Raw genomic sequence first — 55,767 nt, 5'->3', positions numbered from 1 at the left:
AGGACCGGACCTGCCAGGAAGCGTTGACGGCTTTTGAGCAGGTCCTCCGGCGGGAAGAAACACTCCTCCGGTAGCGTTGGGCCCCACAGGTCGGCTTGATCTCTGCCGATTGTCGGTGGTAACAGGAGGAGGCGCGCATGGTGCTGTTTCGTCGGCTGCTCGGCGACGTCCTCCGCGACGCCCGGATGCAGCGCGGTATGACTCTGCGCGAGGTGTCCGCCGACGCCCGAGTCAGCCTCGGCTACATCTCCGAGATCGAGCGCGGGCAGAAGGAAGCGTCTTCCGAGCTGCTCGCCTCGCTGTGCGCCGCTCTCGACATGCCGCTCTCCGACGTGCTGCGTGAGGTCTCCGATCTCGTCGCCATCGAGGAGGCCGCCGCGGAGCTCACCCGGATCCCCGTGGCCACTCCCGCCGGTCGGCAGGTCGTCAACTCCGCCGCCTGAGCCGCTGCCTGGCCGAACCTCTGTGAGGTCAGCGAGGCGGCTGACAGCTCGGGCACCAGTACGCCGCGCGCTCGCGGCCGGGCTCGCCGAGCTGAGCGTGCTCGATCCGGGTGCCGCATCGCAGGCAGCGTTCGTGCAGCCGTCCGTAGATCCACAGGCTGCGGCCGCGGCGTTTGTCGCCCGTGGTGCAGATCTGCGGCTGGTTGCGGTTCTGGTCGAGCATCGAACGCGCCAGCCGGACCATGCGGATCGGGTCGGTGACGTTGCCGACCGGCGTACGTGGGTCGTAGCCGGTGAGGAAGCACAGCTCGGTGCGGTAGATCGTGCCGATCCCCGCGAGGTTGCGCTGGTCCAGCAGGGCCTCACCGAGCGGCCTGGTCGGGTCGGCCACCAAGCGGCGTACGGCCTCGGCCTCGTCCCAGTCCGGTCCGAGCAGGTCCGGCCCCAGGTGGCCCACCACCTCGTGCTCGTGGTCGCGCGTGACCAGCTCGACCACTCCGAGCTGGAATCCGACCGCGGTGCGCTCCGCTGTGCCGAGCACCACGCGGACCAGGTGGTCGGGCTTGCCCCAGCGCTCGTCCGGCCGGAAGACGCGCCAGGACCCCTCCATCTTGAGGTGGGTGTGCAGCGTCCAGGATCCGGCGCCGTCGGCTGCGTCGATGCGGGTGAGCAGGTGCTTGCCTCGCGAGACCGTCTCGACGACCGTGCCGCCGACGAGGTCGACCGTCGCGATGGCGGGCATCCGGAAGTCCGTGCGGGTCAGCTGCCGGCCCGAGATCGCACGCTGGAGACGCTGCGCCGTACGCCAGACGGCATCGCCCTCAGGCACCGGTCGACCTCAACCGAAGCCCCTTCGGAGTGGCCACGAAGCCCGCGGCCTGGAGCGCGTCGCGCAGCGGAGTCGAACCTGAGCCGAGCAGCTGCTCGCCGTCCGCCTTCTCGACGGTGAGCTTGCCGAGCGAGCCGCGGCGTACGGCGTCGGCCAGCGAGGCCGCGGCGGGAGTCAGCAGGTCGACGTCGTCGGTCCAGGTGAGCAGGGTCCGGCCACCCCGCTCGACGTACAGCGTGAGCACGCCGTCGACGAGCACGACGATCGCGCCGGCCTTGCGGCCGGGGCGGTGGCCACCCTCGGCGTTCTGCGGCCAGGGGAGCGCTGCGCCGTACGGGTTGGCGGGATCGGTGGCGGCCAGCGCCACGGCGGACGGCTTCGCTTCGGGCGGGACCTCGCTGAAGGTGCGCAACCGGTCGACCGAGCCTGCGGTGCCGAACTGGGCGGCGCCGAGACCTGCGACGAAGTAGCCGCGCCGGCAGCGCCCGGAGTCCTCGAACGCCGACAGCACCTTGTAGACCGCGGCGAACCCACCCGCGACCCGCTCGCTGACGACCGCGCCCCGGGTCACGACGCCGTGGCGCTCGAGCAGCCGCTCGGCGGTCGCGTGCGCCCGTCGGGTCGGGTCGGTGTCGAGGTCGGGGAGCAGGGCCCAGCGACCAGCAGTCTCCGGCGGGCCGGTGCGGGCAGGCATCCGGGCGCGACCGCCCGTGGTGCTCGACATCCGCACCCGGGGCGGTGGTCGCTTGCTGCGATGCGTGGGGGTGCCGCCACGGGTCAGCGCACGCAGCGGGGTCAGGGTGTCGTTGCTGATCCGCCCGGCCCACACCAGCTCCCACAGCGCGGCGGAGAGCGCCGCGTCGTCTGTCGACCCGACGGCCTGCGCGAGCTGGCGGAAGAACCACGCCCCGCCGGGCGCGAGCGCGTCGAGCACCGACTGGTGGAGCTCACTGTGTTCGAAGGGCTGGTGGTCCGGCAGCGTGAGCGGTGCCTGGTCGGCGAGGTGCAGCGAGACCCAGCCGTCGGCGCCGGGGAGCGCCGCGTGCCCGGCCCAGATCACCTCGCCGGAGGCCGTCAGCTCGTCGAGGTACGACGGCTCGTAGTCACGCACCCGGGCGCCGAGCACGAGCGGCTCGAGCGCCGAGGCGGGCACGGCGCAGCCGGCGAGCTGGTCGATGACGCTCAGCACGCCGTCGACACCGCGCAGCCCACCGCGGGTGGTGGTGACGTGCTGCCACGCGGCCAGGAAGCGCCCGAGCGACTCCGGCTCGACCGGCTCGATCTCCTGGCGGAGCCGGGCCAGCGAGCGGCGGCGCAGCTTGCGCAGCACCTCGGCGTCGCACCACTCCGTGCCCGACCCGGCAGGCCGGAACTCGCCGTCCAGCACCCTGCCCTGGGTCGCCAGCCGCTGCAGGGTGTGGCGTACGACGGCGGCACCGAGCCCGAGCCGGGTGGCGACGTCGTCGACGGTGAACGGGCCGTGGGTGCGGGCGTACCTGGCGACCAGGTCGGCCAGCGGGTCCTCGACCGGCTCGGCGAAGACGTCGGGGGTGCCGGGCGGCACGGGCACGCCGAGGCCGTCGCGGAGCCGGCCGACGTCCTCGATCGCGGTCCATCGGGCCTCGCCGGCCATCCGGACCTCGACGACGCGCCGGCCGCTCTGGGACAGGGCGGTCAGCCAGCCGTCGGTGTCGGCTCCGTCGACCGAGCGTGCGGCGATCTCGGCGGTGGACTGCGGCCCGAGCAGGCGCAACAGGTCGGCCACGCCCTCGGCGTCGCGGGCGCGCCGGTCGGGCGCGAGCCGCTGGAGCTCGGCCTCCACCTCGGCGAGCACCTCGGGGTCGAGCAGCTCGCGGAGCTCGGCGCGGCCCAGGAGCTCGGCGAGCAGGCCCTGGTCGAGGGCGAGCGCGGCGGCCCGGCGCTCGGCGATGGGGGAGTCGCCCTCGTACATGAACTGCGCGACGTACCCGAAGAGCAGCGTGCCCGCGAACGGCGACGGCGTGTGGGTCACGACGTCGACGACCTGGACCTCACGCCGGTCGATGCCGCGCATCAGCGCGGTGAGCGACGGCAGGTCGTAGACGTCCTGGAGGCACTCGCGCACCGCTTCGAGGACGATCGGGAACGACGGGTACTGGACGGCCACCTCGAGCAGGGCGGCCGAACGCTGCCGCTGCTGCCACAGCGGGGAGCGGCGGCCGGGGTCGCGACGGGGGAGCAGCAGGGCGCGGGCGGCGCACTCGCGGAAGCGGGAGGCGAAGAGCGCCGAGCCGCCGACCTCCTGGGTCACCAGCGCGTCGATCTCGTCGGGCTCGAAGACGATGATGTCGCCCGCCGGCGGCTCGGCATCGGTGTCGGGGATCCGGATCACGATCCCGTCGTCGGAGGCGACGGCCTGGCCGTCCACGCCGTACCTTTCGCGGAGCCGGGCGTTGATCGCGAGCGCCCAGGGTGCGTGCACCGGGACGCCGTACGGCGAGTGGACGACGAGCCGCCAGTCGCCGAGCTCGTCGCGGAAGCGTTCGACGACGAGCGTCTGGTCGCTGGGCAGCAGGTTGGTGGCCTCGAGCTGCTCGTGCAGGTAGCCGACCAGGTTGGCGGCGGCGAACTCGTCCAGTCCGTCGGCTCGCGCGCGCTCCTCGGCGCGCTCGCGGGGGAGGGCGCCGAGCTCACGGGTGAACGCGCCGATGGCGGCGCCGAGCTCGGCAGGTCGGCCGAGGGTGTCGCCCTTCCAGAACGGCAGACGCCCGGGGATGCCGGGCGCAGGCGTGACGAGCACGCGGTCGTGGGTGATGTCCTCGATCCGCCAGCTGGTCGCGCCGAGGGCGAAGATGTCGCCGACGCGGGACTCGTAGACCATCTCCTCGTCGAGCTCGCCGACCCGCCTTCCCGGCCCCTCTCCTCCCACCAGGAAGACGCCGAAGAGCCCGCGGTCGGGGATGGTGCCACCGCTGGTCACGGCCAGGCGCTGCGAACCGGGTCGCCCGGTGATCGTGCCGGTGACCCGGTCCCAGACCACGCGGGGGCGCAGCTCGGCGAACTCGTCGGACGGGTAGCGGCCACTGAGCAGGTCGAGCGTGGCGTCGTACGCGCTGCGGGGCAGTTGCGCGAACGGCGCGCTGCGCTTGACCAGCTCGAAGAGGTCGTCGACCTGCCAGGCCTCGAGGGCCGTGGTCGCGACGACCTGCTGGGCGAGGACGTCGAGGGGGTTGGTCGGCACCCGGAGCGACTCGATGGCGCCGGTGCGCATGCGCTCGACGGCGACGGCAGTCTGGGCGAGGTCGCCGCGGTGCTTGGGGAAGAGGACGCCGCGAGACACCTCGCCGACCTGGTGACCCGCGCGACCGACGCGCTGGAGGGCGCTGGCCACCGACGGCGGCGACTCGATCTGGATCACCAGGTCGACGGCGCCCATGTCGATGCCGAGCTCGAGGCTGCTGGTCGCGACCACGCAGGGGAGCCGGCCGCGCTTGAGGTCGTCCTCGATCAGCGCCCGTTGCTCCTTGGAGACCGAGCCGTGGTGGGCCTTGGCGACGACGGAGTCTGCGCCGTACGACTGTCCGGACTGCGCCATCACCTGCGCAGGCGCCTCGCCGCCCGTCTCGAGCACCACGCCGGCCCGGTCGGCGGCGATCTCGTTGAGCCGAGCGGTGAGGCGCTCGGCCAGCCGTCGGGAGTTGGCGAAGACGATCGTCGAGCGGTGCTGCTCGATCAGGTCGACGACGCGCTCCTCGACGTGCGGCCAGATGCTCTGGGTGCGCTGCGGGTCGTCGCTGTCCTCGTCATAGTCGCCGCCCGGGGAGGTCATGTCCTCGACGGGTACGACGACCTTGAGGTCCCACTCCTTCGCCGACGGGGGAGCGACGATCTCGACGGGTGCGGTGCCGCCGAGGAACCGGGCGACCTCGTCGAGCGGGCGGACCGTCGCGGAGAGACCGATCCGCTGGGCGGGCTTCGCCAGCAGCGCGTCGAGGCGCTCGAGGCTGACCGCGAGGTGGGCGCCGCGCTTGGTGCCGGCAACGGCGTGCACCTCGTCGACGATCACGGTCTCGACACCCCGCAGTGACTCGCGGGCCTGGCTGGTGAGCATCAGGAAGAGCGACTCGGGCGTGGTGATGAGGATGTCGGGCGGGCTCGTCGTCAGCTTGCGGCGGTCGGCGGCGGGGGTGTCGCCGGAGCGGACCCCGACGCTCACGTCGGGCACCGGGGCGCCGAGCCGGTCGGCGGTGTGCCGGATGCCGGTCAGCGGCGCCCGCAGGTTGCGCTCGACATCGACACCGAGGGCCTTGAGCGGGGAGATGTAGAGGACCCGGCAGCGGTGCCGCTTGTCCTCCGGCGGGTCGGTGCTGAGCAGCCGGTCGAGGGACCAGAGGAACGCGCTCAGCGTCTTGCCCGATCCGGTCGGGGCGACGACCAGCGCGTGCCGCCCGGCCCCGATCGCGTCCCATGCGCCCACCTGCGCAGGCGTCGGCTCGGCGAACGCCGCACCGAACCAGGTGCGGGTCGGCGCGCTGAACCGGGCGAGCGGGTCTGTCACCCGACCATCCTTGCGCACGCCACCGACAGCCCTCGCCGATGATTTCCGGGGCCGGTTGCGGTCGGGACGACATGACGACCTTTCTCCTGGTGCCCGGCGCGGGTGGCGACGACTACTTCTTCCACCGGCTGGTGGCCGCGCTCGAGGAGCGCGGCCACCGCGGCATCGCGGTCAGGCTGCCGGCGGAGGACGAGTCGGCCGGGCTCGCGGCGTACGCCGACGCCATCGTCGAGGCCGGCGCGCCAGCCGGCCCGGTCGTGCTCGTGGCCCAGTCGATGGGTGGATTCAGCGCGCCACTGGCCGTCGACCGGCTCGACGTCGAGCGGATCGTGCTGCTCAACGCGATGGTCCCGCTCCCCGGTGAGACCTTCGGGGAGTGGTGGGGCGCCGTCGGCCAGGGCGAGGCGGCCCGCGATGCGGCGATCCGGGACAACCGCCCGCCGGGCTTCGACGAGGTGGGCGACTTCTTCCACGACGTACCCGAGGAGATCACGCAGGACCTCCTCTCGCGCGGCGAACCCGACCAGGCCGAACGCCCGCTCGGGGAGCCGTGGCCGCTCGACTCGTGGCCCGACGTACCGACGAGCGGGTTCGCGGGCGGCGACGACCGGCTGTTCCCCGCGGAGTTCCAGCAGCGGGTCGCCCGGGAGCGCCTCGGCATCGAGCTGGACGTCATCCCTGGCGGCCACCTGGTCGCGCTCGCCAACCCTGAGCTCGTCGCCGAGCGGCTGATCGCGGGTTGACCGACGCTCAACCCGGCACTACGTCCAGGAAGCCCCGGACGTCCTGGATCCGGCCGTCCTCGTCGAGGACCACGACGTCGAACCCGACCACGACCGGTTCCTCACCCTGAGGGCCGAGGCCCCAGGTGAACCGGAGCTGGCGGTGGTGCGCGTCGGCCTCCGAGGCCTGGCTGAAGACGTAGTCCGGGAACTGGGCCTGGACGGCGTCGATCATCGCGCCGACGGCAGCCGCGCCGGTGACGTCGGCCAGCGGGTCGACGTACGTGACCTGAGGTGACCAGTGCTCGGCCAGGAGGGCCTCGCGCTGGGCACCCTCGGCGTTCCAGGTCGCCAGGTACTGCTCCACGATGTCGCTCATGATGGTTCCTCTCGTACGACGGTGTTGTCGTCGTCGAGCATCGATCTGTCGGGCGACCACGGTCCATGACCTCCGAGGTCATGGGAAGCCGGTCGGACGGTCCCTAGGCTGCACGACATGACCGTGGTCGTGGACGCCGTGGGCGTGGGTGCTCTGCTGCGGACCTGGCGCGAGCGGCGCAGGTTCAGCCAGCAGGAGCTGTCGAACCGGTCGCGGGTGAGCACTCGCCATCTGAGCCGGGTCGAGACCGGGAAGGCGCAGCCAACCTCGGAGATGGTCCTGCACCTGGCCGACCACCTCGACGTGCCGCTGCGTGAGCGCAACCGTCTGCTGCTCGCCGCTGGGTACGCGCCGCACTTCCAGGACAACCCGCTCGACGACGGCTCGATCGCGGTGGTGATGGAGGGTCTGCGGCACCTGCTGGACGCGCACCTGCCCTACCCGGCGCTGCTGCTGGACCCGTTCTGGGACGTCGTCGACGCGAACGCCGCGGTCGATCAGATCCTTGCCGGCTGCGATCCCGCACTGCTCGAGCCGCCCCTCAACGTCGTACGGCTCTGTCTCCATCCGCGCGGCCTGGCGCCCCGGATCCGCAACCTCGACCAGTGGGCGGCACACCTCCACCACCAGGTGACCCACCGAGCGGAGCAGACCCACGACCGGCACCATCTCGAGCTCGTCGTGGAGATCGAGTCCCACCTGGGAGGACGGCCGGGTCCGCCGGTGAACGCTGGGCCGGTGCTCACCCTCGAGCTCGAGACCGGGGCCGGGCTGCTCCGGTTCTTCAGCACCTCGGCGCAGCTCTCCACGGCGACCGACGCCACCCTGGAGGGACTCCACCTCGAGACCTTCCTGCCTGCTGACGTCGCGACCCGCCAGGCGTTCAGCTGATCCGCTGAGCTGCTCGGCGCTGCCACACTGGCGCCCGTGAACGACGTGCTGCGGACTCCGGACGACTGCTTCGTCGGCCTTCCGGACTATCCGTTCGAGCCGCAGTACGCCGGCGTACGGGCCGACGGGCTGGAGCCGCTGAGGATGCACTACCTCGACGAAGGTCCCGCGGACGGCCCGGTCGCGCTGCTGCTGCACGGCCAGCCCACGTGGTCCTACCTCTACCGGAAGGTCGTGCCGGTGCTGGTGGCCGCCGGGATCCGGGTGATCGCGCCGGACAACATCGGCTACGGCCGCTCCGACAAGCCAGCGGTCGCCACCGACTACACGTTCGCCCGCCACATCGAGTGGATCCGGAGCCTGGTGACCGGGCTCGCGCTGCGTGACGTCACGCTGGTCGCCCAGGACTGGGGCGGGCCGATCGGGTTCAGCGTGCTGGCGGCCGAGCCGGAACGGTTTGCCCGGGTCGTCGCCGCCAACACGATCCTGCACACCGCGGACCCGGCGCTCGCGGACCGTCTGACCTGGGCGGTGCATGGCGTCGGTGACTCGCGGGTCGTGCTCGAGGAGGGCCTCGTCGACTACCTGCTCTACACGCAGCGCGCACCGGTGCTGCGGCCGAGCGACTTCGTGGGTGCCGCGACTGTGACGCCGCCGGACGCGGAGGTGCTGGCGGCGTACGACGCGCCGTACCCCTCGGTCGAGTACACGGCCGGGCTGCGACAGATGATCGCGCTGCTGCCGCTGACCCGCAACGACGTCGGCGCGCGGATCGGCCGCCGGACCATGCGTGCGCTGGAGCAGTTCGACCGCCCGTTCGTGACGGCCTACTCCGACGGCGACCCGGCCACGCGTGGCTGGGACCGGGTCTTCCAGGAGCGGGTGCCGGGGGCGCGGGGGCGGCAGCATGTGACGATGGGGGGTGCCGGTCATTTCCTGCAGGAGGACGCCGGCGAGGAGCTGGGGCGCGTGGTCGCGGGCGTCATCGCGACGACGTGATTCGCTCGCCTGATCGCGGTCGTCCCCTCGCCGAAGCCTTGAACACGCGACCGATGGCCTATCCTGGGTCGTGTTGAAGGGATGGTCCTCTGGGCCGTCCTCGCCGCACACGATGTCGCGGCTTGTATCTCGTACTCCTGGTTTCGGTTCGCTGGACATCAGTACACGGATGTCTTCAGCTGCTCGGGGGCACATTGCCCCCGGCGCGCAAACAAGGGACAAGATCATGGCTCAGGGAACTGTCAAGTGGTTCAACGCCGAGAAGGGCTTCGGCTTCATCGCCCAGGACGGCGGCGGCGAGGACGTGTTCGTGCACTTCTCCGCGATCCAGTCCGGCGGCTACAAGTCGCTCGAAGAGAACCAGAAGGTCGAGTTCGACCTCGCCCAGGGCCCCAAGGGTCCCCAGGCTGAGAACGTCCGCGTCTCCTGATCTCACCCGAAGAGCCCCGACCGCGTCTGCGGTCGGGGCTCTTCGTGCGTGAGGCTCGCTCAGTCGTCCAGGACCGCGTCCAGCTCCATCTCGACCTTCCATCGCGGGTCGAGGAGAGCGGCGACGACGACCATCGTGCTGGCCGGCCGGACCTCTCCGAAGATCTCGCCGTGCACGGCGCCGACCGCGTCGCCGTCGGCCGGGTCCACGACGTACTGCCGGGTGCGGACGACGTCGTCGACGCTGCCGCCCAGCTCCTCGAGCGCGGCCAGCATGATCTCCCAGCAGCGCCGGGCCTGGACGGCGGGATCGGGGTCGACCGAGCCGTCCGGCCACACCGGCGCCGTACCGCTGACGGCGATGGTGCTGCCCACCCGGACGGCTCGGCTGAAGCCGATCGAGGACTCGAACGGGGATCCTGATCTGGCGTGCTGTCGGGTCACGTCCGGCAGCGTAGGACACGCCGATTGGTCACCAACCGAAGCGCCCGGCGCAACCACAGTGACACGAGTGACGACCGATAACCGGATGAACGTTGTCGGCGGACACGTCTAGGGTCGGACCGTGGCTGAGACCGACTCGATGATCCTGGCCCAGGGCCTGCGCAAGTCGTTCGGTGAGTTCGAGGCCGTGAAGGGCATCGACGTCGACGTACGACGGGGGGAGGCTTTCGGCTTCCTCGGACCCAACGGGGCGGGCAAGTCGAGCACGATGCGGATGGTGGCGGCGGTGTCGCCCGTCAGCGGCGGCACGCTGCGGATCCTGGGGATGGACCCGGCGACCGACGGGCCGCAGATCCGAGCCCGGATCGGGGTCTGCCCGCAGGAGGACACCCTCGACCTCGAGCTGACCGTGCGCGACAATCTGTTCGTCTACGGCCGTTACTTCGGGCTGCCCCGCAAGGAGGTTCGTGAGCGCGTCGACGAGTTGCTGGAGTTCGTCCAGCTGACCGAGAAGGCCGGCTCGATGGTCGAGGACCTGTCCGGCGGCATGAAGCGGCGGCTGACGATCGCGCGCAGTTTGATCAACCGGCCCGAGGTGCTGCTGCTCGACGAGCCGACCACCGGCCTCGACCCGCAGGCACGTCACGTCGTCTGGGACCGGCTCTTCCGGCTCAAGCAGCAGGGCGTGACGCTGGTGCTCACGACCCACTACATGGACGAGGCGGAGCAACTCTGCGACCGGCTGGTCGTGATGGACAACGGCCGGATCGTGGCGGAGGGCTCGCCGCTGACGCTGATCGCCGAGCACTCCACCCGCGAGGTCGCCGAGCTCCGCTTCGGGGTGGCACCTGAAGGACAGAGCCATGAGGCGATCGCGGCCAAGGTCGAGGATCTCGCCGATCGGATAGAGGTGCTGCCGGACCGGTTGCTGCTCTACACGTCGGACGGCGAGGAGACGCTCGCCAAGGTGCACGAGCGCGGGCTCGAACCGGTCGCGTCGCTGATCCGCCGCTCCACGCTGGAGGACGTGTTCCTCCGGCTCACCGGCCGGACGCTGGTCGACTGATGTCGTCGAGTGCTCCCACCAACGTCGTCGCCGGCGCCGCCCGGCTCCTCGACTACTGGGCGATCGTCTACCGCCGGACCTGGAAGGGCTCGGCGATCTCGTCGTTCGTCAACCCGCTCTTCTACGTCCTCGCCATGGGCGTCCTGCTCGGCGACTACGTCGAGGGTGACCCGGGCAAGCTCGAGGGCGCGACGTCGTACCTGATGTTCATCGCGCCCGGCCTGCTCGCGGCGCAGTCGATGCAGACGGTGTTCGGCGAGGTGACCTATCCGGTGATGGGCATGGTCAAGTGGCACAAGACCTACTTCGGGATGACCGCGTCGCCGCTGAGCGTGCGCGAGGTGATCCTCGGGCACCTCGGCTTCGTGATGTTCCGCGTCGGCCTCACCTGCGGGGTGTTCGTGCTGGTGATGGCGCCGTTCGGCGTGTTCGCGACCGTCTGGGGCGCGGTGCTCGCGTTCCTGGTCCAGTTCCTGGTCGGGCTGGCCTTCGCGACCCCGATCTATGGCCTGTCGGCGGGGTTGAAGGACGAGAGCCCGTTCGCGCTGGTGTTCCGGCTCGGCATGATCCCGCTCTTCCTCTTCTCGGGCGCGTTCTTCCCGATCGACAACCTCGACCCGTGGCTGGCGGCGTTCGCGAAGGTGACGCCGCTGTGGCACGGCGTCGACCTCACCCGGATGCTGACGCTCGACACCGTCGACGGCAGCACGGCGCTCGTGCACGTGGCCTACCTCGTCGTGCTCGCGGTCCTCGGCTGGTTCTGGGCGGTCCGCCGGCTGTCGAAGCGGATGGTCGGCTGATGTCCGTCACCGCACACGCCGTCGCCCGCTCGGCCGCCCGTCCGCTGTCGGCCGGTGAGGCCACCGGCCTGCTCGTCTACCGCAACTACCTGGCCTACCGCCGGGCCTGGTACATCTTCGCCAGCGGCTTCCTCGAGCCGGTGTTCTACCTGTTCTCGATCGGCGTCGGGGTCGGCCAGCTGGTCACCGGCTTCGAGTTCAACGGCCAGACCATCCCGTACGCCGAGTTCGTCGCTCCCGGCATGCTCGCCGCGTCGGCGATGAACGGCTCGCTGCTCGACAGCACCTTCAACTTCTTCTTCAAGCTGAAGTACAACAAGCTCTTCGACCAGATGCTGGCGACGCCGCTGACGACGATGGACATCGCCCGCGGCGAGCTCAGCTGGTCGCTGCTGCGCGGTGGCACCTACTCCGCCGGCTTCCTGCTGGTGATGGTGGCGATGGGCCTGGTCTCGTCGTGGTGGGCGCTGCTCGTCGTACCCGCCGCGCTGCTGATCGGGCTGGCGTTCGGCGGTGTCTGCATGGCGCTGACGACCTACATGCGCTCGTGGCAGGACTTCGAGTTCGTGACCCTGGCGACGATGCCGATGTTCCTGTTCTCGGCGACGTTCTTCCCCGTCGAGGCCTATCCGACAGTGGTCCGCTGGGTCGTCGAGCTCACCCCGCTCTACCGCGGCGTCGTGCTGTGCCGCGAGCTCACCACCGGTGCCCTGTCGTGGGGGTCGGCGGTCTCGGTCGTCTATCTGGTCGCGATGGGCATGGTCGGCCTGATGGTCGTACGTCGCCGCCTCGACAGGCTGCTGCTCACGTGAGCCGAAGCTCCCACAGCTCGGTGTCGATCCACCGGTCGAACTTCCGTCCGACCTCGTGCAGCACGCCCGCACGCTCGAAGCCGCACGCGCGGTGCAGCCCCTGGCTGCCGGGGTTGGGCAGCGCGATCACGGCGACCACCAGACGTACGCCGTCGGCGCGCAGCCGTCGCAGCAGCTCGTCGTACAGCCTGCGTCCGACACCGCCGCCACGGGCGCCGGAGGACAGGTAGACCGAGGTCTCCCTGGTCTGGGCGTACGCCTCGCGCGGGCGGTAGCTGCCAGAGTAGGCGTAGCCGACCACGTCGTCGCCGTCGACCGCCACCAGGACGTGGTCTCCGGGGTGCGTGCTCTCGAGCCGCTCGCGCCAGTAGTCCAGGCAGGGCGGCTCCGTGGCGAACGTGGAGATGCCCGTGCGGACCTCGACGTCGTAGATCGCCTTGATCGCCGGGAGGTGTGCCTCGGTGGCGGGCCGGACATCGGTCATGGCGCCATCTTCTCGGACGGTGACCGGAAGTCGCGCGCGGACCTCGGACCCGGCCTGGGAAGATGGCGCCATGAGCGAGGCGACGATCGAGCCAGACACCAAGGACTGGACCTGGGTGCTCGACCAGCCGTGCCCCGAGTGCGGCTTCGAGGCATCGGCGGTGACGGTCGACCGCATCCCGTCGGTGATCCGCGACAACGCCACCACCTGGGAGGCGGTCCTGACGCTCGCCTACGTCGCCGCCCGACCGGAGCCGAGCACCTGGTCGCCGCTCGAGTACGCCGCGCACGTCCGCGACGTGCACCGTATCTTCGACCTGCGCGTCCAGATGATGCTCGACCAGGACGACCCCACCTTCCCCAACTGGGACCAGGACGAGACCGCGGTCGCCGAGAGGTACGGCGAGCAGGACCCGGCCACGGTGGCCGGCGAGCTGCTCGAGGCTGCGGAGTCGGTCGCTGAGCGCTACGACTCCGTGCCGCCCGGAGCGTGGAGCCGCCGCGGCTTCCGCAGCAACGGCAGCGAGTTCACCGTCGAGAGCATCGGGGTCTACCACCTCCACGACATCGTCCACCACGCCTGGGACGTCCGTGCTGCCGTCGCCCGGGCGACCGTCGAGGCCTACGACGCCCACGCCGCGGCCTATCGCGACAGCACCTTCGCGCGCGACGACCTCGTGCTCGAGCAGGCACGGGCCTTCGCTGGGGTCGTCGGCGAAGGCGGACGGGTGCTCGAGATCGGCAGCGGGCCCGGTCGCGACGCGGCCAGCCTCGAGTCCGCAGGCCTCAGCGTGCGGCGCACCGACGTCACCCCGGCGTTCGTCGACCTGCTGCGCGAGGCCGGCCACGCCGCGGACGTGCTCGACCCACTGACCGACGACCTCGACGACCCACAGCGCCCCGGCACGCCGTACGACGGGGTCTGGGCGAGCGCCTGTCTGCTGCACGTCGAACGGGGTGACGTGCCGACCGTGCTCTCCCGGCTCGCCGACGCGACCCGGGCAGGCGGGAACCTCGCGCTGTCGCTGAAGGAGGGCGACGGCGAGGCATGGTCCACCCACGGCAGCGTCGGCGCGCCACGCCGCTTCGTCTACTGGCGGGAGCCGGCGCTGCGCGAGGTGCTGGAGTCGGCCGGCTGGCGGGTGACCGGCGTACGGTCATCGCGCAGCGCGCGCGACGGCCAACCGTGGCTGGACGTCACGGCGGTGCGTCGATGAGGCACACCGAGTTCTGGGCCCGGATGGACCACGCACTGGGCGCGTCGTACTCACGCTCCTGGGCCAGCAGCTTCGTCATGCAGGAGCTCGGGGGTCGTACGGCGCAGGAGGCGATCGACGCCGGTGAGCCGCCCAAGCACGTCTGGGCCGTGGTCTGGCGGACGCTCGAGCTGCCGGCAACGCAGAAATGACCGTCGACCTCGCGGAGGTCCAGCGCCACACCATCCGGACCCTCGTGGTCGTCCAGGCGGTCGGCGCCCTCGGCATCACGATCGGCATCGCCACCGCGTCGCTGCTGGCGCGCGACATCTCGGGGTCCGAGAGCCAGGCCGGGTTCGCGCAGACCGCCCAAGTGCTCGGGACCGCCTTCGCGGCGTACCTGCTCGCCCGGCTGATGTCCCACCGCGGCCGGCGGATCGGCCTGGTCACGGGATACCTGCTCGGTGCCGCGGGAGCTGTGCTGGCCGTGGTCGCGGGCGTCGTGGGTTCGATGGTCCTGCTGCTCGTCGGTGCGCTGCTGCTCGGGTCCACGACCGCTGCCAACAACAGTGCGCGGTACGCCGCGACCGACCTCGCCGAGGACGCCCACAAGGGACGTGCCCTGTCCACCGTGGTCTGGGCGACCACGATCGGCGCGGTGCTCGGTCCCAACCTCACCGGCCCCGCCGGCGCCCTGGCGGACCTGCTGGGGATCCCCGAGCTCACCGGCCCGTTCGCGCTCGGGGCCATCGGCATGGTGGTCGCCGCGGTCGTGGTCGGCGTCAGGCTGCGTCCCGACCCGCTGCTGCTCGCCCGCGAGGCAGCTGGTGTCGCCGAGGTGCCGCCGAGCGGCACCGCCTGGGCCCGCGCGATCGCGGCCGGACGGGAGCGGCCCGTGCTGCTCTTCGCGACCCTCGGGATGGCCTGCGCGCACGCCGCGATGGTGGGCGTCATGATCATGACCCCGCTGCACATGGAGCACGGCCACGCCGAGCTCGAGGTGATCGGGCTCGTGATCAGCCTGCACGTGCTCGGCATGTTCGCGTTCTCGCCGGTCGTCGGGTTCCTGGCCGACCGCTACGGGCGCCCGGCGACGCTGGTCACGGGGGCCGTCCTGCTGCTCGCCGCGATGGTCCTGTGTGCCCGCTCGCCGGAGGGCAGCTCATGGCAGATCTTCGTGGGGCTCTTCCTGCTCGGCCTGGGCTGGTCGTTCGCGACCGTGGCGGCGTCCACGCTGATCGCGCAGCACGCGCCGCTGGAGGCACGCACCGACGTGCAGGGCGCGACCGACCTGGTGATGGGGCTGACGGCTGCGGCCGCCGGCGGCCTGGCCGGCCTGGTCGTCGACGCGTGGGGCTATCCCGCACTGACGGTGTGCTCGATCGGCCTGGTCGCCCTGGTCGCGATCGCCGGTCTCGGTGCCCGGGCCACCACCCGGTCGCCCGTGGCTGACAGGGTGGGCGCATGAGCATCGCTGACGTCGCCGTGATCGGTGGGACCGGCTTCTACTCGTTCCTCGACGACTACGAGGAGCACGCCGTCGAGACGCCGTACGGCGCACCCTCGGCCCCGATCGCTGTCGGGACGGTCGCCGGCCGCACGGTCGCGTTCCTGCCGCGGCACGGCCGGCACCACGAGTACCCGCCGCACGCGATCCCCTACCGCGCCAACCTCTGGGCGCTGCGCTCCCTCGGCGTGCGCCAGGTGCTCGCGCCGTGCGCGGTCGGCGGCCTGCGCCCCGAGGTCGCCCCCGGTGACATCGTCGTGCCCGACCAGCTCGTCGACCGCACCTACCGCCGGATCCCGTCGTACGTCGAGACCGGAGCGGTGCACCTGCCCTTCGGCGACCCCTACTGCGACCGGCTGTCGGCGGCGATCACCGCTGCCGAGCCGGGCATCAAGTCCGGGGGAGCGATGGTGGTCATCGAGGGCCCGCGCTTCTCCACCCGGGCCGAGTCGCGCAGCTACGCCGGCGAGGGCTGGATGCTGATCAACATGACCGGCCACCCGGAGGCGGCGCTGGCCCGCGAGATGCGGCAGTGCTACTCCGCGATCGCGCTGGTGACCGACATGGACGCCGGCGCCGAGAGTGGCGAGGGGGTCGGTCAGGAGGAGGTGTTCGCGCTCTTCAAGGCCAACCTCGAGCGGCTCACCGGCATCCTCACGCGCACCATCGAGACGCTGCCCGACCCGGCCGGCTGCTCCTGCTCGGCCTGGGCCGACGGGATCGAACTGACCTACGACACGCCCTGACTTCTCCCGAACATCTGTTCGATGCTGGGTTAGATTCTCTCCACAGGTACGACGCGGAGCGAGGCTTTCCACAGGCTCGGCGGCGCTGATCAGGCGTTGTCGGTGGCTCGCTCTAGCGTCGCCGACGTACCTGGACACCCGACGAGAGAGAAGGATCAGCACATGGCTGGTGCAGACCGCGAGAAGGCCCTGGACGCCGCGCTCGCCAACATCGAGAAGCAGTTCGGCAAGGGCTCGGTCATGCGTCTGGGCGACGAGGTGCGGGCGCCGCTCGCCATCATCCCCAGCGGCTCGATCGCTCTCGACATCGCGCTGGGCCTCGGTGGCTTCCCGCGCGGCCGGGTGATCGAGATCTACGGTCCGGAGTCCTCCGGCAAGACGACCGTCGCCCTGCACGCCGTGGCCAACGCCCAGCGCGCCGGCGGCATCGTGGCGTTCATCGACGCCGAGCACGCGCTCGACCCCGACTACGCGAAGGCGCTCGGCGTCGACACCGACGCCCTGCTGGTCTCCCAGCCGGACTCCGGTGAGCAGGCGCTCGAGATCGCCGACATGCTGATCCGCTCCGGCGCGCTCGACCTGGTCGTCATCGACTCGGTGGCCGCGCTGGTGCCGCGCGCCGAGATCGAGGGCGAGATGGGCGACAGCCACGTCGGCCTCCAGGCCCGTCTGATGAGCCAGGCGCTGCGCAAGATGACCGGTGCGCTCAGCAACTCCGGCACGACGATGATCTTCATCAACCAGCTGCGGGAAAAGATCGGCGTGATGTTCGGCTCGCCCGAGACCACCACCGGTGGCAAGGCGCTGAAGTTCTACGCCTCGGTCCGCCTCGACGTACGCCGCATCGAGACGCTCAAGGACGGCACCGACATGGTCGGCAACCGGACCCGCGTCAAGGTCGTGAAGAACAAGGTGGCCCCGCCGTTCAAGCAGGCCGAGTTCGACATCATGTACGGCAAGGGGATCAGCCGCGAGGGTGGCCTGATCGACGTCGGTGTCGAGGCGGGGCTCGTCCGCAAGGCCGGTGCTTGGTACACCTACGAGGGTGACCAGCTCGGCCAGGGCAAGGAGAACTCCCGCAACTTCCTCAAGGACAACCCCGACCTGGCCAACGAGCTGGAGAAGAAGATCCTCGAGAAGCTCGGCGTCGGCCCGCAGGTCGACCAGGAGGCCCCGCTCTCCGACGAGCCGATCGGCGTCGACTCCTTCTAACCAGGTGACTTCGTGCGAAACCACGGAGGAGCGCTCATGTCGATGAACGAGAACAGGCCGCCGCCCGACTGGGTCGGTGACGTCTCTGTCGGAGTGGACGCGTGGACGCGGCGTTCGTCAGCTCCAGGTACAGCCGCCCCACCACCGGACACGGTCGCCCAGGTCCCCGAGGCCGACCCGGAGGCGGTGGCCCGCAAGATCCTGCTCGACCAGCTGACCGGGCAGGCGCGCACCCGCAAGGAGCTCGCCGACAAGCTGGCTGCCAAGAACGTCCCGGGCGACCTCGCCGCCCGGCTGCTCGACCGGTTCGAGGAGGTCGGGCTGATCGACGACGAGGCGTTCGCCCGAGCCTGGATCGCGTCTCGCGGAGCAACTCGGTCCGACGTGGGCCGCCGGCTCGCCAAGCGAGCGCTGGCCCAGGAGCTGCACCGCAAGGGCGTCGCCAACGAGGTCGCTCGCGAGGCGCTCGACGAGATCGACCCCGACGACGAGGCGGCGGCGGCTCGCGGTCTGGTGCGTGCCAAGCTGCGATCGGTGGAGCGGGTCGACGACGTGAAGGCCACTCGGCGGCTGGTGGGGATGCTGGCCCGCAAGGGCTACGGCTCCGGGCTCGCCTTCGCCGTCGTCCGCGAGGAGTTGGCGAACGCGGGCCGGGAAGCGGTGGACGAGGAGTAGGTCCGACCCGCAAGAATGCTCCCGTGGCGAGCGAGCGCGAGACCCTGACCTATGAGCTGTTCGGCACCTCGGTGCGGGACCTGGCCCAGCAGGTGGTCGACTCCGGCTACGAGCCCGACCTGATCCTGTCGATCGCGCGCGGCGGTCTCGGCCTCGGCATGGGACTGGGCTACGCGCTCGACGTGAAGAACCTGTCGGCGGTCAACGTGGAGTTCTACACGGGCATCGACCAGCGCCTCGATGTGCCGATCATGCTGCCGCCGACGCCTGCCGCCGTCGACCTCGCCGGGCTCAAGATCCTGATCGCGGACGACGTCGCCGACACCGGCAAGACGCTGGAGGTCGTGCGCGACTTCGTCGCCGACCAGGTCGCGGAGGCGCGGACCGCGGTGATCTACGAGAAGCCGTGGACGGTGATCCGACCCGAGTACGTCTGGCGGCACACCGAGGCGTGGATCGACTTCCCGTGGTCGGCGGCACCGCCGCTCGTGCGGCGGGCCAAGCCGGGGCGTTGAGCGGGGAGGTGACTGTCGGGTGAGCGACGACCAGGTCCACATCGTCGTCCATGACCGCGGCCGGGACCTCTCCGGCGTCGTACGGCCCGGGGAGTCATGGGCAGCCGCTGCCCGTCGTACCTGCGCGAGCGTGCATGCCGAGCCGGCGCCTCGCGACCTGTCCGGTGAGGTGAAGGAGTTCGTGGTCGACCACGACGAACGGCTGACGGTTCGCGCGATGACCCGTGGCGACCTGCCCGACGTGCTGCGGTGGCGGCGTACGGACCACATCCGCCGCTGGTGGGCCGCCGAGGGGGAGCCGACCCCGGAAGGACTCGAGGCGCGCTACGGCCCGCGGATCGACGGGTTGAGCCCGACCCGGATGTGGATCGCCGAGGTCAACGGGCGCTCGGTCGGCTTCGTGCAGGACTACCGGATCGCGGACTATCCCGACTATGCGCTGCTCGGCCCGGACTCCGACGCGATCGGCGTCGACTACGCCCTCGCCGAGGAGTGGAGCGGGCGGGGCCTCGGCCCGCGCGTGCTGTGGGCCTGGATGACGCGGACGCGGCACCGGTTCCCGGACGCGACGACGTACTTCGCCGCCCCGGACCACCGCAATGCCGCCTCGTTGCGGATGCTGGCCAAGGCTGGGTTCACCGCCGGCCTCTGGTTCGACGAGCCCCAGGAGGACGGCACGGTGGACACGGTCGTCGGCTGTTCGCTCGATGTGGCCCGGGTACTGGGCTGATGTGCGTCATGATCGCTTCATGACCGCGCATCCGCTGCACGTCCCGCCCGGGCCTGTCGACCTCGATGCCATCGCCACCGACGCCACGCCGGGCTACGGCGGCAGCAAGAGTGACGGCAAGGCCGCGCTCGAGGGCCTGGGCCCGGAGCTCGCCGATCTCCAGGAGCGGCTGTTCGCCGAGGGGCGCGCGACCGGCTCGCGCCGGCGGGTGCTGCTGGTGCTCCAGGGCATGGACACCTCGGGCAAGGGCGGGACGCTGCGGCACACGGTCGGGCTGGTCGATCCGCAGGGTGTGCGGATCTCCTCCTTCAAGGCGCCGACCGCCGACGAGCTCGCCCATGACTTCCTGTGGCGCATCAGGCGCGCAGTGCCGGCACCGGGCTACCTCGGCGTCTTCGACCGGTCCCACTATGAGGACGTACTGATCGCCCGGGTCAACGAGCTGGCGGCCCCGGAGGAGATCGAGCGGCGGTACGACGCGATCAACGAGTTCGAGCGCGAGCTGGTCGAGGACGGGACCGTGGTGCTGAAGTGCCTGCTGCACATCAGCAAGGACGAGCAGCGCGAGCGGTTGCTCGCGAGGCTGGACAACCCGGAGAAGTACTGGAAGTACGAGCCCGGAGACATCGACGCGCGGGCGCGCTGGGACGACTACCGCGCGGCGTACGAGCTCGCGCTCGAGCGGACCAACACGGCGCATGCACCGTGGCACGTCGTGCCGAGTGACCGGAAGTGGTTCCGCAACCTCGCGGTCGGGACGCTCCTGCTCGACGCGCTGCGGGGCCTGGACCTGGGCTGGCCGGCGGCCGACTTCGACGTGGACGCAGAACGGGCCAGGTTGCTCGCGTCGGAGGCGAGCACCTGACCCGTTCGGGAGCTGGACTTGCTCAGAAGCCCTTGTACGTCGTGCCCTGGATGACACTGCCGACGAACCTGCTGTCGCCCGCGAAGATGATCCGCCAGTGGAACTTGCCCCTGCGGGGCGCCGGCAGGACCACGGTGAAGCGGCCGTTCTTCTTGCTGCGCAGGACCTTGAACTTCTTGAACTTCTTGCCCTTCTTCTTGAGGACCGTGATCTTGGTCTTCGTGGCGGGGCTCAGCTTGCCCTTGAAGCCGGCGTGCTTGCCGGAGATGGTCTTGGTCGTGAGCTTGCGCGACACGGCCGGACCGGCGTACGTCGCCTGCACCGGCGCGTAGTTCACTGCGGGGTACTCCCCGGTGCCGCCGCTGTAGCTGACGGTGTAGGTCGCGTTGCCGCGGGCCTTGAAGCTGTCGGACACGTAGGCCGACGTGTTGGAAGCAACGACTGTCGGCGTTGCGCTCCCGGCGAGCTGCTCGGTCACGGTGACGGAGCCGTTGTAGATGTTCTTCCAGGCGCCGTTGACGAAGGCCTGGACGTCGACGTAGACCGAGATGGTGTCGCCGTACGCGGGCTGCTTCGAGTAGCTGCTGAACTCGGGTCGGCCGTCGATGCCGGGGACGATGCGGGTCTGCACCGTCTCTACGGCCTGGGCCGGAGCGGCCGCCGTGGCGACGACACCGAGCGACGTCGCGGCGAGTGCGATGGCGAGTACTGAGCCGATGAGTCGGCGTGTTTTCATGAAAAGTCCTCCCGGGTGTGGCATCTCCACCGGATGCCGTCTGTCCGATACCCGTGCGGGGCATCTCTGAAACAGACCCTCCACGGGCCGATCCATTACGCGTCGCGTCGACCTTCCGCACTAGACTCGCCCGGTGATCGAGGCCGTCGTCGTGACCCGCTACGTCACGCCGCTGCGCGAGGGCGGCAGCCTCCCCGGGATCGTCGAGGGCGATGACCTCGGCACCTACGTCTGCAAGTTCCGCGGCGCGGGGCAGGGCCTGCGGGTGCTGGTCGCCGAGGTGATCGTCGGCGAGCTGGCCCGCCGGATCGGGCTGAAGACGCCCCGGCTGGTGGCGCTCGAGCTCGACCCCGAGATCGCCCGCTACGAGGCCGACGAAGAGGTCCAGGACCTGCTCAACGCCAGCGCCGGACTCAACCTCGGGATCGACTTCCTGACCGGCTCTTTCGGGTACGACGCCGACTCGCACTCGGGTGACGGTGTCGGCGCGAAGGTGCTCTGGCTCGACGCGTTCACCGCCAACGTCGACCGCTCGTGGCGCAACCCCAACCTCCTCGTGTGGCACGGGGAGCTCTGGGTGATCGACCACGGTGCCTCCCTCTACTTCCACCACGGGTGGGGCGGGGGATCGCTGCTGAAGGAGGGCGCGGCCGAGAGGTTCGCCAACCAGCCCTGGAGCCCGGACGACCACGTGCTCCTGGCGTACGCACCGGACCTGCCGCAGGCCGACGAGGCCATCCGCGCGATGCTGTCCGAGGAGGTGTTCGCCGAGATCCTCGCGGAGGTGCCCGACGAGTGGCTCGAGCCGGTGCCGGGTGCGGAGACCCCGCAGGCCGTCCGGGCGGCGTACGTCGCGTTCCTCACCGCCCGGCTCGGCACCCGCCAGTGGCTGCCCCAGGACGCGGCGCAGATGGGGACCCGATGAGCAGGCTCGCCTATCAGTACGTCGTGCTCCGCTGCGTGCCCCGGGTGGACCGCGAGGAGTTCGTCAACGTCGGTGTGGTGCTCTACTGCCAGGCCACCGACTACCTGGCCGCCGCCTGGCACGTCGATCGCGATCGGCTCGGTGCCCTGGACGCGCGCCTCGACCTCGACCAGGTCTGCGACGCGCTGCGGTTCATCGAGGGCGTCTGCGCCGGCGACGAGCGCGGGGGAGAGGCAGCGGCCAAGCCGCTCGGTCAGCGGTTCGGCTTCCTCAAGGCGCCGCGCAGCACCGTCATCCAGCCCGGCCCGGTGCACGGTGGCATGACCACCGACCCGCCCCGACAGCTCGAGCACCTGCTGGAGAAGCTGGTCGGTTAGCCGGCAAGCCCGTGCTCGTGGGCGAACACCACGATCTGCACCCGGTCGCGCAGGCCGAGCTTGCGCAGGATGGCGCCGACGTGCGTCTTCACCGTCGACTCGCTCGCGAAGACCAGGCCGGCGATCTCGGTGTTGGACAGGCCCTTGGCGACGGCCGCGAAGACCTCGCGCTCCTTGTCGGTCAGCGTGAGGTACGCCGGCGGGGTGGCCGTCTGACTGCGGAACTGGCCCTCCAGGAGCGTCGACAGGTCGGTCGGCGCGAGCACGGCGTTGCCGGCGTGCACGGTGCGGATGGCGTCGCGGAGCATCACTGGCGTCGTGTCCTTGAGCAGGAAGCCGCTGGCGCCGTACCGGATCGCCGTCGCGGCGCGGTCGTCGAGGTTGAAGGTCGTCAGCACCACGACCCGCACCGGTGCCTCACGACGGGCGGCACGGTCGGGCAGGAAGATCTGCCTGGTCGCCTCGACGCCGTCCATCTCCGGCATCCGGATGTCCATCAGCACGACGTCGGGGGCGAGCTCGTCGACGAGCCGCACCGCCTCGAGGCCGTCGGCGGCGGCGCCGACCACCTCCATGCCTTCCTGCGCGTCGATGATCACCCGGACGCCCTCGCGGAAGAGCTCCTGGTCATCGACCAGCAGGACCCGGATCGGCTCCGGACCTGTCATCGGGACCTCACCGGCACCCACGCGGTCGCCGTGAAGGTCGGGCCGCCCGCCTCGGCGCGACGGCGTACGTCGAGCCGTCCGCCGACCGACTCGAGCCGGCGCCGCATCCCGTCGAGGCCCTGGCCTTGGTGCTCGGGGACCGGTTCGGCCATCACCAGCGGCTGCGTCTCGGTGCCGCTGCTGTCGATCACGTTGCGGACCTCGATCCTCAGCTCGCCCTCCCAGTGCCGCTCGACCAGGACGGGCTGGTCGCGCTGCCCGTGCTTGATGGCGTTGGTGAGCATCTCCTGGAGTACCCGGAAGGCCACCACCTCGAGCTCGGGAGGGAGCGGCTGCGGGGTGCCGACCTCGGTCGAGCGGACCTCGTGGCCGCTGGCGCGGACGCCGTCGACCAGGCTGTCGAGGCCGGCGGTGCGGGCCGGCGGCGCCGTACCGCCTCCGGTCGTCGTCAGCACCTGGCGGACGTCCTGGAGCGACGTGCGGGCCGAGGTCGCGATGTTGGCCATGGTCTGTTTGAGGGCGGTGGTGTCGGCATCCTCGAGGTACTGCGCCGACTCTGCCTGCGCGAGGATCACCGCGAGCGAGTGCCCGACCACGTCGTGGACGTCGCGCGCGAGCCGGGTCTGCTCGTCGCGCAGCTGCGCGATCTCCTCGGCCTGGTCGCGCTGGGCCTCGGCGGTCACCTGCGACGCGCGGGACTGGCTCGCGCGCGACGAGAACCGGAGCGTGAGGCCCGCCAGCCACGGCACCCCGAGCACGGACATCCCCAAGATGGCGGCTGAGATCTGCCAACGGTCGCTGAACCGCGAGGTCGTGTCGACCAGCGACCTGAAGCCGGCCGTCTCGAGTGCGCGGTAGAAGACGTCCGGATCGAGCCAGTACACCGAGATCACCGCCGCCGCAGGGATCGAGAGCGCGCTCAGCCAGACCGTGGCGGCGCTTCCCCATCGTGCGGCCCCGAAGGCAACGATGCCGATCGCCAGCTCGACCATCAGCAGCTGGCTTCCGGTGCCGACCTGTAGGGCGCAGACCGCCCACACCAGCGCGAGGGCCGCGCCGGGCAGGTGCCGGCACAGGGCGACGGCCGTCGCGATGCCGAGGCTGATCAGGATCGCCGGCGGGCGCGGATCGGACTCGTAGCGGAAGGGGTCGATGTTCAAGGCTTCGAGGACCCCGATGAGGAAGACGAAGACACCGACGCTGATGTCGGGAACCCATTGGCGCCAGGAGGTCATGCCGTCACCACCCCGCAATGGAACCATGCCCGGCCCGGTGGTCAACGGTGGGCGCCGCGGACGAGCTCGTCCAGGAGCTCCGGGTACGACATCCCGGCTGCCGCGAACATCCGGGGGACCTGGGAGTGCGCGGTCATCCCCGGCACGGTGTTGACCTCGTTGAGCACCGGCCCGCGCTCGGTCAGGAAGAAGTCGATCCGGGCGACGCCGGAGCAGCCGAGGGCGTCGTACGCCGAGAGCGCGGCGTCCTCGAGCGCCTTCCTGTCGACCTCGTCAAGAGGCGCAGGGATGCGGAAGTCCGCATGGCCGCCGTACTTCGCGTCGTAGTCGAAGAGTCCGTCGGCGACGATCTCCAGCGCCGGCGGCACGAGCAGCGATCCGTCGGCGCGGCGGAGGACCGCCACGTCGATCTCGCGACCGAGCACGACGTCCTCGACCAGCACCCGGCTGTCGACGGCGAGGGCCGCGTCGAGGGCCGGTCGCAGCGCCGCCGACTGGGTCACCAGGGTGACGCCGAGGCTGGAGCCGGCGGCCACCGGCTTCACGACGACCGGATGCGTCCAGCGCTCGTGCGTGGCCGTCGCGGGGGTCACCAGGTGTCCCGGTGTGGTGGTGATGCCCACCGCGCCAGCCACGAGCTTGGTCGCCCACTTGTCCATCGCGAGGGCGCCCGGCCGGATGCCGGACCCGACGTACGCGATCCCCGCGAGCTCGCACAGGGCGGCGAGTGCGCCGTCCTCACCGCGCGGACCGTGCACGACGGGGAACGCCACGTCGCAGCCGCGCAGCACCTGGGCGGCGCCGCACAGCCCGATCGGCCGCAGGCCGCGGTCGCGCCAGGTGCCGTCGCGGCCGATGGTGAGCGGCACGACGTCGTACGACGCAGGGTCGAGCGCCGCGGTGACGGCGGCCGCCGAGGCCAGGGACACGTCGTGCTCGCAGTTCTGCCCACCGCCGATGACGGCCACCCGGGTCCGGTTGGGTGGAGTCCTCACGACAGGCTCCGCAGGTGCGGCACGGCCAGGGTGCGGCGCTCGACGCGCGACCCGATGCCGGTGACGATCTCGTGCTCGATGGTGTCGGCCCAAGCAGCCCAGTCGGCGACGGTGGGCTCGCCGGCGGCACCGGGACCGAACACCGTCACGGTCTCGCCCGGGTCGACGCCCCGGCTGCCGAGGTCGACGACCAGCTGGTCCATGGAGATCCGCCCGACGACCGGTCGCCGCACGCCGCGCACCTGCACCTCTGCGCGTCCGGAGGCGAGCCGCGGCAGGCCGTCGGCGTACCCGAGCGGGACGAGCCCGAGATGGGTCGCGGCGGCCGTCCGGTGCGCGTGGCCGTAACCGACCGGCGTCCCGGCGCGGACCCGCCGGACCTGCACGACCGGGGCGGTCAGGGTCATCGCCGGCTGCAGCCGGGTCGAGCGCGACGGGTCGATGCCGACGAGCCCGGCACCCACCCGGCTCATCGTGTGGTGGGCGCGGGGGTCGGTGAGGGTCGCGGCGGTGGCGGCCAGGTGCCGGTCGCGCGGGCGCAGCCCGCAGGCACGAGCGGTCTCGAGCGCCCAGGCGAACCGGGTCCGGCCCAGCGCGTTGCACTCGTCGTCGAGGTCGTCGGCACACCCCAGATGGCCCATCACACCGACCACGTCGATCTCACCGCGGAGCTCCGCCCGCCGCGCCGCGCGGCACAGGGAGGCCCAGCTCGCCGGGTCGGCGCCGTCGCGGGCCATCCCGGCGTCCACGTGGAGGTGGACCCGGGCGCGGCCGGATGCCTCTGCCACCGCGGCGAGGTGCTGGAGGCCGGGCACGGCCACCTCGACGTCGCGGGCAGCGGCGGTCGCGTAGTCGGAGTCCACGGGGTTGAGCCAGCTCAGCAGCGGTACGCCGAGGCCGGCGTCGCGCAGCGACCACGCCTCCTCGAGGCTGGTGACACCGAGCCGGGTGGCGCCGTTCGCGAGCGCCGTACGCGCCACGTCGAGAGCGCCGTGGCCGAACCCGTCGGCCTTCACCACCGCCATCAGCTCGCCGGCGGCTCGGTCCGCGAGCAGCCGGGTGTTGCGCCCGACGGCCTCGAGGTCGATGTCCAGGCGCGGCCGGGCGCCCGGGTCGTTGCGGGCGGCCACAGCCAGGCCGGTCATGCCGCCACCGACGCCGCGAGCGGGCCGCAGAGCGCGTGCCGCGCCCCAGTGACCAGCGCCCAGTACCGATCGCCGAAGCTCCAGTGCCACCACTCGGTCGGGTAGTTCACCAGCCCCTGCCCGGCCAGTACGGCGGCCAGCAGCTCCCGGTGGGCCCTGGCGTCGGCGCCGATGCCGTCCGCCGCGAAGTAGCAGCGACCGTCGCTGTCCTCGGGCGTCGCGTCGATCGCAGTGCCGAGGTCGAGCTCCTCGCCACAGACGTCGACCAGGGTGAGGTCGACCGCGGCGCCGGCCACGTGCGGCGCGACGTCGATGGGGGAGACGAACCGGCTCGTCAGCCGGGTCAGCTCCGCCTGGTCGATCCCGGGGTGGTGCGCGCGCACCTGTGCGGCGTACGACGCGATGATCGCGCGCTGCTGCTCGACCGGCCGGAACCCCTCGACCACCCGCAGCCGGACCCCGCGCGGGAGCTGCAGGTCGGCGGCCATCAGCCGGTCCGCCAGGCCGGCGCGCACCAGCGCGCCGCCGGGGGACAGGCTCCTCGGCAGCCGCACCAGCGGCTCGCCGGACTCGACCACGGGCACGGCCCGGACACGCTCGTCCGAGAGAAGGATCGTCATGCCACTGACGTTAGGAAACCGGCTGGGTCACCCACCTCCACCTGAGGTACCGCCGGACTGCCCCCAAGTGCCGAGTCGGCGCAGAATGACCCGCGAGTCGGCGCAAAGTGACCCCCACAAGGGTCACTTTGCGCCGACTCGGCGTGCTAGACCGGGACCAGCTCGACCGCGCCGACGGCGTACCTGGCGAGGATCGTGCGGGCCAGCTCGGGGTGTGCGCCCAGCGGCTCGGAGACCGCGATGGCGCCGGCCTCGAGGGCGAGCTCGCCGGCCCGGTCCGGGAGGAACCCGGGCGCGAGGAACAGCGATGCGACCGCGATGTGGCGGCGCCCCTCGGCGCGGAACGCGCGCACGGCTTCGCCGGTGGCCGGCGGGGAGGCCGAGGCGTACGCCGCGGTCACGGGCAGCTTGTGCCGGGCACCCCAGACCCGGGCGAGGCGCGCGACGGCCTGGTTGGCCAGCGGGTCGCTCGACCCGGCAGCGGCCAGCACCAGCGCGTCGAGCTCGCGGACCCGCGACGACTTGAGCGCCTCGCGCATGCGCAGATCGAGCACCTCGAGGAACTGCGCCTCCAGGCCCAGGATCGACGTCGCCCGGATCTGCACGCCCGGGTGCCGCGTCGTCGCCTCGGTGATGGCACCGGGGACGTCGACCTTCGCATGGTAGGCCTCGGTCAGCAGGAGGGGTACGACGACGATCTCGTCGTGCCCGGCCTTCACGAGCCGGTCGACGACCGTCTGGAAGGACGGCTTCGACAGCTCGAGGAACGCGGCCTCGACCTTGAGGTCGGGGCGCATCGTCTTGACCTCGTCGACGAGGGCCTTGATGGTTGCGGCGGACCGGTGGTCACGACTGCCGTGAGCCAGGGCCACCAGAGCAGGAGCAGCCATTACGCCGCCTCCTTACCTGTGCGTGTTCCTTCGGGGAATGCGAGTGCACGACCGGCCACGCTGTCGGTCTGCTGGGTGCGGAGCATCCTCATGAGTGGATCCCGCACTCGGTCTTGTTGGTGCCGGCCCAGCGACCGCTGCGCGGGTCGTCACCGGGGGCCACGCGCCGGGTGCACGGCCAGCAGCCGATCGACGGGTAGCCGTCGTACACGAGCGGGTTGACCAGGATGCCGTTGTCGGCCATGTACTTCTCGACCTGCTCGTCGGACCACCGAGCCAGCGGCGAGATCTTGACCTTGCCCTTCTTGGCGTCCCAGCCGATCACCGGCGCGATCACGCGGTTCTTGGTCTCGGCGCGACGCAGGCCGGTCGCCCAGGCGTCGTAGTTGGCCAGACGCTCCGCCAACGGCTCGACCTTGCGCAGCTTGCAGCACAGGTCGGGGTCGGTCTTGTACAGGTCCTTGCCGTACGCCGCGTCCTGCTCGGCGACCGACTGGACGGGCGTGATCGAGATCAGGTTGACCGGCATCGTCGCCTCGACGGCGTCGCGGGTGCCGATCGTCTCGACGAAGTGGTAGCCGGTGTCGAGGAACAGCACGTCGATCCCCGGCACGACCTTGGAGACGACGTCGGTCAGCACGGCGTCGCCCATGGACGACGTCACGCAGAAGCGTTCACCGAAGGTCGCCGCGGCCCACTCGACGATCACCTCGGCGGGGGCCAGCTCGAGCTCGGCGCCCCAGTGCGACACCAGCTCGCGCAGCTCCTCCGGCGAGCGGCCGGCGGTCTGGATCCCGCGGTTGTTGCGGGCGGTCGTTGTGGTGACACTCATGACTGGGTTCCCCTCTGCGCACCTGACGGTCGGATGAGACCGAGCATCTTGAGGCTGAAGGCGCGCAGGCACCCTCGGCATTCCCAGGTGCCGTGCGGGGAGCTGATCTCGCCCGTCTCGGAGACGACCTCGTGCGGGCGCAGGTCCTCCTCCCCGCAGAAGGGGCAGTGGAAGGGGATCGCGCGCTCACTCATGAGGTCACTCCCTCCAGCAGCTTGTCGCCGCGCAGCAGGTCCTCGTCTGCGCGGGCGACCCAGGTCGCGAACAGCTCGCCGTCCTCGCGGTCGGCCAGGTAGTTGGTCACGATGGTGGTGATGTAGTCGTCGAGGCCGGCGCTCGTGACCTTGTGGGCGCGCAGCTTGCGGCCGAAGTTCGCCTGCAGGCCGGTGGCGCCGCCGAGGTGCACCTGGAAGCCCTCGACCTGCTCGCCCTCGTGCATCACGAGCTGGCCCTTGAGGCCGATGTCGGCGATCTGGGTGCGCGCACAGGCGTTGGGGCAGCCGTTGACGTTGACGGTGATCGGGGTGTCCAGCTCGGGGAACCGCTTCTCGAGCTCGCCGACCAGGTTGCGTGCGCGCTCCTTGGTGTCGACGATCGCGAGCTTGCAGAACTCGATGCCGGTGCAGGCCATCGTGTTGCGGCGCCAGTTCGACGGCCGGGCCGAGAGGCCGATCTCGTCGAGCCGCTCGACCAGGGCCTCGACGACAGCCGGCTCGACGCCGATCAGCACGATCTTCTGGTACGGCGTGAGGCGGGCGCCCGCGACGCCGTACTCCTCGATCAGGTCGGCGAGCTGCACCAGGATCGTGCCGGAGATCCGACCGGCCGTGGGCGCGATGCCGACGTAGAGCTTTCCGTCCTGCTGCTCGTGCACGCCGATGTGGTCGCGGTGTCCGACGGGGGAGGCAGGCGACTCGCAGCTGACGAGCTTGCGGCCGAGGTACTCGTTCTCGAGGACCTCGCGGAACTTCTCGATGCCCCAGTCCGCCACCAGGAACTTCAGCCGGGCGCGCGAGCGGAGCCGTCGGTAGCCGTAGTCCCGGAAGATCGACGCGACACCCTCCCAGGCGTCGGCGACCTCGTCCAACGGGATCCAGACACCCATCCTCTGCGCGAGCATCGGGTTGGTGGACAAGCCGCCTCCGACCCAGAGGTCGAAGCCCGGGCCGTGCTCCGGGTGCACGGTGCCGACGAAGGAGATGTCGTTGGTCTCGGGGGAGACGTCGTGGCTCGGGTGACCGGTCAGCGCGGTCTTGAACTTGCGCGGGAAGTTCGCGTAGTCCGGGTGACCGATGAAGCGCTTCTTGATCTCCTCGAGCGCCGCGGTGCCGTCGATGATCTCGTCCTTGGCGACGCCGGCGACCGGCGAGCCGAGGAAGGGTCGTGGCGAGTCGCCGCACGCCTCCATGGTGTCCAGGCCGGCTGCCTCGAGCCGCTCCCAGATGGCCGGGACGTCCTCGATTCGGATCCAGTGGTACTGGATGTTCTCCCGGTCGGTGACGTCGGCGGTGTCACGGGCGAAGTCGACGCCGATCGTGCCGAGGGCTCGTACGGCGTCGTGCGAGAGCAGCGCACCGTCGGAGCGGACCCGCATCATGAAGAACTCGTCGTCCAGCTCCTCCTCCTCGAGCATCGCGGTCTTGCCACCGTCGAATCCCGGCGCCCGCTGCGTGTAGAGCCCCATCCAGCGGAACCGGCCACGCAGGTCTGCGGGGTCGATCGAGGCGAAGCCGCGCTTGGAGTAGGTGTAGAGGATCCGGTCGCGGACGTTGAGCGGGCTGTCGTCCTTCTTGGACTGCTCGTTCTTGTTCAGCGGCTCGGAGTAGCCGAACGCCCACTGACCCTCGCCACGCTTGGGGCGCGGGACGTCGGTGTGGGCAGGAGCCTTGGCGGTGTAGCGCAGGTCAGACATCAGGAGAGCATTCCTTGACAGGGGTGGCGAGCGACGCTCGAACCGGAGTGAGGCCACGTCTTCGGGGCCTCGGCGTCCGGCGGGTCAGCTGCGCGATGGGCGGCTGGTCAGGAATGCGGACACATCATGCTGCGCGTGCGCCCGAAGTCCACGTGGCGTCGAACCACGAGGTAGGCGTGCGTCGCACCAGAGATCATGTCAAGCAGTCTCACGGTCCGGACGGCATCCCCACAAGGTGAAATCCCATGATGTGGGACGGACATCCACGATGCGAGACGCTGCACCTGCTCCACCAGCGCTCAGCGGGGCGGCGGTGCGGCCCACGTCACACGCTGGCGGGTCGCCCGCGCCGTACCGCTCGATCAGCGCCGTACGCCGACACTAGGCTGCTCGCATGAGCGACGCGCACCTCTCCGCCCTGACCAGCAGCGCCTACCAGCAGGCCTTGGAGGTGATCGCCTCGGTCGAGCCGCGCATCGCCGACGCGACCCGCAAGGAGCTCGCCGACCAGCGCAGCTCGCTCAAGCTGATCGCCAGCGAGAACTACGCCTCGCCGGCCGTGCTGCTCACGATGGGCACCTGGCTCAGCGACAAGTACGCCGAGGGCACGGTCGGTCACCGGTTCTACGCCGGTTGCCAGAACGTCGACACCGTCGAGGCGCTCGCGGCTGAGCACGCCCGCGAGCTGTTCGGTGCCGAGTACGCCTACGCCCAGCCGCACTCCGGCATCGACGCCAACCTGGTCGCGTTCTGGTCGATCCTCGCTCACCGCGTCGAGGGTCCCTGGCTCGAGAAGTACGGCGCCAAGAACGTCAACGACCTCACTCCCGAGGACTGGGAGACGCTGCGCCACGAGCTCGGCAACCAGCGCCTGCTCGGCATGGCCCTCGACGCAGGTGGTCACCTGACCCACGGCTTCCGGCCCAACATCAGCGGCAAGATGTTCCACCAGCAGCAGTACGGCACCGACCCCGAGACCGGGCTGCTCGACTACGACGTGGTGCGCGCGAAGGCCAAGGAGTTCAAGCCGCTGGTGCTCGTGGCGGGCTACTCGGCGTACCCGCGTCGCGTGAACTTCGCCAAGATGCGCGAGATCGCCGACGAGGTCGGCGCGACCCTGATGGTCGACATGGCGCACTTCGCGGGCCTGGTCGCGGGCAAGGTCTTCACCGGCGACGAGGACCCGGTGCCGCACGCCCACATCGTCACGACCACGACCCACAAGTCGCTGCGTGGCCCGCGCGGCGGCATGGTGCTGGCCACGGAGGAGTACGCGCCGAGCGTCGACCGCGGCTGCCCGATGGTCCTCGGCGGCCCGCTCTCGCACGTGATGGCCGCCAAGGCGGTCGCGCTGGCGGAGGCGCGCCAGCCCGCGTTCCAGACCTACGCGCAGCAGGTCGCCGACAACGCGAAGTCGCTCGCCGACGGCTTCATGAGCCGCGGCGCCAAGCTCGTCACTGACGGCACCGACAACCACATCGTGCTGCTCGACGTGTCGTCGTTCGGCCTCACCGGCCGCCAGGCCGAGTCGGCGCTGCTCGACGCCGGCGTGGTCACCAACCGCAACTCGGTCCCGCAGGATCCCAACGGTGCCTGGTACACCTCCGGCGTCCGCCTCGGGACCCCGGCGCTCACCACGCGCGGCTTCGGTCACGACGAGTTCGACAACGTCGCGGAGCTGATCGTGCACGTCCTGCAGAACACCCAGCCCGGCACCACCAAGGCGGGCGGGCCGTCGAAGGCGTCGTACACGCTCGGCGACGGGGTGGCCGACAAGGTCAAGGCCGCCTCGGCCGAGATGCTCGACAAGCACCCGCTCTACCCAGGCCTGAGCCTCGCGTAGCGAAGCTACTCCCACCTGGCCTTCGACCTGGCCCCAGCCACGCGCCGGCTGGCTCGCCCTGTTTGTCTCGGGGTGAGCCGGGTACGCGTGACCCATGCCACAAACCGACGCCGCACCGAAATCTCCTCCGAAGAACCGCACTCACTGGCTCTACATCGCGGTGATCGCGGCGGTGGGTCTCGGCATCCTGGTGGGGCTGCTGTTCCCTGACTTCGCGGTGAAGCTCAAGCCGCTCGGCGAAGGCTTCGTCGGACTGATCACGATGATGATCCAGCCGGTCATCTTCTGCACGATCATCCTCGGCGTCGGGTCGGTCGCCAGCGCGGCCAAGGTCGGCAAGGTCGGCGCTCTCGCGCTCGGCTACTTCCTGATCATGTCGACGTTCGCGCTCACCATCGGGCTGATCGTCGGCAACCTGATCCACCCGGGCTCGGGGCTGGACCTGAACGACGAGGTCTCGGCCGCAGGCGCCGCCCAGGCCGAGGAAGGGCATGCGAGCACCACCGACTTCCTGCTGGGCATCATCCCGGACTCGCTCTTCTCGTCGCTGACCTCGGGCGACGTCCTGCAGACGCTGCTGGTCGCGCTGCTCATCGGGTTCGCGCTGCAGCAGATGGGCTCGACCGCGAAGCCGATCCTCACCGTTGTGGAGTACGCCCAGAAGCTGGTCTTCCGGGTGCTGGCGATGATCATGTGGGCCGCGCCGATCGGTGCGTTCGGCGCCATCTCCGCGGTTGTCGGCGAGACCGGCTTCGACGCGCTCAAGAGCCTCGGTCTCCTGATGGTCGCCTTCTACCTGACCTGCGTGCTCTTCGTCTTCGGGGTGCTCGGCACGGTGCTGCGCGTCTTCGCGGGCATCAACATCTTCCTGCTCTTCAAGTACCTCGCCCGTGAGTTCCTGCTGATCCTCGCCACGTCGTCGTCCGAGTCGGCCCTGCCGCGGCTGATCGCCAAGATGGAGCACGCCGGCGTCGACAAGACGACCGTCGGCATCGTCGTACCGACCGGCTACTCGTTCAACCTCGACGGCACCGCCATCTACCTGACGATGGCGACCCTCTTCATCGCCGAGGCGATGGGCGACCCGCTCAGCATCGGCGAGCAGATCTCGTTGCTCGTCTTCATGGTGATCGCGTCCAAGGGCGCCGCAGGCGTCACCGGTGCCGGCCTCGCCACCCTGGCCGGCGGCTTGCAGTCCCACCGACCCGAGCTCGTCGACGGGGTCGGCCTGATCGTCGGCATCGACCGGTTCATGTCCGAGGCGCGCGCACTCACCAACTTCGCCGGCAACTCGATCGCCACGGTGCTGATCGGCAACTGGACCGACGGCCTCGACCGCGAGCGCCTCGACAAGGTGCTGGCCGGAGAGCTCCCGTTCGACGAGCGGACCATGGTCGACTCCGACGAGCCGCCTCTCGGTCCCGTAGAGGATCCCGAGCCGGTCGGCGCGCGCTGACGCTGGTCAGGAGACGCCGAGGCTGACCGAGATCGGCCCACCGAGGGCGATGAAGGCGTCCGGGTCTCCGCCGGAGACGAGACGCATCATGATCGCCGCTCGGTCACCGCGGGAGAGCGGAACGCTCAGAGCGCCCTGCTCGCACCGCACCGTCGCCCCGACCACCGTGTCGTGCGCCACCTGGGCGAGGCAGTCTGCTTTGACGGAAAGCGACACGCCCGGTGGTGCGGCGTACACCTGGAAATGGACCTGCGTGTCCACCGCCGGGCTCACGGTCAGCCGCAGTGCCGCGGTGACGGACTTGAGGCTCATGTCAGCGGGCACGAGCTGGGTCGCGGCGACGATGGAGGCGGTGTTCGGATTCGAGGTGACCGCGAAGCCCACCCCGGAGAGCGGGAGCACGGCGACCTCGTCCGGAGCCCGTCCTCCCACCTGGAGGAAGACCTCGCCACCGCTGGACGAAGCGAAGCCGGACACACCCGCTGGACCGCGCTATCCGGCCGCCCCCGGGGAGCCAGCTGCCCCCGGGGGCTCCCGACGGCCTTACGGCGCCAGCCGCGCCGTTCGCTCCAGCAGCGCCGCTGCCGCTTGGCAGCGGGGCCGGTCGTCCGGCAGCGCGCCTTCGCGGTCTCGAGTCGCAGCGCCCCGGTGCGCAGGTTGGCGCAGGCGTTGACCGTGGAGTCGGAGCGGGACGACGCGAACGCCGTGGCGCCCGAGGCGACCGGGGCGAGGGCGGCGACGGCGATGCCCACCGAGCGGGCACGAGAGATCGGCATGCCGGAAGGCTAGGAGCCGACCCAGGCTCACGCAGGAGTATCGGGCAGACCTGGCCCGATCGCGCTCAGACGACCGGCGTCGCACGCTCCACGATCGCCCGCAGGTCTCCGCCGTCGAGGGTGCCGAACACGCCGTCGTACGACGACCCGAGGCGCGACGCGCAGAAGACGTCGGCCACCTCTGGGGGAGCGAAGCGCACCAGCAGGGAGCCCTGCAGGCACAGCGCCATCCGCGCAGTCAGGCGACGGGCGTTGACCTCCATCGACGCCGGGTCGCCCATCAGCGAGCCGAGGAGGGCGAGGGTGTCCTGGATGGCCCGGTCGAGGCGCGCGTCGCCACCCTGCGCCCTGCCGACCTCGGTGATCCAGGCGTCGAGGGCCTCGGGTTCGCGGCCCAGCGCCCGCGGCACGTCGAGCGCGTTGACGTTGCCCGAGCCCTCCCAGACCGAGTTCAGCGGCGCTTCGCGGTAGAGAAGCGGCATGCCGGACTCCTCGACGTACCCGTTGCCGCCGAGGCACTCGAGTGCCTCGGCGACCGCGGCCGGGGTCCGCTTGCAGACCCAGAACTTCGACAGCGGCAGCGCGATCCGGCGCAGCGCTGCCTCGTGCGGGTCGTGGAGGTTGTCCACGGCGGACGCGAGCCGGACCGCCAGCGCGGTCGCGGCCTCGGCCTCGACGGCCAGGTCGGCCAGCACGTTCTGCATCAGCGGCTTCTCGATGAGCAGCGACCCGAACGCCGAGCGGTGCGCGGTGTGCCACGTCGCCTCGTTGACGGCGCGGCGGATCAACGAGGTCGAGCCGAGCACGCAGTCGAGCCGTGTCGCCGCCACCATCTCGATGATGGTGCGTACGCCGCGGCCCTCGTCGCCCAGCCGGTGCGCGAGCGTGCCCTCGAACTCCAGCTCCGACGACGCGTTGGACCGGTTGCCCAGCTTGTCCTTGAGTCGTACGACGTCGAGGCGGTTGCGCGTCCCGTCCGGCAGCACCCGCGGCACCACGAAGCACGTCACGCCGCCGGGCGCCTGCGCGAGCACCAGGAAGACGTCGTTCATCGGCGCCGACGTGAACCACTTGTGGCCGTGCAGCGTGTACTCCCCATCGACCGACGTACGACGCGCCTCGGTCACGTTGGCGCGGACGTCGGACCCGCCCTGCTTCTCGGTCATGCCCATGCCGGCGAGCGCGCCGAGCTTGGTGGCGGGGGAGCGGAGCCCCGGGTCGTAGGAGAGCGACGCCAGCAGGGGCGTCCACTCCTTCGCGATCGCGTCGTCGGCGCGCAGGGCCGGCACTGCGGCGTACGTCATCGAGATCGGGCAGCCGTGCCCCGGCTCGGTGTGCGACCAGGCCATGAAGCCTGCCGCCCGCCGCACGTGGGCGTACGGCGAGCCGGCCTCCTGAGCCTCCCAGGGTGCCGCGGCGAGCCCCTGGCCGACCGCGCGCTCCATCAACCAGTGCCACGATGGGTGGAACTCGACCTCGTCGATCCGGTTCCCGTAGCGGTCGTACGGCGTGAGCCGCGGGTGGTGCTCGTTGGCGAGCATCCCGTGCTCGCGGGCCTCCGCCGTCCCGGCGAGAGCGCCGATCGGAGCGAGGTCCTCGACCACCTCCGCCGACGCGTGTCGCGTCACCGCCTCGACCAGTGCGGCGTCCGTCGTGACGATGTTGTGACCAACCAGAGGCGGCGCCTGGTTCGTGGCTACCCGGATGTCAGAACTCATGTGTCTACGGTAGATCCATGCCCCCGGCCGAGCGTGCGGAGAGTCAGCAGCCCGCTGCCGCCACCGTAGAACCGGCCGCGTTCGCGCAGTGGCTGCGGCGTACGCGCGACCTCATCTGGCGGCTGGTGGTCACCACCGTCGGCAGCTGCATGCGCTACCGGGTGACCGGCCTGGCGGCAGAGGCCGCCTTCTTCGCGGTGCTCTCCGTGCCGCCGTTGATCTTCGCGATGGCCGGTGCGATCGGGTTCGTGACCGATCGGTTCAGCGACGACCAGGTCGATGAGGTGCGCCAGGCGGTCATCGACCTCTCCAGCCGCGCGCTGACCGAGAGTGCCGTGAACGAGATCATCGTCAAGACCATCGACGACGTTCTCCAGGGCGGCCGGTTCGACGTGATCTCGCTCGGCTTCGTGCTCGCGCTCTGGTCCGGCTCGCGCGCCCTCCACGTCTTCGTGGACACCATCACGATCATGCACGGGCTCGGCGGGCACCGGGGGATCGTGAAGACGCGGGCGCTGTCGTTCGGTCTCTACATCCTGGCGATGGTGCTGGGGGTCTTCATGGTCCCGCTCGTCGTCGCCGGGCCGGGACTGGTGGCGGAGTGGCTGCCGCAACGGCTGGACTTCCTCATCCACTTCTACTGGCCGGTCGTCGTGGTGATCAGCATCTGCTTCCTCGCCACGCTCTACCACGTGTCCGTGCCGGTGCGGACCAACTGGAGCTTCAACCTCCCGGGCGCGACATTCGCGCTCTTCTGCTGGGTGGTCGGGTCCTTCCTGCTCCGGTGGTTCCTGACCGCCACGTCGGCCGACTCGGGCTCGATCTACGGCCCGCTCGCCGCGCCCATCGCCGTGCTTCTGTGGCTCTACCTGGTCTCGATCGCCGTGCTGATCGGGGCGGCCGTCAATGCCGCGTTCGACACGGTGTTCCCGCAGTCCTCGACGATGCTCGCGAGATCCGAGCTCGTCCAACGGCTACGCCGCATCGGTTCGCGCCAGGACACGGACTAGATTCCTCCCCGTGGCGGACGACTCCAGCGAAATCGGGCAGGGCACGGGCCGCAGCGTCGGCCTGATCTCGCTCCCGGACCCGGTGCGCTCCCCGTGGTGGGAGCTCGGCCGGAGGCTGCTGCTGGCGTTCGCGATCCTCTTGGGCACCGTCCTGATCGTCTACTTCGACCGCGGTGCCTATCGCGACGGCAACGACCCGCCGGACTACGCGGTCGGTCTGATCGACTCGATCTACTACACGACCGTCACACTGAGCACGACCGGGTACGGCGACATCGCCCCGGTCGAGCCGCACGCCCGGTTGATCAACGCGTTCGTGATCACCCCGCTCCGCATCGCCTTCCTGGTGCTGTTGATCGGGACCACCCTCGAGGTGCTCGCCTCGCAGGGTCGCAGGATCTTTCGCATCGCCCGTTGGAGGAAGCGCATGGCAGCCCACGTGGTGGTGATCGGCTACGGCACCAAGGGCCGGGCCGCGGTCGACACGATCGTCAACAACGGCTTGAGCCGGGAGTCCATCGTCGTGGTGGACCCGGGCGCCGAGGCGCTCCAGGAGGCCCACGCCGACGGGCTCGCGGTCGTCACCGGTGACGCCACCCGGCGCGACGTGCTGCGCCGGGCCGGGGTCAGCGAGGCCGACCAGGTGATCATCACGACCAACCGCGACGACTCCAACGTCCTGGCCACGCTCACCGTGCGTCAGCTCAACCCGGAGGTCTGGATCGTCGCCGCCTGCCGCGAGCAGGAGAACGTCGCCCTGATGAGGCAGTCCGGCGCCAACTCGGTGATCACGTCCTCCGACGCCGTCGGCCGGCTCCTCGGGCTGTCCTCGCTGTCGCCCACGCTGGGCTCGGTGATGGAGGACCTGTTGACGTACGGCGAAGGGCTCGAGGTCGCCGAACGGGACCTGATCGTCTCGGAGGTGGGCAAGCAGCCGCAGCAGCTGCCCGACCAGGTGATCGCCGTCGTGCGCGACGAGAAGGTCTACCGCTACTTCGACCCCGTGGTCACCCAGCTCGCCCGCGGCGACCGGCTGATCGTCGTACGACCGGCGCGCGAGCTGCCCTGGGCACCTCGGCCGGGCACCCACAACGAGGAGTTCGCCACCGACGACTAGTGACGCGATTACTCACCTACGTGATGACTTCCGGCCCGGAAGTTCACGCAAGTTCCGGCTTTCCACCATTCCCGGTGCGCGGCCGCTAGCCTGCCAACGTGGGTGGGGGCCCGGTGCGCGGCGCGACGCCGCAGGTCAGGACGAGGTCGCGCGAAGGCGCGGGCCTCGCTGTCAGCGCGTTCTTCGCGATCGCGTTCGTCGTGGCCTCGAGCGTCAGCAGGCGGATGGAGTTCTCCGGCTCCGGCTTCGCCGAGATGTGGCCGGCCGGCGGGCTGCCGATCTTCTGGCTGATGGTCCGTCAGGGCCGCGGCCCGGCGATCGACTCCGTGCTCGTGCTCACTGCGTCGTTCGTGGCGAACCTGATCGCCGGGTCCGACCCCGGGCCGGCCCTGACCTTCGCGCTCGCGAACCTCGTGCAGAGCTGGCTCGCCGTGGTGCTCCTCCGGCGCTGGTGCCCGGCCACCTGGGGCTGCGGCGGCGACCGCCCACTGGACAGCCCGCGCGTCGTCGCCAGCCTCGGGGCCTCGCTCTTCCTCGCGATCGGAGTCGGTACGGCGCTCGCGAGCGCGGGCGCGGTGTTCCTGCCCGGCGCCGGCGACGGGCTCTTCGACTCGGTGGCCAGTGGCCTCTGGTTCGGCCGCAACCTCGGCGGCGCGCTGATCGTCGTCGCGCTCGGCATCATGGTCGGTCAGCGGGTGACCTCGCCGCGACCGCGGCCGAAGCTGCGGGGCGAGGACGCCCGGCCGTCCGAGCTGCTCGCAGCCACCCTCTTCACGATCTTCATGTACGGCTTGGCGTTCAGCTTCGACGAGCTGCCCTTGGCCTTCCCACTGCTCGCCGCCACCGTCTGGTACGCCGCGCGCTTCTCGACCCTGCTGAGTGCGGTGCACTCATTCGTGGTCGGCGTCGTCACGCTGATGCTCACCCTCGACGGCATCGGGCCCTTCGCTCGGGTCGAGCACGCCGACCTCGGCTTCATGATCGCGCAGTTCTACATCGCCACCATCGCGCTGACGGGCCTCGCGATCGCCACTGGACGCGACGAGCGCCAGGCGCTCGCCGACGACCTGCGACAGGCGCAGGAGGAGACGGCGTACGAGGGAAGTATGCGGGCGGCCGTCATCGGCTCGATGACCGAGGGAGTGCTGGTCGTCGACGAGAGCGGCGAGCTCCTGGTGCACAACGACGCCGCGGCCCGCGTCCTCGGGCTGGGTGACGGGCTGTCGACGAGCTCACGGTTCGCCCTCAGCAGCTGGACGCTGGACGGTGAGACCATGAGCGCCCAGGAACGACCGACGGCCCGTGCACTGCGCGGCGAACGGGTCGAGGGAGAGCTGATGGTCGTCCGCGTCGAGGATGTCGGTGAGCGCGTCCTGACGGTCTCCGCCCTTCCGCTGCCACGCGACGAGGTGAACGGCCGGACCCGAGCACTGGTGCTGCTCCGCGACACGACCAACGAGCACGCGAGCCGGCAGGAGCTCGCGGCGTTCGCCGGCGTCGTCGCCCACGACCTGCGCAACCCTCTGGCCGCGATCGACGGGTGGACCGAGATGATCGCGGACGAGCTCGACGCGGGCAACCTCGACGGCCAGATGGCTCAGGAGTTCGTCTCCCGGGTGCGCTCCGCGTCGCGCCGGATGCGGGTGCTGATCCGCGACCTGCTCGCCCACGCCACCAGCAGCTCCCGCGACCTCGACTCCGACCGGATCGACGTGACGGCGATGGTCGACGAGATCGCGGCCGGGCGCAACGCGAGCGGCTTGGTCAGCGCCGAGGAGATCCCCCCGGTGCTCGGCGACGCCGTGCTCGTGCGGCAGGCCCTCGACAATCTCATCGGCAACGCGCTGAAGTACGTCGCGCCGGGGGAGGAGCCGAAGATCGCCGTGCACGGCTGCCGCAGCGACGCCCGGCTGGTGACCATCGTGGTGGCCGACCACGGGATCGGCATCCCCGAGGAGGAGCGGGGCCGGGTCTTCGAGGAGTTCCACCGCGCTCACTACCGCGACTACGAGGGCAGCGGCCTGGGTCTGTCGATCGTGCGCCGCATCGTCACCCGCCACGGCGGCACGATCGAGGCGCTGCCCAACCCCGCCGGTCAGGGCTCGGTGTTCCGCTTCACCCTGCCCGCCTTCGAAGCCTGACCTCATCTCACTCGATCACCTGGGATCTCATCCACATGGGTGAGCCGCCCGGGACATAGATCGCGCATCCTGTTCTGGCCCCGGCGGCGCGCACACCCGGTCTCGGATCTCGGGGATCACGAGGCGGGGGTGCCACCGCCGGGTGTCCATTTCGGCAGGCCGAAGACGCCGTCGAGCCGGCTGATCGAGCACAGCCGCACGAACTTCGGAGACGTGGCGACGAACTCCATCGTCCGGCCCTCCGCCGCCAGCACCGCGTGCACGCGGGCGAAGACGCCCAGCGCCGAGGCGTCCACGAACGAGACGCCGGAGACGTCGATGACGACCCGGGAGCACCCGAGGGCCAGCGCATCGTGCAGCCTGATAGCGACTTCGCGGGCGGTGAAGATGTCCAGCTCGCCGTCGGCCGCGATCGTGGCGGTCGTGTGGTCGATCGTGACGTCGATCGCGAATTCATCTGCTGACACGCACTCTCAACGCGACAACTGCCGCGGAGTGACGGGTGAGAGTCAGGCGGCTTCCTGCGCAAGCCCCGGCAGCACGTGATCGTGGATGTCGCAGCCGTGCTCGCACTGTCCGTGCGTCGGCAGCCACAAGACGACCTGGTCGGGCTCGGCGGGGTCGGCGAGGCCTTCGTAGGTCACCACCATCGAACGCCGCCCGCAGGCGGGGCACCGGGTGACCTCGCAGCTGAGGTACTGGGCGTCCATGCGTTTCGGATACCCGGCTTTCGCGCCCCTGACACCTGTTCATCTCGGTGTGCTCAACTGCTGCCATGGCTGGTATGCACCTGGTGGGGACCAACGGCAGCATCGACCTCACCCTCGACGGCCTGATCTTTCGCCGTACGACGTCCGCGGCCGCGAGCCGCGGCGTCGCCCGGCTCCACCACGTCGACTGGGCTCGCGTCGACCGGGCGACCATCGTCACCTCCGGCAAGGGCAAGCCGGTCGTCGAGATCCAGGTCGCCGGCGCCCCTCATGTCGAGTCCCGCCGGCACGACCCGCACGCCGTGAAGGTCAAGCGCCGCATGCTCGACGACGCACAGCTGTTCGTGGACCAGGTGAACTCCGAGGTCGCCACCCGGCGCCGGTGGGACGCCGCGGCCGCGGTCGACGCTTAACCGTCCGTTCGACGAGTCGACCGCTTCCGACTCCTCGTCGTTGGCCCGACATTGCCGACGCGTTCATCGACGGTCGCCCAGGCTGCGGAGAAGCGGGTCATGCCCGCTCGTTACCCGTCTGGCCTCTCGTCGATGCCGCGGGGGACAGTGCCGCGAGGTCGCGCCACCAGGAGAGCCGGTTGGGACGACCGTCGTAGTCCTTGCGCTGGTTGGCGCCACTCACGCCGGGGAGGACGAACACCTGGGCCGGACCCAGATACCAGTCGACCGGACCGAGGCCCGGACGACGTACGCCGAGAGCACGCGCCGCCTCGTGCGCGACGGTCTTGCTGGTGAAGGCCAGCCAGTCTGGCCGCCACCGCTCGAGCTTCTCGATCAGCTCGTCGATCTCCACCCACCGCGGGTCCCAGTGCCCGACCAGGTCGGTCAGGCCGAGTCCGAGGTCGGCGACCAGCGCCTCCTCGTCGGGCCGTAGGCGCCGCGGCGACAGGCCGCTGAGATGCATCGACTCCCAGAAGCTGTTGCCGGGCGAGTCGTAGTGGTGGTCGCGCAGCTTGGTGCTCTCGGCTCCCGCCAGCCCGCAGAAGACGATGGCGGGGTCGGGGGCGACGATGTCGGGCAGGACCTCCACACGACCACCTTCTCAGCGCCGCCAAACTGGCGTGCGCGCCGGGAGCCGGTGGTCTCGTGTCGCGCGACCCCGCTCGAATCGAATCGGCTTGGGGGCCTGCCCGAGCGGGGCCGCGCAAATCCGCTCTACCCGCCCAGCCGATCCTCTGAACGCTGGTCTGGACAGGTCAGCTGGCCGGACCGGGTCCCTGCCGCCTGTTGTGGAGGCGCTACTTCCGGACCCCCGTCAGAGCCTCGCCGAACTCGCCGCCGTCGAACCAGTTCCAGGGGTGCACAATGACGCCGTACCCGGTGCCGAGCGCTGAGGTGTGACAGGGGTCGGCGATGCCTGCGGTGGCCAAGGCAGCGGCGGTCAACCCTGCACTGAAGCCCTTCCAGCTCGGGGGCTGGAGCACGCCACGCTTCCGCTCCTGCTTCGTTCTCTCCGCCAGCTGAGCGTGACTCAGCCGCACGGACGCGTGCAGGACGTCCCATTCGCCGGGGTCATCGCTGCCGTTGCGGTCCCCCCACAAGATGATCGGTGCGCTGGCGTCCGCGGCGCACATCGTGTAGCCCTCGTCCTCGGTCCACCAGTACATCTCTCGCGGCGGGACGTTCCTGTCCTCGCCGATCGCCCAGCCAATGCAGTTGGCGTTCATGTCGGCCGGCTTGAACGCCGTGAGCTGGAAGACGCCTGCAGACATCTCTTCGACCTCGGCCGCATCGAACTCGTCGACACTCGCGATCCCCTTGTCCTCGTCTCCGTGAAACTTCTCGACCTTGGCGTTGTAGGCCGTGTTGTGGAAGGTCGCCAGATTCTTGACGTCGGCGGCTGGGATCGGAGTGGGGTATCGGCGCACGATCAGCTCGGGAGCGGTGGGAAGTCGGCGTAGGCGGTCCAGTGGATCGCCTGGGTCGACCTCCGGGGCGGCTGCCCCCGTCTGACCGTGCGCTATCGATCCAGATGGCATCGGGAACGGCATCGGGGCTGCCGGGCTACCCGATCTATCGGACGGCCGTCGAAGCGGCTCGGGCGAGTTGCCCGTCGACTTCCGAGACGTCCTGTGCATGCACCGCAGTGTGTCGTACGAGCGCCGATCGTGCGGTCGATTCAGGCTGAGACCCAGGGCCGCGCGCACCACCCGGGACGAAGAAGGCCCCTGATCTGCGTTGCCGCAGGTCAGGGGCCGTATCTTGCTGGTGGGCGATACTGGGTTTGAACCAGTGACCTCTTCCGTGTCAGGGAAGCGCGCTACCGCTGCGCCAATCGCCCAGGTCTTGAGTTGTAGGACTGCATGGAGGTGGGTACGGGATTTGAACCCGTGTACACGGATTTGCAGTCCGTTGCCTCGCCTCTCGGCCAACCCACCATGAGGCCAAACCAGAGAGAGACCTCTCCGAGCGGACAACGAGACTCGAACTCGCGACCTCAACCTTGGCAAGGTTGCGCTCTACCAACTGAGCTATGTCCGCCTGCGTCCCATCCGGTCTCCCGGTTGGCATGCGTGAGAACAGTAGCCGATGCCCCAGACCGTGCAAAATCCGGTCCCCGTCGGCGAGTTGCGAGGCGTGTGGCGTGCCCCGGCCCAGTGTTCCCGGCTCCTAGGGTGGCTGTATGCGTGCGTGGATCAATGGTGCCCTCCTGCCCGAAGCGAGCGATCCGGCGGTGTCCGTCACCGATCACGGGCTGACGGTCGGGGACGGGGTGTTCGAGGCGATCAAGGTCGTCGACGGGCTGCCGTTCGCGCTCGACCTGCACCTCGCGCGGCTGCACAGGTCGGCTGCGGGCCTGGGTCTGCCCGGCGTCGACGAGGAGCTCGTACGCCGGGGGATTGCCACCGTGCTGGAAGGCGAAGAGCTGTCGCTGGGGCGGATTCGGATCACCGTGACCGGGGGACCGGCACCGATGGGATCGGGTCGTGGCGACGCCGCACCGACCGTCGTGGTCGCCGCCGGCGCGATGTCGCCCTGGCCCGCGACCACCGCGGTGGCGACGGTCCCGTGGCCGCGCAACGAGCGCGGGGCCCTGGCCGGCCTCAAGACCACGTCGTACGCCGAGAACGTCGTCGCGCTGGCCGAGGCGCGGCGGCGCGGGGCGAGCGAGGCCATCTTCGCCAACCTGGCCGGCCACCTGTGCGAGGGGACCGGCTCCAACGTCTTCTACGTCGTGGACGGCGAGCTTCGCACGCCGACGCTGGCGAGCGGGTGCCTGGCCGGGGTGACCCGAGCGCTGATCCTGGAGTGGTACGGCGGCCGCGAGGTCGACGAGCCGATCGAGGTCGTCGAGCGCGCGAGCGAGGTCTTCCTGGCGTCGACGACGCGCGACGTGCAGGCGGTGGCGACCTGGGACGGCCGTGAACTGGTCGCCCCCGGACCGGTGACCTCGGAGGTCGCCGCGCTGTGGCGGCAGCGGGAGCCGGAGCTGCTAGGCCTCTGACCGGGTGAGCTCGGCGACCAGCCGGTCGAGGTCGATGCTCTCGGTGCCCTCGGGCACCGCGGCGAGCGTGCGGCCGAGGAACGACCCCAGGTCGCGGGTCGACAGCTGGGTGACCAGCCGACCGTGGGGGGAGCTGAGCTCGATGACGACCGCGGCCCGGCCGTACTCGTCGATGCTCGGCGACAGCTGGACGTCGCCTTCGCCCACGGGGTCCGTCATGCCCGCGAGCAGCAGATCGCGGCCGATCAGCCAGCGAACGGTTTCCGACGGCCGCCCGAAGCTCACCTCGACCGCCCACGGGTCCGCGGGATCGTAGCCGAGGACGGCCGGCAGGTCGACGCTGCGGCCGCGCGCGTCGAGGCACTGGAGCGCGACGGGCTGGGACAGGGTCCGCGAGATCGGCTGCTGCGTCACGCAGAGGAGACGCGCGACCACGCCGCTCGTGACGCGTCGGCCGGCCCGAATGTGAAGAGGCTGCGCCGGTAGGCTAGAGTCTGCGACCGCACCGACGGGCGATTGGCGCAGTGGTAGCGCGCTTCGTTCACACCGAAGAGGTCACTGGTTCGAACCCAGTATCGCCCACTAGAGAAACCGCAGGTCAGAGGCCCTTTCGAGGGCCTCATTCCTGGTCGCGTGCAACAAGCCCACTCACTGCTGGCTCCGGCCACCAACTGCCACAGGTGCTGTCGTTGCCGCCGGTTGGTTCGGTCGCCGCCCGTCACGATCAGAACCGCCTGCCCGCCCTCAGCATCGCGCCGAGGGGATCTGCTGAGGTGCTTCCTCCAGGTCCTCGAGCTTGATCCGGATGGCCCGCTTGCCGCAGCGGTACGCGGGGAGGATGCCGGCTGCGTCGTCTGGGATGCCGATGGGTGTCACCATCACGTCGCCTCTCGTCGTGGCCGCCGACGGATTCGGCGACTCCATACTGGAGAAGCAACATCAGGCTCGGCGGATCGGACATCTGTGACCGCTGCTGTCGAGACCCCAGCCTCTCCTGGTCTCCTGTGTCATCCAGGCCCCTGGGGCCGATCACTCGTCGCGAGGAAGTTGGTCAGCGACCGATCCCAGGGGAAGTCGGCCGGGAGGTCGGGATCGGCTCGGGTCGGCGCCGAGCACCATCTCGCAGGATCGCGGCCTGCAGCCCGGCCGGAGGAGGCGGCGCACTCGGTCCGTACCGGTCGATGTCGTCAGTGGCCCTCTGGGCGGCTGCCTTGGCCCGAGGTCGGCGCGGTCGCGGTTGAAGACGTCGACCCATTGGTGGCGGGCGTCGTCGAGGGACTCGGCGACGAGGTGGGCGGTGTTGTGGTGACGGCCCCGGGTCATGCCGACGTACGCCGAGGCGGCGCCGGTGGTCTCGCCGAGCGCGAGGTGTGCGGAGCCGACGGTCTCGCCTTGGGCTCCGTAGGCGGTGGTGGTGAAGGCGAGCTCGACGTACTCGGCGGGCAGCGTGCGCCTGCCGGCGCGGCCGGTGACGAGCAGGCTGCCGTCCTCGCCGATGCCGGCCACGGTCCAGGTGTCACGGTGGCGAGTTCCATCAGATTGGGCCCAGGGCGTCGACCTCGGCTGAGCGGCACCAGGGTGGCGATCGGCGTCGCGGTCGGCTTCAGCCCGGCTTGCTCAAGGAGCAACAGCTCGATCCAGTTCACCGAGGGCTTGGGTGTGGTGCGCTGGCACTTCGTAGTGGTAGCGATGTCACGGCTCGTGCCCAGTCGTGCGCTCCGCGCTGCTGTTCAAGAACTGAACATCTCTCGGTCGGACGCCTACCTAGTGTGACGTGCGTCGCTCATCCATCCAAGGAGTCCACGTGTCCATCGCTTCTGCCAAGGTCAAAGAGTTTCTCAATTCCTCGCCTCGCATGCTCATCGACGGGGAGTGGGTCTCAGCCAAGTCGGGCCAGACGTTCGACACGCACAACCCGGCTACTGGGGAGGTCCTGGCCAGCGTGCCGCTCGGCGCCAGCGAGGATGTAGATCTTGCGGTTGCCGCGGCCCGCCGTGCCTTCGACGCCGGGGGCTGGGTCGCGATGCGGCCGAACACTCGGGAGAAGATCATCTGGCGCATCGCCGAGCTCATGGACGAGTACGCCGCCGATCTCGGCGAGCTCGAGTCACTTGACAACGGCAAGTCGGTCGGCATCGCCACAGTTGCCGACGTGCGGTTCGCAGCCGAGTGCTTCCGCTACTACGCCGGCTGGCCGACCAAGCTGACCGGGACGACGAACAATCCCTCGATGCTTCTAGCGGACCCGTCCCAGGAGTTCCACGCCTACACGCGGCGTGAGCCCGTGGGCGTGTGTGCGCAGATCGTCCCCTGGAACTTTCCTCTCCTGATGGCCGCCTGGAAGATCGCTCCCGCTTTGGCGACCGGAAACACCGTTGTGCTCAAGCCGGCCGAGCAGACTCCTCTGTCGGCGTTGATGCTCGGTGAGATCCTTCTCGAGGCCGGTGTGCCGGCCGGGGTGGTCAACATCGTCACCGGCGAAGGGGAGACCGGGGCGGCCCTGTCCAGTCACGACGACGTCGACAAGGTCGCGTTCACCGGCTCCACCGAGGTGGGCAAGCTGATCGTGGAGGCGGCGCGAGGCAATTTGAAGAAGGTGTCGCTCGAGCTGGGCGGCAAGTCACCGAACATCGTCTTCGCCGACGCCGACATCGCCGCCGCTGTTGCCGGCACGATTATGGGCTTCACCTTCAACTCCGGCCAGGCTTGCGAGTCGGGTACGCGCGTCTACGTCCACGCCGACATCTACGACGAGTTCACGTCCGCCCTCGCCGCGGCGGTGGGCACGCTCAAAGTCGGACCGGGCAACGACCCGGAGTCGGCCATCACGCCGCTGGTCTCTCAGGAGCAGCTCGACAGGGTCACCGGATATCTCGAAGCGGGCAAGGCCGACGGGGCGCGGGTTCTCGTCGGCGGCGAGCGGGTGGGGGATTCCGGCTACTACGTTCAAGCGACGGTGTTCGTTGACGCGACGCCGGACATGTCGATCGTGCGCGAGGAGATCTTCGGGCCGGTTGCGGTGGCGATGAAGTTCACCGACGAGGACGAGGTGATCGCTTCGGCCAACGACAGCGACTACGGCCTGGCCGCGGGCATTTGGACGACGAACCTGAGCCGCGCCCACCGTGTCGCGGCACGGCTGAAGGCCGGACAGGTGTGGGTCAACACCTTCCACGCCTTCGACGCGGGGCTGCCGTTCGGTGGGTATCGGCAGTCTGGCTGGGGGCGCGAGCTGGGGGCCGAGTCGATTGAGCTCTACACGCAGATCAAGGCCGTCAACATCGCTCTCTGAGGACCAGCTCGTTCCGGGCTCCTCGTCACGACAGCGCCGCGTCGGTCCCACAGCCGATCGCGGCGCTGTCGTCGTCTCCCAAGGTTGCGCTGGGTGCACCGCTCGTCACCGACGTAGACCGGCGCAGATGCGTCTGTCCAGTTGTTGAACAGATAGACAGTGTGACCGCTGACACACTTGGACCACTACCAGCCTAAGGAGAATCATGAAGACCCAGGCAGCAGTCGTCATCGAAACTGGCAAGCGGATCGAGATCGAGGAGCTCACGCTCGACAAGCCCCGCGCGGGAGAGGTGCTGATCCAATACACCCACGCCGGCCTGTGCCACTCCGACGTGCACATCGCTCACGGTGACCTCGAGGCTCGGCTGCCGATGGTGCTGGGCCACGAGGGTGCCGGGATCATCCAGGAGGTCGGCGAGGGCGTCACGCGCGTCAAGGTCGGCGACCACGTCGTGTGCTCGTTCATCCCCAACTGCGGCACCTGCCGCTACTGCGCCAGCGGTCAGCAATCGATCTGCGACATGGGCGCGACGATTCTCGAGGGCTACCTGCCCGGCGAGCGTTTTCCGATCACCGGGCCGCGTGGCGAGTACGGCGCCATGTGCATGCTCGGCACCTTCAGCCAGTACGGCGTCATCCACCAGAACTCCTGCGTCAAGGTCGACGACGATCTGCCGCTGGAGAAGGCGGTGCTCGTCGGCTGCGGCGTGCCGACCGGTTGGGGCGCGGCGGTCAACACGGCCAACGTTAAGGCCGGTGACACCGTCATGGTCGTCGGCATCGGCGGCATCGGCATCAACGCCGTGCAGGGCGCCCGGCTGGCCGGCGCGAAGAACATCATTGCGGTGGACCCGTTGGAGAACAAGCGCGAGAAGGCCATGGAGCTCGGCGCGACCCACAGCTTCGCCAGCACCGACGAGGCGATGCAGACGCTCACCGACCTGACCCGCGGGCAGATGGCCGATTCGGCCATCCTCACCCCCGGTCTGATGACCTCCGAGATCGTGGCGGGTGGGTTCAGCGCGGTCGGCAAGGGCGGTGTCGTGGTGCTCACCGGGCTCAACAAGCTCGAGGAGCAGAACATCGAGCTGCCGGGCTCGATCATGACGCTGTTCCGCAAGACGCTGAAGGGCAGCCTGTTCGGCGACTGCAATCCGACGGTCGACATCCCGCGGATCCTCGGGCTCTACCAGAGCGGCGACATTAAGCTCGACGAGATCATCACCCAGACCTACACGCTCGACCAGGTCAACGACGGATACGACGACCTGCTCGCCGGCAAGAACGTGCGCGGCGTCGTCGTCCACAGCCACAACTGAGGCCCCGGAGACCATGCTCAGCAACACCATGACAGAGACGCCCTCCGTGGGTGCGGCCTGTGCCGCCGCGCCCACGGAGGTCATCGAGCGGGCCGCTGAGGCTGAACTGCTCGAGGCGGCCCTCCTCAGCGGCGCGCACGTGCTGCTGGAGGGTCCGCCGGGCACCGGCAAGTCGACGCTGCTGCGCCGCATCGCCACCGGTCGACGGATTCCGTTCGTGATGGTCGAGGGCAACGCCGAACTGACCCCAGCCCGCCTGATCGGCCACTTCGACCCGGCCCTGGTGCTCTCGAAGGGTTACGTGCCCGAGATCTTCGAGGACGGCCCGCTGCTCGAGGCCCTACGCACCGGCGGCTTGCTCTACGTCGAGGAGCTCAACCGCATCCCCGAGGAGACCCTCAACGTCCTACTGACCGCGATGTCGGAGCTCGAGATCAACGTGCCACGGCTGGGCCGGGTCGCCGGCGCGCCTGGGTTCGCGCTCGTGGCGGCGATGAACCCGTTCGACGCCATCGGCACCGCCCGCGTCTCCAGCGCGCTCTACGACCGCACCTGCCGGATCTCGATGGACTACCAGACCGCCGGGGCAGAGCAGGCGATCGTCGACCTGCGTATCGCCGACCTCGACCCGACCTGGCGCGCGAAGGTCGTCGACCTCGTACGCCGGACGCGCGAGCACGACGACATCAGGTTCGGCTCGTCGGTCCGCGGGGCGATCGATGTCGCCCGGCTCTCCGTCGAGCTCGCCCGGTTGCGCGGCACGCGCACCGACGACTGGCACGTCGGGCTCGCCGCGGCGAAGGCCTCGCTCTCGGGGCGGATCCGGCTGCATGACGGCTGCGACCGCACCCCCGAGCAGGTCGTCACCGAGCTGTACGTCGCGGTGTTCGGCGCCGAAGCGAGCGAACTCGACCCGGACGCCCCGGACAGCACCGAGGGGTCGCCGGGGGAACCCTGAGCCCGCCCCCTGGGGCGGGCGGATCCCCTCCATCCTCGCAGAAGCCAGGGTCTCGGCAGCGCAAGTCGGCGCCCCGCACCACTGGGCGTTCCGACCTGGCCAAGAATTCCAGGTTTGCCGAGCTGTCGCCCCAGGTCGGCGAGCTCGACCTCGAGGCAGTCGCCGCCGTCCTGCGCTCAGATCCCGACGACACCCTCACGTTGCTCGTCGAGATGTCGCACGCGACCGACGAGCGTCTGCGGGACGCCGTACGGCGCCTCGCCCCGCGGCTGATCATCGACCAGACCCGTCGCGGTATCCCCCGCAACCGCGGCGTCAACAAGCCACGTCCGGTCCCGGCGCACCGAGGTGGCGACCTCGACGTCGACCGCTCCATGGACGCCATCGTCGGCGCCCGTGCCGAGGCCCGGATGCCGTCGCTGGAGGACATGACCGCCACCGCGTGGAGTCGGCCGGAGCTGGCGCTATGCCTGGTGATCGACTACTCCGGATCGATGAACGGGACGCGACTGACGACCGCTGCGGTCGCCGGAGCAGCCTGCCTCACCTATGCACCCGAGGAGCACGCGGTGCTCGCCTTCGCGGCCGCCACCACGCCGCTGAAGAAGATCACCGACGCCGCTCGGGCGACCCACACCGTCGAACGCATCCTCGCTCTGCGGGGCCACGGCACCACCGGTCTCGCCGGGGCGCTGCGCGAGGCCCGCCTCCAGCTGGCCGGCGCCCGCGCCAAGCGTCGCGTGGTGCTTCTGCTCTCGGACTGCCGGGTCACCGACGAGATCGATGCGACCGCCGCGGCCCGCGCGATCGACGAGCTCGTGATCCTCGCCCCGGCCGAGGACGACGACGAGGCACGCCGGCTCGCCCGCGACAGCGGTGCTCGCGTGACCTCGATCGGATCCGTGCTCGACATACCGAACGCCTTGAACTCCATGCTCGCCGACGACCGACCGTGACCAACCCTATGAGGATGCGCCCGTGACGACCCCCACCACTTCTGCCCACGCCGCCTACCGGGCGGCGCGCGACCAACTGCTAGCGCTGCGGACCGAGCACGACCGCGCCACGGCAGAGTTCAGATTCCCCGATGTCGGCGACACATTCTGTTGGGCTGTCGACTGGTTCGACGTGGTCGCACTCGACAACGACCGGCCCGCGCTTGTCATTGCCGAGGAGGACGGCTCCAGCTCGACGTCGTCGTACGACGACATGCGGCGACGCTCGAACCGTCTGGCGCGATGGCTTGCGAGGCGCGGAGTCGCCCGCGGCGACTCGGTGATCGTCATGCTCGGCAACCAGGTCGAGCTCTGGGAGTCGATGCTGGCGGTCATGAAGCTCGGCGCCGTGGTCATGCCCACCACCGTCGCCGTCGGTCCGGCCGAGCTGCGCGACCGGATCGAGCGTGGCCAGGCTCGACATGTCATTACCAACGCCGCAGAGGTCACCAAGTTCGACGACGTCCCCGGCGACTACACCCGAATCTCCGTCGGTGCTGTAGACGGATGGGCTGACCTTCACGCGGCCACCGCCGAGGACGACGCTCCGCTCCCTCACCCGGGCACGGGGTCCCGGGACCGGTTGCTCCTCTACTTCACCTCCGGCACGACGTCGCGGCCCAAGCTCGTCGAGCACACCCAGGTGTCCTACCCGGTCGGCCATCTGACGACCATGTATTGGCTGGGCCTGCAGCCCGGCGACGTCCATCTCAATATCTCGTCCCCGGGCTGGGCCAAGCACGCGTGGTCCTGCTTCTTCGCCCCATGGATCGCGGAGGCGACGGTGTTTCTATACAACTACACGCGCTTCGACGCCCCCGCACTGCTGGGACAGCTGCGCTCGCGCGACGTGACGACCTTCTGTGCGCCGCCGACGGTGTGGCGGATGTTGATCCAGGCGGACCTGTCCGGGGGCCCGGGATCGTTGCGCGAGGTGATCAGTGCGGGCGAGCCGCTCAACCCCGAGGTGATCTCCCAGGTGCAGGACAAGTGGGGGCTGACCCTGCGCGACGGGTTCGGGCAGACCGAGATGACCGCGGTCGTCGGGAACTCTCCCGGCCAGGTCGTCAAGGCAGGCTCGATGGGTCGACCGTTGCCAGGGGTTCCTGTCGTCCTGGTCGACCCCGTCACGGCCGAGCGAGTGAGCGGGGCCGGCGCCGAAGGGGAGATCTGCCTCGACCTCACCGGACCCACTGGCCGCCCCGTCCCGCTGATGGTGGGCTACCACGGCGACGACGAGCGGACCGCCGAGGCCATGGCTGACGGTCTTTACCACACGGGCGACGTGGCCTCGCTCGACGAGGACGGTTACATCACCTACGTGGGACGCACCGACGACGTGTTCAAGGCCTCCGACTACAAGGTCAGCCCGTTCGAGCTCGAGTCGGTGCTCATCGAGCACCCAGCAGTGGCCGAGGTGGCCGTCGTACCCGCGCCGGACGCGCTCAGGCTGGCCGTGCCTAAGGCTTACGTCGTTGTCGCATCCGGCTGGCAGCCGGACCGGGTGACCGCGTTCGCAATTTTCCGGCACGCCCGTGAGCACTTGCCGCCGTACCTCCGGATCCGTCGTCTGGAGTTCGGCGAGCTGCCCAAGACCATCTCGGGCAAGATCCGTCGCGTCGAGCTGCGAGGCCGCGAGGACGCCCTCGCCCGGGAGGGCGAGACGTCGACGGACGAGTACCGCGACGACATGTTCCCCGACCTCCGGTCCTGAGGTCGGCGCCCAGGGGCACACCCGTCCAGGGGACTCTTGGCCCGGAGCTCGTCGACGACTGCAGCTGGTTCGGCCTTGCTCGCCCACGATCGGACCCGATCTGGCGGGACGATGCGCGTGTGTTCAGAAGCCGCACAGCCGCATCTGGCCCTGGGGTGCATGATGTGACGACCAGCACACGCGCCACGAAGGGATGGGTCCAGATGTCGCAGGCAGCAGAGATCGACGAGGGTCCTCCCGGTGGACGTGCCGAGATCGCCGCCTCGTGGCGGCGGGCCAGCCTCGCGGGCGTTGATCGCCGCGACTCCTTCGAACGTCTCACTCCCGGTGATATCGATCCCCGTAGTTCCCTGCTGGTGGGTGCGGCTCCCGTGCTCGACCAGCTCGAGTCGAGTCTGGTAGGCACCGGCTATGCCACGCTCCTCGGCGATCGTGAATGTCGCATCGTGCGTCGCTGGTTCGACGAACCCAGGACGCGCGACGGATTCGACGCCCTCAGCTTCCGTGAGGGTGCGAGTCTCCTGGAGGAGGCCGTCGGAACTAACGGGCTCGGGACCGTCTTCGAGACCCGACACCCCGTCGCGATCAACGGCCCCGAGCACTTCGCCGAGTCGTTACGACGCTTCAGCTGCTATGGGCATCCCATCCGCCATCCTCTGACCCGACGCATCGAGGGTGTCCTCGACATCTCTATCGTCGGAGACACAGCAGGTTCTCTGGTCCCTGCCCTGATAGCCCGGGCGGTCCTCGACATCGAGCAACGTCTGCTCGACGGCAGCCGGTTCTCCGAGAAGAGCTTGCTCGCGGCCTTCCAGACCGCGTCTGGCCGCTCCCGAGGTGCTGTGCTGGCCGTCGGCGAGGACATCGTCATGTGCAACCAAGCGGCGTCAGATCTGCTCAGCTCGTCGGACATCGCGCTCCTCCAGGTGTTGGCGGACGACCCGCCCACCAGTGGGACGAGTACGCTCCGGCTCAACCTCGACGCGGGCCGGGCGGCCAACGTCACCGTGACTCGAGTGGCGGGAGCCCGCCGGGGGGTCCTGCTCCATGTGGTTCCGCGGTCCGACGGCCCGCACCTGACCCCGTCGGCCATCTCGACCTCGCAGTTCCCGCGTGTGCGGGCTCCCATCCTCATCTCAGGCCAGCCGGGAACGGGGCGATCCACGCGTGCTCGAGAGCTCGCACCGCTCCCGACCCGGGTCCTACGTGCTGCGACGGCCCTGCTCGAGGGCGACGTGGCGTGGGCGAAGGCCTTCGAGGCCGGTATGAGGCACACCGAGGGCTCGGTCGTGGTGGACGGTATCGACCTGCTCAGCGACGAGCTATTGGACCTGGTGATCGAAGGCGTGGACAGGAGCGTGCGACCCCAGGTGATCTTGGTCAGCGCGCCGATCGACTCGCTGAGCGGACGAGCGGCCATGTTGGCCGGCGCTGCGACCGTTCGTGAAGAGCTGCCACCTCTGGGTGCCCGCCGGGATGAGATCTCGGACCTGGCAGCCTCGATGCTGCGCGACGTCGCCGCTTCGGGCTCGGTCCACCTGACGCCGGGCGCGATGCACGCACTGGCCGCCCACAGCTGGCCCGGCAACCTGCGTGAGCTCAAGGCTGTGGTCACCCACGCCGCAGCGCGCCGCTCGACCGGCGGCATCGCCGCGGGCGACCTTCCTGAGGGTTACCGCACGACGACGCCAGGCCGCGCTCTTTCCCCACTCGAGCGCGCCGAGCGCGACGCGATCCGGGTGGCGCTGCGCGCTGCCGACGGCAACAAGGTGCGGGCCGCGCGCGAGCTGGGCTTGTCCCGGACGACGCTCTACGCCCGCATCCGCCAGCTCCGCATCGACGGCTAAGAGCGCTGCGGCGATCGCTTCCGGGGTCTGGTGAATGTGCAGATATCGAACAGTGAGAATCAGTGACGCCCACCATGCTCGAACTACGACGGGGCCGCGCGTCACGGGGTCGGAGTCGCTGCCAGCGTCTGGACGCGTGACATCTCCAAGGTCCACCGGACCGCGCGCGACATCAACGCGAGCACGGTACGGGTCAACTGCCACAACGCCTTCGACGCGGCGATCCCCTCCGCGGGTTTCAAACAGTCGGGATGGGGGCCGTGAGCTCGGTGAGGGCGCCACCGACCTACACATCCTGAACAAGTTGGTAGCCTCGCCAATTGATCGGAAGGTTTGACATGGCGTCCCCACGGCCCCGACCGATTGATGCCCCGCACGACGTTCTGCCAGCGCTAGGTGGTCAGCTTCGGCCTCACCGAAGACCGAGCACGAGCCGAGGGATTCGAGCCGAAGGTCGCCGGGGTCCCTTTCTCCGCCAACGGCAAGGAGCACAGGATGGCGACCCAACGGGCTTCGTCAAGGTTGTCTCGGCCGAGTGCGGCCTACTACTGAGTGGCCACAGCGCGGGAGCCGAAGCGGCATTGCCGCAACGCGAGTTGAAGCTCGCCCAGGGCTGGGGTCTTGGCACCTTCGAGCTGTCCCGCAGGGTCCACGTCCATCCGACGGTCACACGATTAATGCCTGAGCCCCCTGCCCGAATGTACTTGTCGCACTCCTCGAAGGATCCACGATGCCTGCCTCTCGCCTGCTGCCCTCGGACGAAGCCGTCGACCTGATCGCGCTCGTGCGCGACCT

At 70.2% G+C, this 55,767-nt stretch carries 56 protein-coding genes, 4 tRNA genes and 1 pseudogene (1 of these 61 only partly in view); 35 read left to right on the top strand and 26 right to left on the bottom strand.

The features are described from left to right. Both ABEA33_RS01045 and ABEA33_RS01040 read left to right on the top strand, forming a co-directional pair. A protein-coding gene (locus ABEA33_RS01045; protein ID WP_345524657.1) for a CinA family protein crosses the window boundary here: on the top strand, window positions 1-74 show its 3' end. Its footprint begins 415 nt before the window's first position; only the last 74 of its 489 coding nucleotides appear in the window; its start codon lies beyond the left edge, outside the window; the stop codon is at window positions 72-74. 63 nt (window positions 75-137) lie between these two features. Beyond that, entirely contained in the window at window positions 138-443 is a 306-nt protein-coding gene (locus tag ABEA33_RS01040) for a helix-turn-helix domain-containing protein (RefSeq protein ID WP_345524656.1), read from the top strand. A 28-nt stretch (window positions 444-471) separates the two neighbouring features. On the opposite strand, the gene ABEA33_RS01035 is transcribed toward ABEA33_RS01040, so the two are convergent. Continuing rightward, a complete protein-coding gene (locus ABEA33_RS01035) occupies window positions 472-1,272 on the bottom strand; it encodes a DNA-formamidopyrimidine glycosylase family protein (RefSeq protein ID WP_345524655.1) in 801 nt (266 codons plus the stop codon). Next, window positions 1,265-5,809, bottom strand: coding sequence for an ATP-dependent helicase (locus tag ABEA33_RS01030; RefSeq protein ID WP_345524654.1), 4,545 nt, complete (start codon window positions 5,807-5,809; stop codon window positions 1,265-1,267). Before ABEA33_RS01030 ends, ABEA33_RS01035 begins: the two co-directional genes overlap by 8 nt. Window positions 5,810-5,880: 71 nt before the next feature. Here ABEA33_RS01030 and ABEA33_RS01025 point away from each other — a divergent pair, with 71 nt between their 5' ends. Continuing rightward, on the top strand, window positions 5,881-6,552 hold the full coding sequence (locus tag ABEA33_RS01025) for an alpha/beta fold hydrolase (RefSeq protein WP_345524653.1): 672 nt from the start codon (window positions 5,881-5,883) through the stop codon (window positions 6,550-6,552). Between the two features lie 7 nt (window positions 6,553-6,559). Here ABEA33_RS01025 and ABEA33_RS01020 read toward each other — a convergent pair whose 3' ends face one another. Continuing rightward, complete coding sequence (locus tag ABEA33_RS01020) at window positions 6,560-6,910, bottom strand: nuclear transport factor 2 family protein (protein ID WP_345524652.1); 351 nt, start codon at window positions 6,908-6,910, stop codon at window positions 6,560-6,562. Window positions 6,911-7,027: 117 nt separating this feature from the next. On the opposite strand from ABEA33_RS01020, the gene ABEA33_RS01015 reads away from it, so the two are divergent. The 3 genes from ABEA33_RS01015 to ABEA33_RS01005 all read left to right on the top strand — a co-directional run bounded on the left by ABEA33_RS01015 (window position 7,028) and on the right by ABEA33_RS01005 (window position 9,230). After that, window positions 7,028-7,801 carry a helix-turn-helix domain-containing protein gene (locus tag ABEA33_RS01015; RefSeq protein ID WP_345524651.1) on the top strand — a complete coding sequence of 258 codons (774 nt, stop codon included), beginning with the start codon at window positions 7,028-7,030 and terminating at the stop codon, window positions 7,799-7,801. A 36-nt stretch (window positions 7,802-7,837) separates the two neighbouring features. Continuing rightward, entirely contained in the window at window positions 7,838-8,800 is a 963-nt protein-coding gene (locus tag ABEA33_RS01010; protein ID WP_345524650.1) for a haloalkane dehalogenase, read from the top strand. Between the two features lie 226 nt (window positions 8,801-9,026). Continuing rightward, the gene (locus ABEA33_RS01005; protein ID WP_085873011.1) at window positions 9,027-9,230 is read left to right on the top strand and encodes a cold-shock protein; all 204 of its coding nucleotides are present in this window, start codon (window positions 9,027-9,029) and stop codon (window positions 9,228-9,230) included. 59 nt (window positions 9,231-9,289) lie between these two features. Here the strand turns inward: ABEA33_RS01005 and ABEA33_RS01000 are convergent, their stop codons facing one another. Then, window positions 9,290-9,673 carry a RidA family protein gene (locus ABEA33_RS01000; RefSeq protein WP_345524648.1) on the bottom strand — a complete coding sequence of 128 codons (384 nt, stop codon included), beginning with the start codon at window positions 9,671-9,673 and terminating at the stop codon, window positions 9,290-9,292. 121 nt (window positions 9,674-9,794) lie between these two features. Here ABEA33_RS01000 and ABEA33_RS00995 point away from each other — a divergent pair, with 121 nt between their 5' ends. From ABEA33_RS00995 to ABEA33_RS00985, 3 genes are read left to right on the top strand one after another with little or no spacing between them, the layout of a single operon-like run. Further along, entirely contained in the window at window positions 9,795-10,739 is a 945-nt protein-coding gene (locus ABEA33_RS00995) for an ABC transporter ATP-binding protein (RefSeq protein WP_345524647.1), read from the top strand. Then, a complete protein-coding gene (locus tag ABEA33_RS00990; RefSeq protein ID WP_345524646.1) occupies window positions 10,739-11,539 on the top strand; it encodes an ABC transporter permease in 801 nt (266 codons plus the stop codon). Before ABEA33_RS00995 ends, ABEA33_RS00990 begins: the two co-directional genes overlap by 1 nt. Next, the gene (locus ABEA33_RS00985) at window positions 11,539-12,351 is read left to right on the top strand and encodes an ABC transporter permease (RefSeq protein WP_345524645.1); all 813 of its coding nucleotides are present in this window, start codon (window positions 11,539-11,541) and stop codon (window positions 12,349-12,351) included. The genes ABEA33_RS00990 and ABEA33_RS00985 overlap by 1 nt, the downstream gene beginning before the upstream one ends. On the opposite strand, the gene ABEA33_RS00980 is transcribed toward ABEA33_RS00985, so the two are convergent. Then, on the bottom strand, window positions 12,344-12,835 hold the full coding sequence (locus ABEA33_RS00980; protein WP_345524644.1) for a GNAT family N-acetyltransferase: 492 nt from the start codon (window positions 12,833-12,835) through the stop codon (window positions 12,344-12,346). The genes ABEA33_RS00985 and ABEA33_RS00980 overlap by 8 nt on opposite strands. Before the next feature lie 70 nt (window positions 12,836-12,905). Between ABEA33_RS00980 and ABEA33_RS00975 the strand changes: the two genes are divergently transcribed. The 9 genes from ABEA33_RS00975 to ABEA33_RS00935 all read left to right on the top strand — a co-directional run bounded on the left by ABEA33_RS00975 (window position 12,906) and on the right by ABEA33_RS00935 (window position 20,280). Next, entirely contained in the window at window positions 12,906-14,051 is a 1,146-nt protein-coding gene (locus ABEA33_RS00975; protein ID WP_345524642.1) for a methyltransferase domain-containing protein, read from the top strand. Continuing rightward, complete coding sequence (locus ABEA33_RS00970; protein WP_345524641.1) at window positions 14,048-14,242, top strand: DUF3046 domain-containing protein; 195 nt, start codon at window positions 14,048-14,050, stop codon at window positions 14,240-14,242. The genes ABEA33_RS00975 and ABEA33_RS00970 overlap by 4 nt, the downstream gene beginning before the upstream one ends. Continuing rightward, the gene (locus ABEA33_RS00965; protein WP_345524640.1) at window positions 14,239-15,498 is read left to right on the top strand and encodes an MFS transporter; all 1,260 of its coding nucleotides are present in this window, start codon (window positions 14,239-14,241) and stop codon (window positions 15,496-15,498) included. Before ABEA33_RS00970 ends, ABEA33_RS00965 begins: the two co-directional genes overlap by 4 nt. Next, window positions 15,495-16,283, top strand: a complete 789-nt coding sequence (locus tag ABEA33_RS00960; RefSeq protein WP_345524639.1) for an S-methyl-5'-thioadenosine phosphorylase — start codon at window positions 15,495-15,497, stop codon at window positions 16,281-16,283. The genes ABEA33_RS00965 and ABEA33_RS00960 overlap by 4 nt, the downstream gene beginning before the upstream one ends. A gap of 162 nt (window positions 16,284-16,445) precedes the next feature. Next, on the top strand, window positions 16,446-17,495 hold the full coding sequence (gene recA, locus ABEA33_RS00955) for a recombinase RecA (protein WP_345524638.1): 1,050 nt from the start codon (window positions 16,446-16,448) through the stop codon (window positions 17,493-17,495). A gap of 36 nt (window positions 17,496-17,531) precedes the next feature. Beyond that, window positions 17,532-18,170, top strand: a complete 639-nt coding sequence (locus ABEA33_RS00950) for a regulatory protein RecX (protein ID WP_345524637.1) — start codon at window positions 17,532-17,534, stop codon at window positions 18,168-18,170. Window positions 18,171-18,193: 23 nt separating this feature from the next. Continuing rightward, window positions 18,194-18,685, top strand: a complete 492-nt coding sequence (locus ABEA33_RS00945; protein ID WP_345524636.1) for a phosphoribosyltransferase — start codon at window positions 18,194-18,196, stop codon at window positions 18,683-18,685. 19 nt (window positions 18,686-18,704) lie between these two features. Further along, a complete protein-coding gene (locus ABEA33_RS00940; protein ID WP_345524635.1) occupies window positions 18,705-19,415 on the top strand; it encodes a GNAT family N-acetyltransferase in 711 nt (236 codons plus the stop codon). Window positions 19,416-19,434: 19 nt separating this feature from the next. Continuing rightward, window positions 19,435-20,280, top strand: coding sequence for a polyphosphate kinase 2 family protein (locus ABEA33_RS00935; protein ID WP_345524634.1), 846 nt, complete (start codon window positions 19,435-19,437; stop codon window positions 20,278-20,280). A gap of 22 nt (window positions 20,281-20,302) precedes the next feature. Here ABEA33_RS00935 and ABEA33_RS00930 read toward each other — a convergent pair whose 3' ends face one another. Continuing rightward, window positions 20,303-21,016: a hypothetical protein gene (locus ABEA33_RS00930; protein ID WP_345524633.1), complete on the bottom strand. Its 714-nt coding sequence runs from the start codon at window positions 21,014-21,016 to the stop codon at window positions 20,303-20,305. A 133-nt stretch (window positions 21,017-21,149) separates the two neighbouring features. On the opposite strand from ABEA33_RS00930, the gene ABEA33_RS00925 reads away from it, so the two are divergent. Together ABEA33_RS00925 and ABEA33_RS00920 are read left to right on the top strand one after the other, a co-directional pair. After that, complete coding sequence (locus tag ABEA33_RS00925) at window positions 21,150-21,941, top strand: HipA family kinase (RefSeq protein ID WP_345524632.1); 792 nt, start codon at window positions 21,150-21,152, stop codon at window positions 21,939-21,941. Continuing rightward, a complete protein-coding gene (locus tag ABEA33_RS00920; protein ID WP_345524631.1) occupies window positions 21,938-22,318 on the top strand; it encodes a DUF3037 domain-containing protein in 381 nt (126 codons plus the stop codon). Before ABEA33_RS00925 ends, ABEA33_RS00920 begins: the two co-directional genes overlap by 4 nt. Here ABEA33_RS00920 and ABEA33_RS00915 read toward each other — a convergent pair. From ABEA33_RS00915 to ABEA33_RS00880, 8 genes are all read right to left on the bottom strand, one after another. Then, window positions 22,315-22,986 (bottom strand): response regulator, encoded by a 672-nt coding sequence (locus tag ABEA33_RS00915; RefSeq protein ID WP_345524630.1) that lies wholly within the window; start codon window positions 22,984-22,986, stop codon window positions 22,315-22,317. The two genes, ABEA33_RS00920 and ABEA33_RS00915, sit on opposite strands and share 4 nt — an antisense overlap. Then, the gene (locus ABEA33_RS00910) at window positions 22,983-24,221 is read right to left on the bottom strand and encodes a sensor histidine kinase (RefSeq protein WP_345524629.1); all 1,239 of its coding nucleotides are present in this window, start codon (window positions 24,219-24,221) and stop codon (window positions 22,983-22,985) included. Before ABEA33_RS00910 ends, ABEA33_RS00915 begins: the two co-directional genes overlap by 4 nt. Before the next feature lie 41 nt (window positions 24,222-24,262). Beyond that, window positions 24,263-25,216 (bottom strand): D-alanine--D-alanine ligase family protein, encoded by a 954-nt coding sequence (locus ABEA33_RS00905; RefSeq protein WP_345524628.1) that lies wholly within the window; start codon window positions 25,214-25,216, stop codon window positions 24,263-24,265. Continuing rightward, window positions 25,213-26,361, bottom strand: a complete 1,149-nt coding sequence (alr, locus tag ABEA33_RS00900; RefSeq protein ID WP_345524627.1) for an alanine racemase — start codon at window positions 26,359-26,361, stop codon at window positions 25,213-25,215. Before alr ends, ABEA33_RS00905 begins: the two co-directional genes overlap by 4 nt. Next, window positions 26,358-26,981, bottom strand: coding sequence for a M15 family metallopeptidase (locus ABEA33_RS00895; RefSeq protein WP_345524626.1), 624 nt, complete (start codon window positions 26,979-26,981; stop codon window positions 26,358-26,360). Before ABEA33_RS00895 ends, alr begins: the two co-directional genes overlap by 4 nt. A 146-nt stretch (window positions 26,982-27,127) precedes the next feature. Then, a complete protein-coding gene (locus tag ABEA33_RS00890; protein ID WP_345524625.1) occupies window positions 27,128-27,871 on the bottom strand; it encodes a sirohydrochlorin chelatase in 744 nt (247 codons plus the stop codon). An 88-nt stretch (window positions 27,872-27,959) separates the two neighbouring features. Continuing rightward, a complete protein-coding gene (locus ABEA33_RS00885; RefSeq protein ID WP_345524624.1) occupies window positions 27,960-28,703 on the bottom strand; it encodes a phosphoadenylyl-sulfate reductase in 744 nt (247 codons plus the stop codon). 190 nt (window positions 28,704-28,893) lie between these two features. After that, window positions 28,894-30,615: a nitrite/sulfite reductase gene (locus ABEA33_RS00880; RefSeq protein WP_345524623.1), complete on the bottom strand. Its 1,722-nt coding sequence runs from the start codon at window positions 30,613-30,615 to the stop codon at window positions 28,894-28,896. Window positions 30,616-31,009: 394 nt separating this feature from the next. On the opposite strand from ABEA33_RS00880, the gene ABEA33_RS00875 reads away from it, so the two are divergent. Then, a complete protein-coding gene (locus ABEA33_RS00875; protein ID WP_345524622.1) occupies window positions 31,010-32,458 on the top strand; it encodes a glycine hydroxymethyltransferase in 1,449 nt (482 codons plus the stop codon). A 94-nt stretch (window positions 32,459-32,552) separates the two neighbouring features. Continuing rightward, window positions 32,553-33,914, top strand: a complete 1,362-nt coding sequence (locus tag ABEA33_RS00870) for a cation:dicarboxylate symporter family transporter (RefSeq protein WP_345524621.1) — start codon at window positions 32,553-32,555, stop codon at window positions 33,912-33,914. Between the two features lie 6 nt (window positions 33,915-33,920). Here ABEA33_RS00870 and ABEA33_RS00865 read toward each other — a convergent pair whose 3' ends face one another. Continuing rightward, window positions 33,921-34,391 (bottom strand): hypothetical protein, encoded by a 471-nt coding sequence (locus ABEA33_RS00865; RefSeq protein WP_345524619.1) that lies wholly within the window; start codon window positions 34,389-34,391, stop codon window positions 33,921-33,923. A gap of 364 nt (window positions 34,392-34,755) precedes the next feature. Then, entirely contained in the window at window positions 34,756-36,408 is a 1,653-nt protein-coding gene (locus ABEA33_RS00860; protein ID WP_345524617.1) for an acyl-CoA dehydrogenase family protein, read from the bottom strand. A gap of 17 nt (window positions 36,409-36,425) precedes the next feature. On the opposite strand from ABEA33_RS00860, the gene ABEA33_RS00855 reads away from it, so the two are divergent. From ABEA33_RS00855 to ABEA33_RS00845, 3 genes are all read left to right on the top strand, one after another. Next, window positions 36,426-37,418: a YihY/virulence factor BrkB family protein gene (locus ABEA33_RS00855; RefSeq protein ID WP_345524615.1), complete on the top strand. Its 993-nt coding sequence runs from the start codon at window positions 36,426-36,428 to the stop codon at window positions 37,416-37,418. A 10-nt stretch (window positions 37,419-37,428) separates the two neighbouring features. Beyond that, entirely contained in the window at window positions 37,429-38,535 is a 1,107-nt protein-coding gene (locus ABEA33_RS00850; protein WP_345524614.1) for a potassium channel family protein, read from the top strand. Between the two features lie 98 nt (window positions 38,536-38,633). Further along, window positions 38,634-40,676 (top strand): ATP-binding protein, encoded by a 2,043-nt coding sequence (locus tag ABEA33_RS00845; protein WP_345524613.1) that lies wholly within the window; start codon window positions 38,634-38,636, stop codon window positions 40,674-40,676. Between the two features lie 116 nt (window positions 40,677-40,792). Here ABEA33_RS00845 and ABEA33_RS00840 read toward each other — a convergent pair whose 3' ends face one another. Next, window positions 40,793-41,143 carry an STAS domain-containing protein gene (locus ABEA33_RS00840; protein ID WP_345524612.1) on the bottom strand — a complete coding sequence of 117 codons (351 nt, stop codon included), beginning with the start codon at window positions 41,141-41,143 and terminating at the stop codon, window positions 40,793-40,795. A 42-nt stretch (window positions 41,144-41,185) separates the two neighbouring features. Continuing rightward, window positions 41,186-41,386: a hypothetical protein gene (locus ABEA33_RS00835; RefSeq protein WP_345524611.1), complete on the bottom strand. Its 201-nt coding sequence runs from the start codon at window positions 41,384-41,386 to the stop codon at window positions 41,186-41,188. 65 nt (window positions 41,387-41,451) lie between these two features. On the opposite strand from ABEA33_RS00835, the gene ABEA33_RS00830 reads away from it, so the two are divergent. Continuing rightward, window positions 41,452-41,799 (top strand): hypothetical protein, encoded by a 348-nt coding sequence (locus ABEA33_RS00830; protein ID WP_345524610.1) that lies wholly within the window; start codon window positions 41,452-41,454, stop codon window positions 41,797-41,799. 97 nt (window positions 41,800-41,896) lie between these two features. On the opposite strand, the gene ABEA33_RS00825 is transcribed toward ABEA33_RS00830, so the two are convergent. From ABEA33_RS00825 to ABEA33_RS00805, 5 genes are all read right to left on the bottom strand, one after another. Next, complete coding sequence (locus tag ABEA33_RS00825; protein WP_345524609.1) at window positions 41,897-42,430, bottom strand: mismatch-specific DNA-glycosylase; 534 nt, start codon at window positions 42,428-42,430, stop codon at window positions 41,897-41,899. Between the two features lie 208 nt (window positions 42,431-42,638). Continuing rightward, entirely contained in the window at window positions 42,639-43,268 is a 630-nt protein-coding gene (locus ABEA33_RS00820) for a hypothetical protein (RefSeq protein ID WP_345524608.1), read from the bottom strand. Between the two features lie 338 nt (window positions 43,269-43,606). Continuing rightward, window positions 43,607-43,681, bottom strand: a tRNA-Val gene (locus ABEA33_RS00815). 23 nt (window positions 43,682-43,704) lie between these two features. Continuing rightward, window positions 43,705-43,778, bottom strand: a tRNA-Cys gene (locus ABEA33_RS00810). A 30-nt stretch (window positions 43,779-43,808) separates the two neighbouring features. After that, a tRNA-Gly gene (locus tag ABEA33_RS00805) sits at window positions 43,809-43,881 on the bottom strand. Window positions 43,882-44,023: 142 nt separating this feature from the next. On the opposite strand from ABEA33_RS00805, the gene ABEA33_RS00800 reads away from it, so the two are divergent. After that, entirely contained in the window at window positions 44,024-44,845 is an 822-nt protein-coding gene (locus ABEA33_RS00800) for an aminotransferase class IV (protein ID WP_345524607.1), read from the top strand. On the opposite strand, the gene ABEA33_RS00795 is transcribed toward ABEA33_RS00800, so the two are convergent. After that, on the bottom strand, window positions 44,834-45,259 hold the full coding sequence (locus ABEA33_RS00795) for an SsgA family sporulation/cell division regulator (RefSeq protein WP_345524606.1): 426 nt from the start codon (window positions 45,257-45,259) through the stop codon (window positions 44,834-44,836). The two genes, ABEA33_RS00800 and ABEA33_RS00795, sit on opposite strands and share 12 nt — an antisense overlap. A 96-nt stretch (window positions 45,260-45,355) precedes the next feature. On the opposite strand from ABEA33_RS00795, the gene ABEA33_RS00790 reads away from it, so the two are divergent. Continuing rightward, a tRNA-Val gene (locus ABEA33_RS00790) sits at window positions 45,356-45,427 on the top strand. 162 nt (window positions 45,428-45,589) lie between these two features. Here the strand turns inward: ABEA33_RS00790 and ABEA33_RS00785 are convergent. Both ABEA33_RS00785 and ABEA33_RS00780 read right to left on the bottom strand, forming a co-directional pair. Further along, window positions 45,590-45,724 (bottom strand): hypothetical protein, encoded by a 135-nt coding sequence (locus ABEA33_RS00785; protein ID WP_345524605.1) that lies wholly within the window; start codon window positions 45,722-45,724, stop codon window positions 45,590-45,592. Window positions 45,725-45,874: 150 nt separating this feature from the next. After that, complete coding sequence (locus ABEA33_RS00780; RefSeq protein WP_345524604.1) at window positions 45,875-46,351, bottom strand: P-loop NTPase family protein; 477 nt, start codon at window positions 46,349-46,351, stop codon at window positions 45,875-45,877. A gap of 298 nt (window positions 46,352-46,649) precedes the next feature. Between ABEA33_RS00780 and ABEA33_RS00775 the strand changes: the two genes are divergently transcribed. From ABEA33_RS00775 to ABEA33_RS27335, 7 genes and pseudogenes are all read left to right on the top strand, one after another. Beyond that, on the top strand, window positions 46,650-48,137 hold the full coding sequence (locus ABEA33_RS00775; RefSeq protein WP_345524603.1) for an aldehyde dehydrogenase family protein: 1,488 nt from the start codon (window positions 46,650-46,652) through the stop codon (window positions 48,135-48,137). A 205-nt stretch (window positions 48,138-48,342) separates the two neighbouring features. Next, complete coding sequence (locus tag ABEA33_RS00770; RefSeq protein ID WP_345524602.1) at window positions 48,343-49,458, top strand: NDMA-dependent alcohol dehydrogenase; 1,116 nt, start codon at window positions 48,343-48,345, stop codon at window positions 49,456-49,458. 28 nt (window positions 49,459-49,486) lie between these two features. Continuing rightward, window positions 49,487-50,416: an AAA family ATPase gene (locus ABEA33_RS00765; RefSeq protein WP_345524600.1), complete on the top strand. Its 930-nt coding sequence runs from the start codon at window positions 49,487-49,489 to the stop codon at window positions 50,414-50,416. A 212-nt stretch (window positions 50,417-50,628) separates the two neighbouring features. After that, window positions 50,629-51,372: a VWA domain-containing protein gene (locus ABEA33_RS00760; RefSeq protein ID WP_345524598.1), complete on the top strand. Its 744-nt coding sequence runs from the start codon at window positions 50,629-50,631 to the stop codon at window positions 51,370-51,372. Between the two features lie 22 nt (window positions 51,373-51,394). Beyond that, a complete protein-coding gene (locus ABEA33_RS00755) occupies window positions 51,395-53,125 on the top strand; it encodes an AMP-binding protein (RefSeq protein WP_345524597.1) in 1,731 nt (576 codons plus the stop codon). 203 nt (window positions 53,126-53,328) lie between these two features. After that, window positions 53,329-54,972 (top strand): sigma-54-dependent Fis family transcriptional regulator, encoded by a 1,644-nt coding sequence (locus tag ABEA33_RS00750; protein WP_345524596.1) that lies wholly within the window; start codon window positions 53,329-53,331, stop codon window positions 54,970-54,972. A gap of 120 nt (window positions 54,973-55,092) precedes the next feature. Next, window positions 55,093-55,236: pseudogene (locus ABEA33_RS27335) on the top strand (aldehyde dehydrogenase family protein); the annotation flags it as partial. Window positions 55,237-55,767 lie beyond the last annotated feature (531 nt).

The sequence above is a fragment of the Nocardioides endophyticus genome (genome assembly GCF_039543845.1).
Classification (GTDB): domain Bacteria; phylum Actinomycetota; class Actinomycetes; order Propionibacteriales; family Nocardioidaceae; genus Nocardioides; species Nocardioides endophyticus.
Note: the sequence above shows the minus strand (reverse complement) of the source record. Positions and strands in the feature narration are given on the sequence as shown.

Bases quoted from the DNA above. Each gene is read 5' to 3' on its own strand.
- ABEA33_RS01040 (WP_345524656.1), top strand. From the start codon at position 138: ATGGTGCTGTTTCGTCGGCTGCTCGGCGACGTCCTCCGCGACGCCCGG.
- ABEA33_RS01025 (WP_345524653.1), top strand. From the start codon at position 5,881: ATGACGACCTTTCTCCTGGTGCCCGGCGCGGGTGGCGACGACTACTTC.
- ABEA33_RS01020 (WP_345524652.1), bottom strand. From the start codon at position 6,910: ATGAGCGACATCGTGGAGCAGTACCTGGCGACCTGGAACGCCGAGGGT.
- ABEA33_RS01015 (WP_345524651.1), top strand. From the start codon at position 7,028: ATGACCGTGGTCGTGGACGCCGTGGGCGTGGGTGCTCTGCTGCGGACC.
- ABEA33_RS01005 (WP_085873011.1), top strand. From the start codon at position 9,027: ATGGCTCAGGGAACTGTCAAGTGGTTCAACGCCGAGAAGGGCTTCGGC.
- ABEA33_RS00990 (WP_345524646.1), top strand. From the start codon at position 10,739: ATGTCGTCGAGTGCTCCCACCAACGTCGTCGCCGGCGCCGCCCGGCTC.
- ABEA33_RS00985 (WP_345524645.1), top strand. From the start codon at position 11,539: ATGTCCGTCACCGCACACGCCGTCGCCCGCTCGGCCGCCCGTCCGCTG.
- ABEA33_RS00980 (WP_345524644.1), bottom strand. From the start codon at position 12,835: ATGACCGATGTCCGGCCCGCCACCGAGGCACACCTCCCGGCGATCAAG.
- ABEA33_RS00975 (WP_345524642.1), top strand. From the start codon at position 12,906: ATGAGCGAGGCGACGATCGAGCCAGACACCAAGGACTGGACCTGGGTG.
- ABEA33_RS00970 (WP_345524641.1), top strand. From the start codon at position 14,048: ATGAGGCACACCGAGTTCTGGGCCCGGATGGACCACGCACTGGGCGCG.
- ABEA33_RS00965 (WP_345524640.1), top strand. From the start codon at position 14,239: ATGACCGTCGACCTCGCGGAGGTCCAGCGCCACACCATCCGGACCCTC.
- ABEA33_RS00960 (WP_345524639.1), top strand. From the start codon at position 15,495: ATGAGCATCGCTGACGTCGCCGTGATCGGTGGGACCGGCTTCTACTCG.
- recA (WP_345524638.1), top strand. From the start codon at position 16,446: ATGGCTGGTGCAGACCGCGAGAAGGCCCTGGACGCCGCGCTCGCCAAC.
- ABEA33_RS00950 (WP_345524637.1), top strand. From the start codon at position 17,532: ATGTCGATGAACGAGAACAGGCCGCCGCCCGACTGGGTCGGTGACGTC.
- ABEA33_RS00935 (WP_345524634.1), top strand. From the start codon at position 19,435: ATGACCGCGCATCCGCTGCACGTCCCGCCCGGGCCTGTCGACCTCGAT.
- ABEA33_RS00930 (WP_345524633.1), bottom strand. From the start codon at position 21,016: ATGAAAACACGCCGACTCATCGGCTCAGTACTCGCCATCGCACTCGCC.
- ABEA33_RS00920 (WP_345524631.1), top strand. From the start codon at position 21,938: ATGAGCAGGCTCGCCTATCAGTACGTCGTGCTCCGCTGCGTGCCCCGG.
- ABEA33_RS00915 (WP_345524630.1), bottom strand. From the start codon at position 22,986: ATGACAGGTCCGGAGCCGATCCGGGTCCTGCTGGTCGATGACCAGGAG.
- ABEA33_RS00910 (WP_345524629.1), bottom strand. From the start codon at position 24,221: ATGACCTCCTGGCGCCAATGGGTTCCCGACATCAGCGTCGGTGTCTTC.
- alr (WP_345524627.1), bottom strand. From the start codon at position 26,361: ATGACCGGCCTGGCTGTGGCCGCCCGCAACGACCCGGGCGCCCGGCCG.
- ABEA33_RS00895 (WP_345524626.1), bottom strand. From the start codon at position 26,981: ATGACGATCCTTCTCTCGGACGAGCGTGTCCGGGCCGTGCCCGTGGTC.
- ABEA33_RS00890 (WP_345524625.1), bottom strand. From the start codon at position 27,871: ATGGCTGCTCCTGCTCTGGTGGCCCTGGCTCACGGCAGTCGTGACCAC.
- ABEA33_RS00885 (WP_345524624.1), bottom strand. From the start codon at position 28,703: ATGAGTGTCACCACAACGACCGCCCGCAACAACCGCGGGATCCAGACC.
- ABEA33_RS00880 (WP_345524623.1), bottom strand. From the start codon at position 30,615: ATGTCTGACCTGCGCTACACCGCCAAGGCTCCTGCCCACACCGACGTC.
- ABEA33_RS00875 (WP_345524622.1), top strand. From the start codon at position 31,010: ATGAGCGACGCGCACCTCTCCGCCCTGACCAGCAGCGCCTACCAGCAG.
- ABEA33_RS00870 (WP_345524621.1), top strand. From the start codon at position 32,553: ATGCCACAAACCGACGCCGCACCGAAATCTCCTCCGAAGAACCGCACT.
- ABEA33_RS00860 (WP_345524617.1), bottom strand. From the start codon at position 36,408: ATGAGTTCTGACATCCGGGTAGCCACGAACCAGGCGCCGCCTCTGGTT.
- ABEA33_RS00855 (WP_345524615.1), top strand. From the start codon at position 36,426: ATGCCCCCGGCCGAGCGTGCGGAGAGTCAGCAGCCCGCTGCCGCCACC.
- ABEA33_RS00835 (WP_345524611.1), bottom strand. From the start codon at position 41,386: ATGGACGCCCAGTACCTCAGCTGCGAGGTCACCCGGTGCCCCGCCTGC.
- ABEA33_RS00830 (WP_345524610.1), top strand. From the start codon at position 41,452: ATGGCTGGTATGCACCTGGTGGGGACCAACGGCAGCATCGACCTCACC.
- ABEA33_RS00800 (WP_345524607.1), top strand. From the start codon at position 44,024: ATGCGTGCGTGGATCAATGGTGCCCTCCTGCCCGAAGCGAGCGATCCG.
- ABEA33_RS00785 (WP_345524605.1), bottom strand. From the start codon at position 45,724: ATGGTGACACCCATCGGCATCCCAGACGACGCAGCCGGCATCCTCCCC.
- ABEA33_RS00770 (WP_345524602.1), top strand. From the start codon at position 48,343: ATGAAGACCCAGGCAGCAGTCGTCATCGAAACTGGCAAGCGGATCGAG.
- ABEA33_RS00765 (WP_345524600.1), top strand. From the start codon at position 49,487: ATGACAGAGACGCCCTCCGTGGGTGCGGCCTGTGCCGCCGCGCCCACG.
- ABEA33_RS00760 (WP_345524598.1), top strand. From the start codon at position 50,629: ATGTCGCACGCGACCGACGAGCGTCTGCGGGACGCCGTACGGCGCCTC.
- ABEA33_RS00750 (WP_345524596.1), top strand. From the start codon at position 53,329: ATGTCGCAGGCAGCAGAGATCGACGAGGGTCCTCCCGGTGGACGTGCC.